Source organism: Actinomycetospora atypica (assembly GCF_042653685.1).
Taxonomy (GTDB): Bacteria; Actinomycetota; Actinomycetes; order Mycobacteriales; family Pseudonocardiaceae; genus Actinomycetospora; species Actinomycetospora atypica.
Genome location: NZ_JBHSIV010000017.1, coordinates 55,063 through 112,431, shown reverse-complemented (window position 1 = coordinate 112,431; position 57,369 = coordinate 55,063). Strand labels below are relative to the sequence as shown.

Below are 57,369 nucleotides of genomic sequence, written 5' to 3'. Positions count from 1 at the left end.
GCTGCGGGATGATCAGCTGGTCCATGCGGCTCCACACCGCGAGGAAGCGCGTGCGGCAGCCGGGCGCGGGCTCGTCGAGCTCGCGGAGCAGGTCCGACCCCGGCTGGAGCTGCCGCGGGACGAGGGTCGGCGGCAGCAGGTGGGCGATCATCGACCCGCGGTGCGGGCTGCCGAGGGTCACCAGGGTGTCGACGCGGGCGTCCCCGCCGAGCCGCTGGACGTAGTAGCGGGCGATGAGGCCGCCGAGCGAGTGGCCGACGACGTGCACCCGGTCGACCCCGGCCGCGGCGCAGAGCCGCTCGACGTGGTCGCCGAGGTCGCGCGCGGCGACCCGGATGTCGCCGGTGAACGCCGTCATGGGGCTGTAGTTGACCGCCTGGACGGTGCCGTGGCCGCGGCGGCGCAGGGCCCGGGCGAGGTAGTGGAAGATCGACCGGTTGTCGACGATGCCGTGGACGAGCAGGACGGGGATCGTCGAGCCGTCGAGGTCGGAGACCAGCAGCGAGCGCTCGCCGGGCGAGAGGGTCTCGGTGCGGTGGTGGGCGTGGACGCCGCCCGGGCGCAGGGCCTCGTCGAGCAGGCCCCACGGGTACACCGACAGGTGCAGGGCGGTGTAGGCCACCTCGACGGCGAGGCCCCGCATGCCGGCGGGCACGCCGACCGTGCGGGCCGCGTAGGAGAGGCCCCCGCGCACCGTCGAGACCCACGACGTGAGGGAGCCGCCGCCCTGCCCCGTCGCCGGCGATGGCGACGTAACCCCGGTCACGTCCATGAGGTCGACGTTAGGCGACGTTCACCGGCGTGTCTCGCCGGGCGGGCCGGAGGACCGATCCAGACATGATCTCGGTCCCTCCGGCGGGTGTACGCGGAACCCGGACGGGTACCTCCTACCCTCGGATCCCATGACGGCCCGAGCGGACGCGCGGTCCCGGGCCCCCGAGCCCGCCGCGGTGCCCCCGTCCCCGCCCGCCCTGGGGCGGAGCTGGTGGGTCGCGGCCGTCGTCGTGACCCTCGCCGTCGCCCTCCGGATCGCCGTCGCCGTCCTCGCGCCGGGACCGATCGGCGCGCCGGTCCGCGCCGCGGGCGTGCTGGCCCCGCTCGTCGCCCTGGTCGCCGCCCTGGCCCCGGGGCTCGCCACCCGCCGCGCCGGCCGGAGCCCGGGCGCCGCCTCGCTCGCCGCCCCGGCCGCGCTCGGGTTCCTCGGGCTCGGCGGTCTGCTGGTCGACCTGACGCTGCTCGTCGACCCGGTGGCCGCCGCCCGCCCCGACGTCCTGCCCTCGGGCACCTCGGCCCTCCCCGTCCCGCTCGCGGTGCTGCTCCTCGCCGCCGACGCCGCGCTGGTCGTCGTCGCCGTCCTCGCCGCCCGGGGCCTGCGGGTGCTCGCCCGGGCCCACGGGCCGGGGGTGTTCGGCGCGCAGCGCGCGAGCGTGCTCGTGCGGCCGGTCGCCGGCGCCGCGGTCGCCGCCGTCGGCCTGGCCGCCGCGCCGTTCACGGTGCTCGGCGGCGCCAGCGGCTTCGCGCCGCACTCCGTCCTCGACACCGCCTTCCCCGCCGGGGCCGGCGTCGCGCTGCTGGCGCTGACCGTCGTGCTGCTCGCGGCCCTGCCGGGCCTGGGCGCCGTCGGGACCGCGGCGGTCGTCGGGGCCTCCGACGAGACCGGGATGCGCGTGCGGCGCGCCGTGCACACCGCGCTCGGCGCGGGCGTCGTCGCGGGCGTCGCACCCGTCCTCGCCGCGGCGGCCGCCCGCGGCGGCCTCGCGGTCTCGCCGGGCTCCGTGCTCGCCATGGCCGGCGGACTGCTCCTGATCGGTGTCCCGGCCCGCACGGCGGTCCTGCGCTCGCGGGCCGCGGGCGTCGTCGCGCTGCTCACCGCCGGGGCCGCCCTGTTCGGGGCCCTGCTGCCGAGCACCACCGTGACGACCACCGCGCCGATCGAGACCGGCGCCGGGCTCCTCCTGCTGCCCGCGGCCGTGGTGCTCGCGGTGCCGGCCGTGCTCGTCGTCGTCGGGACCCCCCGCCTCGTGGTCCGCGCCCGCCCCACCCTCTCGGTCGCCTGGCTGACCGTGCCCTTCGCGGCCGGGCCGGCCCTCGACGTCGTCCTCGCCGCGACCGACGGCTCCGCGCCGGTGGTCGGCCCCTTCGGTGCTCTGCCCGTCCCGACGACCGCCGTGGGCATCGGCCCGGGCGGGTGGGCCGTCGTCGGGGCGCTCGTGCTCGCCGTGCTCACCGCGGTGCTGGCGGTCGGCGCCGGCTTCGCGGAGCGGCGCGACGTGTCCGGGGGCTGGTCGCCGCTGGGGAACCGGCCGGCCGACGGCACCGACACCGTGGAGCCCGACCCGACGATGCTGCCGATGTGCGCGCTCGCCGCGGTCCTCGCGGTGCCCGGCTTCGGGGGCCCGCTCGCCCGGGACGCCGTCGCCGCGAACGCCGCGGGCGGGGCGTGGCAGAACCCGGGGGCCACGGCCTGGGGCTCGCTGGCCGGCGTCGTCGGGGTGGCGATCGCGGTGCTGCTCGCCCCGCGGGCCCGGCCCGCGCGGGCGCTCGCGCTGCTCGGCGCGGCGGGGGCGCTGCTGGTGGTGCGGCTCTCGGCGCTGGTCCTGACGCCGCCGCGCGCCGGCGAGGGCGTCGGCATCGGCACCTGGGCCGCCGTCGTCTGCCTCGTCGTGACCCTCGGGGCTGCCGCGGTGGCCGTCTCCCAGATCCGCGACGCGGTCACCGACGACGGGTGAACCGCAGGTGTGGCGGGGGTCGCCCCCGGTGCATCCGCCGGTGTCGCGACACGCCGCTAGGGTCGCTTCGGTTCCGCCGAGCGGTCGCCGGTCTCCTGGTCGACCCGTCGGGACCACCGCCGGAGTCCACCGACGGATGCTGCCGGTCAGTGATGGAGGAGTTCACGAGTGGACCTGTACGAGTACCAGGCGAAGGACCTCTTCGCCGCGCACGGGGTGCCGGTCCTGCCGGGCCGCACCGTCGACACGGCCTCCGACGCCGAGGCCGCCGCGGGTGAGATCGGCACGGCCGTCGTCGTGAAGGCCCAGGTCAAGACGGGCGGCCGCGGCAAGGCGGGCGGCGTCAAGCTCGCCAAGGACCCGGGCGAGGCGCGGGAGAAGGCCGAGGCGATCCTCGGCCTGGACATCAAGGGCCACGTCGTGCACCGCGTGCTCGTCACCGAGGCCAGCGACATCGCCGAGGAGTACTACTTCTCGTTCCTGCTCGACCGGTCCAACCGGACCTTCCTCGCCATGTGCTCCGCCGAGGGCGGCATGGAGATCGAGGAGCTCGCGGTGGAGCGCCCCGAGGCGCTGGCCCGGGTGCCGATCGACGCGATCACCGGCGTCGACAAGGCCAAGGCGCAGGAGATCGTCAAGCAGGGCAACCTGCCGGCCGCGGTGGCCGACGAGGCCGCCGACGTGATCGTCAAGCTGTGGGACACCTTCGTCGGCGAGGACGCGACGCTGGTCGAGGTCAACCCGCTGGTGCGCGACCCGCAGGACCGGGTCATCGCGCTCGACGGCAAGGTCACCCTCGACGAGAACGCCGACTTCCGCCACGAGGCGCACGCCTCGCTGGTCGACGAGCGCACCGAGAACCCGCTCGAGGCCAAGGCGAAGGCCAAGGGCCTCAACTACGTCAAGCTCGACGACGGCCAGGTCGGCATCATCGGCAACGGCGCGGGTCTGGTCATGTCGACCCTCGACGTCGTCGCCTACGCCGGCGAGCAGTACGGCGGGATGAAGCCCGCCAACTTCCTCGACATCGGCGGCGGCGCGTCGGCCGAGGTCATGGCCGCGGGGCTCGACGTCATCCTCGGCGACTCCGACGTCCGCAGCGTCTTCGTCAACGTCTTCGGCGGCATCACCGCCTGCGACGCCGTGGCCAACGGCATCGTCGAGGCCCTGAAGATCCTGGGCGACGAGGCGACCAAGCCGCTCATCGTCCGCCTGGACGGCAACAACGTCGAGGAGGGCCGGCGCATCCTCGACGAGGCGAACCACCCCCTCGTCACCGTGGTGGGCACGATGGACGACGCGGCCGCCAAGGCCGCCGAGCTCGCTTCGAAGGCTGGTGCGTGAGATGTCGATCTTCCTGAACGAGAACAGCAAGGTCATCGTCCAGGGGCTCACCGGCTCCGAGGGCATGAAGCACGGCCGCAAGATGCTCGCGGCGGGCACGCAGCTCGTCGGCGGCGTCAACGCCCGCAAGGCCGGCACCTCGGTCGACGTCGACGGCACCTCGGTGAACGTCTACGGCGGCGTCGAGGAGGCCATGAAGGAGACCGGGGCGGACGTCTCGGTCATCTTCGTGCCGCCGAAGTTCGCCAAGGACGCGGTCGTCGAGGCCGTCGACGCCGGCATCGGCCTCGCCGTCGTGATCACCGAGGGCATCCCGGTGCACGACTCGGCGTGGTTCTGGGCGCACGCGAGCGCCAACGGCAACCGCACCCGGATCATCGGCCCGAACTGCCCCGGGATCATCTCCCCCGGCAAGTCGCTCGCGGGCATCATCCCGGCCAACATCTCCGGCCCCGGGAAGATGGGTCTGGTGTCCAAGTCGGGCACGCTGACCTACCAGATGATGTACGAGCTGCGGGACGTCGGCTTCTCCACCGGCATCGGCATCGGCGGCGACCCGATCATCGGGACCACCCACATCGACGCCCTCGAGGCGTTCGAGGCGGACCCCGAGACCGAGGCCATCGTCATGATCGGCGAGATCGGCGGCGACGCCGAGGAGCGGGCGGCGGACTACATCAAGGCGAACGTGACCAAGCCGGTCGTCGGCTACGTCGCCGGGTTCACCGCCCCCGAGGGCAAGACGATGGGCCACGCCGGTGCGATCGTGTCCGGCTCCGCCGGCACCGCGCAGGCGAAGAAGGAGGCCCTCGAGGCCGCGGGCGTCCGGGTCGGCAAGACCCCGACCGAGACCGCCGACCTCGCGCGTTCGCTCGTCTCCTAGGTTCGGGGTGTAGCAGGCTGGACCGGCCGCGGGGTGACCCGCGGCCGGTTCCGGCCGACACCGCCACCCGGGAGGGGCACCCCGATGAGTGCAGGACCCAGCAACTCCGGCCCGCCGGGGTGGTCCGGCCGCCCCTACGCGCCGGGTGGCGCCCCTGCGCAGGCCGCCCCGAACCAGCAGGGCCAGGCCCAGCAGCCCGGCCAGGGCCAAGGTCAGCAGGGTCAGGGCCAGCAGGGCCAGGCCCCGGGGCAGCAGGGCCAGCAGGGCCAGGCGCAGCCGGGACACGGTCAGCCGTCGCAGCCCTACCCGGCCCTCGGCCCGCCGAGCCGACCCTTCGGCGGCGTGTCGCCCTACGGCGGCGCCTCGTGGGCCGGCGCGGGTGCGCCCGGGTCGGGTCCGGCGCCGGGGTCCCCCACGCAGGGCGGCCCGCCCGGCCAGCCCGGCGCTCAGGGCGGGCGGGGCTCCTGGGGTCCCACGCCGTCCCGCGGCCTCCCCACCGGCCGGCACGGCGACCCGTCGGCCCCGCTCACGGTGCCCGCGGCCCCGGCCTCCGCCCAGTCGTCGAGCACGTCGTCCTCCTCGGCCCCGTCGTCGGCCTCCCCGGGCCCGACGACGTCCGGCGCGGCCGGGTCCACGGCGTCCGGGGTGCCCACCGGGCCCGGGCGGATCGCGGCGCTCGCCGCGGCCGGACTCGGCGTCCTGGCGTTCCTCGCGACGTTCTTCACCAGCTTCGACCCCGCGGGCCTGCTCCCGGCGCTCGTCGTCGGCGGCGGCCTGGCGGTCGGCGCCTCGGTCCTCCCGGCCGCGCCCCGGCTCGCGGTGCCGGGCGCGGTCGTCTCGGTGACCGCCGCCCTGGTCAGCCTGCAGACCCTGTCGGTCACCGACGGGTCCGACATCGCCGTCGTGGTCCTCGCGGTCCTGGCCGCGGCCGCCGCGGTGTTCGCCGCGCTGACGGCCACGGGGATCGTCGGCGGCTCCGGGTCGTCGCGGTCGGCGGAGTCCTCGTCCTCGTCCGCCCCCACCACCCCGCCGCCGGGGCAGGGGCCGGCCTGGTCGTCGCCGTCGGGCTCGCCCCAGGCCGGCGGCGGGTCGTTCGGCGGACCCCCGCCGGCCGCGAACCGCAGCCCGATCACCGGCGCCCCCTCGGGCCCCTTCGCCAGGCCGAGCGAGCCGGCGACCCAGCACGTGGGCGGGGCCCCGGGCTCGCCGTCCGCGCCCTTCGCGGCCGGGTCGCAGCAGGCCGGCAGCGGCCCGACCCCCGGTGGTCCTCCCCCCGGCGACCCGTCCCGCGGCGCCTCCTCCGGCGGCCCGGTCGACGACGAGACGGCGGCCGCCCGCACGCAGGTCGTGTCGCGGCCGGCGGCCTCGTCGTCGGGCCCCTCACCCTCGGGGGCCTCCCCGGCCGGAGCCTCGCCCTCGGGGGCCTCGCCGGCGGGAGGCGCGTCGTCGGGATCCGACGCCCCGGCCTCCTCCTCGGCGTCCGGCACCACCGTCACCGACGACCACGCGGCCGAGCCGTCCCGCGCCGACGCGGCGGGCTCCTCCCCGTCCGGTCCGTCCGCGGGCGGCTCGTCCCCGGCCGGGCCCTCCGCGGGCTCGCCGCCCGGGGCGCCGGGAGCGCCGGTGGACGACGGCCGGCGGCCGGCCTCGGCGATGCTCGGCGCCGACGCCCCGCCGCAGCCCTCCGCCGGGTCGCGCCCGGCCGGGGGCTCCGAGAGCGAGGCCACGCCGCCCTCCGGGGTGCAGCGCCCCGGCTGGGGCGTGCCCGCCGACGGCGACCCGTCCGGCGACCGGCCCGGGGCCCACGAGGCCCGCTGACGTCCGCCCGGCGTGGCGACCCCGGGTCCCGGGGTCGCCGTGGGATCGTCGGCGGCCGTGAGCGCACCGGCGGGGGAGGACACGGCAGGGTCGCCCGCCGCGTCCCCGCGGTCCCGGCCCCCGCGGTCCCGGCCTGCACGATCCCGGCCCGCGGTGCCGCCGCGGCTGGCGGTGCTCGCCGAGGTCGCGCTGGTCCCGGTCGTCGTCTCCTACGCCGTCCTCGTGGTGCTGGCGGCGCTGATCGCCGCGGTCGCCTCCGGGGCCACCCCCGGCGGTGACCCGGGGCTCGCCCAGGCCCTGACCACCGGCGTCCCGCTCTGGCTCGCCGTCCACCTCGTCCCGCTGACGGTCTCGGGCGCGCCCCTGGGGATGCTGCCGCTCGGCCCGGCGATCGCGATCGTCGCGCTGGTCGCCACGGTCGCCCGCCGGGGCGCGGTCCGGCTCGTCGCGCTCGGCGACGACCAGGCCCGCTGGACGTCGTGCGCGGTCCCCGTGGTGGCCACCGCCGCCGCCGGCCACGCCGCCGTGGGCGTGCTCGGCGCCGCGCTGCTGACCCCCGACACCGCCTCGGTCCCGGCCGACGCCTCCCCGGCCACCGCGGGCGTCGTCGCCGGGCTCCTCGCGGCACTGGCCGCCGCGGCCGGGGTCCTGCGCCCGTGCGGCGCCTCGTGGTCCGCCGCCCGACTGCCCGACTGGGCGCGCCACGGCGTACGCACCGGCCTCGCCGCGACCGCGGCGCTCGTCGCGGCCGGCACGGCGGTCCTGCTCGTGGTGCTCCTCGCGCACGCCGACGCGGTGGCCGGGGCGTTCACGACGATCGCCCCCGAGGCCGGCAGCGGCGCCGGGCTGTGGCTGCTCGACGTCGCCTACCTGCCCAACGCCGTCGTCGCCGCCACCTCCTGGATCCTCGGCCCGGGCTACGCGGTCGGCACCGTCGCCGCCGCGCCAACGGGGGCGGTGGCCGGGCTGGTGCCCCCGCTCCCGCTCGCCGCGCTGCTGCCGACCGGGCCCGTCCCGACGTGGGCCGGTCTCGTCTTCGCCCTCCCGCTCGCGGTCGGGACACTGGTGGGCTGGACCCTCGCGCCGCGGGTGCCCGAGGTGGGCGACCGCCTCCGCGCGGTCGCGACCTCGGCCCTCACCGCCGCCGTCCTGCTCGCCGTGCTCGCGCTGCTCGCCGGCGGGCGGCTGGGGACGGGACCCTTCGACCCCGTCGTCGTGCCGGCCGGCTGGGTCCTGCTCGCGACGCTCGTCTGGGTGGGGCTGCCGGGTGCGGTCGTGGCGGCGCTGGCCGTGCCCGCCGGGACCGCACCGCCGGTCGTCGCGCCCGCGGTCGTCGTGCCGGCCGCCGAGCCGGAGACGGACGACGACGAGCGTGTCGGGGGCGACACGCCGGAGGACGCCGACCGGGACTAGGCTCCCCGCCGAGGATCGTCGAGACGCCGGAGCCCAGGTCTGTGCCCGGCGGCAGGGAGCCCCGCTCTGAGCACGCACACCCACTGGCGGATACCGGCGCCCGCGCGCGTCGCCGTCCTCGCCTCCGGCTCCGGCACCCTGCTGCAGGCCCTGCTCGACGAGGCCGCACGGAGCTCCGTCGAGGTGGTCGCGGTCGTCGCCGACCGCCCCGGCGTCGCCGCCCTCGACCGGGCGGCCGCGGCGGGGGCCGAGGCCGTCGTCGTGGCGCTGCCGCAGTACCCCGACCGGGCCGCGTGGGACGCCGCCCTCGCCGACGCGGTCGGGGCCTTCGAGCCCGACCTCGTGGTGTCGGCCGGCTTCATGAAGGTCCTGGGCCCGGCGTTCCTCGCGCGGTTCGGCGGCCGCACCCTCAACACCCACCCCGCGCTGCTGCCCGCCTTCCCCGGCGCGCACGGCGTCCGCGACGCGCTCGCGTACGGGGTGAAGGTGACCGGGGCGACGGTCCACCTCGTCGACGAGGGCGTGGACACCGGCCCGGTCCTGGCCCAGGAGGCCGTCGTCGTCGAGCCCGACGACACCGAGGAGACGCTGCACGAGCGGATCAAGGTCGTGGAGCGCCGCATGCTCGTCGAGACCGTGGCCGCCCTCGTGCGCCACGGCGCCACCACCACCGGACGAACAGTGAGGATCCCCGAGTGACCGCCGTTTCCCCGGCCCCCGTGACCACCGACGGCCGCCGCGCCGTCCGCCGCGCGCTGGTCAGCGTGTTCGACAAGGCCGGTCTGCTCGACCTCGCGACCGGGCTGCACGCCGCCGGCATCGAGGTCGTCTCGACCGGCTCCACGGCGTCGCGCATCGCCGACGCCGGGGTGCCGGTGACCCGGGTCGAGGAGCTGACCGGGTTCCCCGAGTGCCTCGACGGCCGGGTCAAGACCCTCCACCCCCGCGTGCACGCCGGGCTCCTCGCCGACTCGCGGCTGCCCACCCACGTCTCCCAGCTCGAGTCGCTGGGCATCGCGCCGTTCGACCTGCTCGTCGTGAACCTCTACCCGTTCACCCAGACCGTGGCCTCCGGCGCCGCCCCCGACGACTGCGTTGAGCAGATCGACATCGGGGGCCCGGCGATGCTGCGGGCGGCGGCGAAGAACCACGAGACCGTCGCCGTGGTCACCGACCCCACCCGGTACGCCTGGGTGCTCGAGCAGGTGCACGAGGGCGGCGTGACCCTCGCCGACCGCCGCGCGCTCGCCGCCGAGGCGTTCCGCCACACCGCGTCCTACGACGTGGCCGTGGCCTCCTGGATGGGCAACGTCCTGGCGCCCGACCCCGCGACCTCCTCCGACGGCACCCCGGTGCCGTTCCCGGGCTGGGTCGGCACCACCGCGCGCCGGCGGGCCGTCCTGCGCTACGGCGAGAACCCCCACCAGGCCGCCGCGCTCTACGCCGCCCCGGAGGCCACCGGGGGCATCGCCGGTGCGGTGCAGCTGCACGGCAAGGAGATGTCCTACAACAACTACGTCGACGCCGACGCGGCCTGGCGCGCGGCGCACGACCACTCCCCGGAGCAGGTCTGCGTCGCGATCATCAAGCACGCGAACCCGTGCGGGATCGCGGTCGGCACCGACGTGGCCGACGTGCACGCGCGCGCCCACGCCTGCGACCCCACGTCCGCGTTCGGCGGCGTGATCGCCGTGAACACCGAGGTCACGGTGGCCGCGGCCGAGCAGATCGCCGAGATCTTCACCGAGGTCGTCGTGGCGCCCTCCTACGCCGACGGCGCGGTCGAGGTGCTGGCCCGCAAGAAGAACATCCGGGTGCTCACCGCCGAGTGGACCCCGGCGTCGGTCGAGCAGCGGCCGATCTCCGGCGGTGTGCTCCTGCAGCAGCGCGACGCGGTCGACGCGCCGGGGGACGACCCGTCGTCGTGGACCCTCGCGACCGGCTCCGCGGTGTCCGACGAGGTGCTCGCCGACCTCGCGTTCGCGTGGCGGGCGTGCCGGGCGGTCAAGTCCAACGCGATCCTGCTGGCGCACGACGGCGCGACGGTCGGGGTCGGGATGGGGCAGGTCAACCGGGTCGACTCGGCGAAGCTCGCCGTGACCCGGGCCGGCGACCGGGTGCGCGGCTCCGTCGCCGCGTCCGACGCGTTCTTCCCGTTCCCCGACGGCTTCGAGGTGCTCGCCGAGGCCGGGGTGGCCGCGGTGGTGCAGCCCGGCGGCTCGGTGCGCGACGCGGCGACGATCGAGGCGGCGGAGAAGGCCGGCGTCGCGATGTACCTGACGGGGACGCGCCACTTCGCTCACTAGCGTTCGCTCGTGCGTGCGTTCCCGTGCCCGGACACGGAGACGCACGCACGGTCGTCGGGCCCGGCGGTCCATGATCACCAGGACGTGGCGGCCGCGGGGCCTGGGCGTCCGGATCCGCCACGTCCCGGTGATCATGGCCGGTCGGGCACGGGTCCACCCCTCTGTGGTGCTCCGCTCGTGGCGGACTGTCGGTGGGGTGGGTTAGCGTTCTCCTCGTTCGAACACGTGTTCGATGACGAGGAGGGCTCGATGTCGACACCGGCTCCGCGCGAGGTGCTCTCCGACCGGATCTCCCAGCTGGGGCTGGTCCGTGCCTCGGACCTGCCCGGTCGGGGTGGAGCCCGACGAGCAGCGTCGCACGTCGGGGCGGCACCGGCACCTCCCGTGGCGGTCGTGGAGCCCGAGCCGGAGCCGGCGCGCGATCACGACGGTGCGCTGCTCCCGGTGGCCGGTCCGCTGACCGGCCTGCTGCCGTGGGGCGGGCTGCGGCGGGGCTCGACGGTGTCGGTGCACGGGTCGACCGCGCTGCTGCTGGCCCTGGTGGCGGAGGCGTCGCGGGCGGGGTCGTGGTGCGCGCTGGTGGGCCTGCCGGGGGTCGGGCTGGCCGCCGCGGACGAGGCGGGGCTCGATCTCGCGCGCACGGCGCTGGTCCCGCGGCCCGGGCCGCGCCCGGCCACCGTGGTCGCCGCGCTGGTCGACGGGGTGGACGTCGTCGTGCTCGGGGGCGCGTCGGCGTGGCGGGCGGGGGACCGCCAGCGGCTCGCGGCGCGGGTGCGGCAGAAGGGGGCGGTGCTCGTCCCGGTCGGGGCGTGGCCGGGGGCCGACGTCGAGCTGCACGCCGCCGGCGGCACCTGGTCGGGCCTGCTGGGCGACGGCGCCGGCCGGCTGCGGTCGCGGCGGGTGCACCTGCGGTGCGCGGCGCGGGGGCGTGCCCACGAGCTGCGCTCGGACGTGCTGCTGCCCGGTCCCGGCGGCGGGTGCGCCCCGGTCCCCGGGGAGACGGTGGAGCCGGCTCCGCTCGGGGCCGACCGGCCGGCGAGGACGGGGTGAGCGCGGGCGGTTCCCCGGGAGACGGGGCGGAGCGGGGTTCGGCCCGGGTGGTCGCGCTGTGGTGCCCCGACTGGCCGGTGATCGCGGCCTGCGCCGAGTCGGGGATCCCGGCCGACCGGCCGGCCGCGGTGCTCGTCGCCCACCGCGTGGTGGCGTGCTCGGCCACCGCCCGGGCCCAGGGGGTCCGGCGTGGCCTGCGGCGGCGCGAGGCGCAGTCGCGCTGCCCCGACCTCGCGGTGCTGGGCCGCGACCCCGACCGCGACGCGCGGGCCTTCGAGGTGGTCGCCGGGGCGGTGGAGGAGCTCACGCCGGGGGTCGAGGTCATCCGGCCCGGTCTCGTCGTGCTCGCGGCGCGGGGTCCGGCGCGCTACTTCGGCGGCGAGGACACGGTGGCGGAGCGGCTGGTCGACCACGTCGCGGCCCGGGCGCGGGTGGAGTGCCAGGTCGGGGTGGCCGACGGCGTGTTCGCCGCCGCGATCGCCGCGCGGCACAGCGTGATCGTGCCGCCGGGGGAGTCGCGGGCGTTCCTCGCGCCGCGGCCCGTCGCCGAGCTGGAGCTGGAGCCGGGGGTCGAGCCCGACACCGCCGGGGCCGACGTGCCGGGTGCCACCGCCCGGGCCGAGCTGGTCGGGCTGCTGCGCCGGCTCGGGCTCACCACGCTCGGGGACTTCGCCGGGCTCCCGGCGGGCGACGTCGCGTCCCGGTTCGACGCCGCGGCGGTCCGGGCCCACCGGATCGCCCGGGGCCTCGACGAGCGCCCGCCCTCGCGGCGCCGCGTGCCCGACGAGCTCACCGTCGAGGTCCCCCTCGACCCGCCGGTCGACCGCGTCGACGCCGCGGCGTTCGCCTCCCGGGCGCTCGCCGAGCGGCTGCACCTCGCGCTGGGCGACGCCGGGCTCGCCTGCACCCGGCTCGGGGTGCAGGCCCGCACCACCACCGGCGAGGAGCTGGCCCGCACCTGGCGGTGCGCCGAGCCGCTCACCCCGGCCGCCACCGCCGACCGGGTGCGCTGGCAGCTCGAGGGGTGGCTCTCCCGGCGCGTCGGCTCCGGGCGCGGCGACGACGGGCTGGCGGTGCTGCGGCTGGTGCCCGAGGAGGTCGTCGACGCGGGGCGGCTGCAGCTCGGGCTGTGGGGCGAGACCGGGGTGGCCGACGAGCGCGCCGGCCGGGCCCTGGTGCGGGTGCAGGGCCTGCTCGGGCCGGAGGAGGTGCTCACCGGGGTGCCCGGCGGGGGGCGCGGGCCCGCCGAGCGGATCCGGGCGGTGCCGTGGGGCGACGAGCGCACGCCGGCGCTCGACCCGGAGGCGCCGTGGCCGGGGGCGCTCCCGGCGCCGTCGCCCTCGACGGTGCCTCCGGAGCCGGTCCCGGCGCGGGTCCTCGACGCCGCCGGGCACCCGGTGCGCGCCGCCCCCCGGGGGCGGTTGTCCGCGGCGCCGGCGTTCGTGGGGCTGGGCGAGGAGGAGGTCGCCCCGGTGCGCGCCTGGGGCGGGCCATGGCCGGAGGAGGGGCGCTGGTGGGACCCGCGGGCCCCGGTCGGCTGTCTGCGGGTGCAGGTGGTGTGCGTGCCGGAGCCCGGCGAGGACGCCGACCCCGACCCGGCGGCCGACCTGGCGCCCGACCCGGTCGCGTCCTCCGCCGACGCGGCGGGGCTCGCCCTGCTGCTCGTGCTGCGCGACGACCGGTGGAGCGTGGAGGGGACCTACGACTGAGCGGGTTCGCGCGCGACCTGCCAGAGGTGCCCGTCGGGGTCGGCGAAGGTCGCGGAGTACCCGCCCCACGGCGGGGCGGCGGGTCGCTCGACCACCCGGGCGCCCGCCGCCTCGGCCCGGGCGAACACGGCCTCGACCTCGTCGTCGGAGGCCGCCGGCAGCGACAGCAGGCACTCGCTCGTCCCCGGGGCGGCGACCTCGTGGTCGCCGGTGACCCACCCGAACCCGCCCCGGGGGATGAACATCAGGTGCAGCCCGTCGCCGACCACCACGACCAGGGGCTCCGGGACGCCGTCCTCCGCGGGCTCGCCGACCGCCGGGAACCCGAGGCCGTCGCGGTAGAAGGCGTGGGCGCGGACGCGGTCGTCGGTGGGCAGGGAGAGGATCACGGGAGCCGTCATGTCGGTATCGTGTCCGGACCTCCCGGTACGGCAACAGGCATGTGCGCCGACCGGGCCCGCGCTGCTATCCAGGGTGACGTGGTGGGGATCGGATCGGCGCAGCTCAGCTTCCTGGTGGAACGCGAGGCCTTCGCGTGGTGGGGCGGGACCGACCCGCTCGCGACCGCGGTGGGCCTCGGACTCGACGCCTCGCCCGAGCGGGTGCGGCTCGCCCGCCCGGAGGACGGGGTGATGGTCACCGACCCGCTCCCGGCCGCCGTGAGCCCCGCCGCCCCGACGGTCGCGGCGCTGGCCGGGACCACGCCGGTCGAGGGGTGGGGCTGCTCCGCCCGGGCGTGGCGCGACCTCGCCGTGCGGCTCGTGGCGGAGCCGGAGCCGGGACCCGACGAGCTCGACCGCCTCGCCGCGTCCCTCCCGGTCGCCGCGCACGCCGGCGTCGGGAGTGACGGGGCGTCCGTCTGGACGGCCAGGGTCGCGGTGGAGGCCGCCGCCCGCGCGGTCCGCACCGCCTCGCCCGACGCGCCGGAGGTGTGGCACCGGCTGCGCCCCTACCAGCGGGCCGGGGCGCACTGGCTCGCCGAGCGGCTGGACACCGAGGGCGGCGCGCTGCTCGCCGACGAGATGGGGCTGGGCAAGACGGTCCAGGCGATCGCGGTCCTCGTCGGGAGGCCGGGCCCGCACCTGGTGGTGTGCCCGGCCTCGGTGGTCGGGTCCTGGGGGCGGGAGCTGGCCCGCTTCGCCCCGGGGCTGGCGGCCGTCGAGCACGTCCGCGGCGGGCCGCCGCCCGACCCGGGTGCGGTGGTCGTCGCGACCTACGGGCAGCTCCGGGCCGACGACCGCCTGTCCGCGGTCGCCTGGGACGTCGTCGTCCTCGACGAGGCCCAGCAGGTCAAGAACCCGGACACCGCGACCGCCCGGCGGGCCCGGGCGCTCTCCGCGCGCGGCCGGGTCGCGCTGACCGGGACGCCGGTGGAGAACCGGCTCGAGGACCTGTGGGCGCTGCTCGCGTTCACCACCCCCGACGTCCTCGGTCCACGGCCGGCGTTCCGGCGGCGCTTCGCGGCGCTGCGGTCGCGCGGGACCGGGGCGGCCGCGGAACGGCTGGCGGCCGTCGTCGGGCCGCACCTGCTGCGCCGCCGCAAGGCGGAGGTCGCCGCGGAGCTGCCCGCGCGGCTCGACCTGTCCCACGAGCTGCAGCCGACCACGGAGCAGCGCCGGCTGCACCGGACGGCGCTGGACGACGCGCTGGGGCGGGGGCTCGGCGGCGGGCGGGACCGGCGCGGCCGCGTCCTGGCGCTGCTCACCCGGCTCAAGCAGATCTGCGTGCACCCCGAACTCGTCGGGACGTCCGACGACGAGCTCGGGGGCCGGTCCGCCTCGTTCGACCGGCTCTGCGAGCTGCTCGGCGAGATCACCGCGAACGGCGAGGCGGCCCTCGTGTTCACCCAGTACCGGCAGGCGGGCGACCTGCTGGCCCGGCACCTGACGCGGACGGTCGGCGGGCCGGTCCCGTTCCTGCACGGCGGACTGTCGCGGGCGGCGCGGGAGCGGATCGTCGCCGACTTCGGGGCGACCGACGGGCCCCCGGTGCTGCTGCTCAGCCTCCGGGCGGCGGGTACCGGGCTGACCCTGACCCGGGCCACGCACGTGCTGCACCTCGACCGCTGGTGGAACCCGGCCGTCGAGGCGCAGGCGTCCGACCGGGCGCACCGGATCGGTCAGACGCGCACCGTCACCGTCCACACGTTCACCACCCGCGGCACCGTCGAGCAGCTCGTCGCCGACCTGCACCGCGGCAAGCGGGACCTCGCGGCCGCCGTGCTCGGCGAGGGTGACGGGGACCCCGTCGGCGCCCTCGCCCGGCTCGGGGACGAGGAGCTGCGCGCCGTGCTGGAGGGGTCGTGCTGAACGAGTTCGGCACCACCGCGCGGGGACGCGCGTGGCTGCGGCTGGCCGAGCCGCTCCGCGTGACGAGGCCGGACCCCCGGCTCCCGCGGGCCCGCTCGCTCGCGCGCAACGACCGGGTGGGGGCGCTCGGGACGGAGCCGGGGCGCGTCGTCGCGACGGTCGACGACGGCCGGCCGCGCCGTGTCGAGGTGGTCTTCCCGGTCTGGGACGACGAGGCCCGGGCCACCGCCGCGACGGTGCTGGCGGCGGCCGCGGAGGACGGGGCGGTCGCGGAGCTGGCGGCGGCCGGCGTCCCCCTGGTTCCCGACGACGCCGCGGTGCGGGTCTCGTGCGACTGCGGCCGGACCGGCCGCTGCGTGCACGCGCTCGCCGTGCTGATCGAGCTCGCCCGGCGGGTGGACGAGGCCCCCGACCTGGCCGCGACGCTGCGCGGCTCGATGCCGCGGTGGGGGGCGGGGGACACGACGCGGATCCGGATCGCCGACCTCGACCCGGGCGCCTTCTGGACCGTCACCACGCCCTGATCGGGGAACCCGCCCCACGGTGTCGGTCCCCGCGGCTACAGTCGTTCGCATCGAACAGATGTTCGATCCGAACGGGTGGAGGAGCGCGATGGGCTGGGGCAATCCGGCGGTGAGCTGGTCGGAGATGGAGCGGATCCTCGCGGGGAAGCCGGGCCGCTCCCGCGCCGCGACGCCCGGGCGGGGAGTGCGTCCGGGGCCCGAGGTCGACGGGCCCGGCACGCTGCACCCCGCCGACGTGACCGCGGGGCCCGCCCCCGCCCCGCCCGCCCGGCGCCGCGCCACCCGGGACGAGGTGCACCCCGGCGACGGCGGGGACTCCCCGGCCTGGAGCCGCACCCGCGCGCCGTACCGCCCCCCGGCCGGCCCCCGTGCCGCCGCGGCGACGAAGGTCCCGTACGCCGAGCTCCACGCCCACTCCACCTACAGCTTCCTCGACGGCGCGAGCCAGCCCGAGGAGCTCGTCGAGGAGGCCCACCGCCTCGGGCTGGAGTCGATCGCGCTCACCGACCACGACGGGATGTACGGCGTCGTCCGCTTCGCCGAGGCCGCCCGCGAGCTCGACGTGCGGACCGTGTTCGGCTCGGAGCTCTCGCTGGGGCTCTCCGGCCCGCAGAACGGGGTGGCCGATCCCGAGGGGGAGCACCTGCTGGTCCTGGCGCGCGACCCCGACGGCTACCGCGCCATCTCCCGCGCGATCACCGAGGCCGCGATGCACCCCGACGCGGAGAAGGGCCGTCCGGTGCACGAGCTCGAGCGCACCGCGGCGACGCTGCGCGACCGGGTGGTCGTGCTCACCGGCTGCCGCAAGGGGCACGTGCGCCGGGCGCTCGAGGCGGGCGGGCCGGCGGCGGCGGCGCGGGCGCTCGACCGGCTGGTGGGGCTGTTCGGGTCGGAGTCGGTGGCGGTCGAGCTGACCGACCACGGGCTGCCGGTCGACGTGGAGCGCAACGACCTGCTCGCCGAGCTCGCGGCCCGGGCCGGGCTGCCCACCGTCGCGAGCACGGCCGCGCACTACGCCACGCCCGACCGGGCGAGGGTGGCGGCGGCGCTGGGGGCGGTCCGGGCGCGCCGCAGTCTCGACGAGGCCGAGGGCTGGCTGCCGCCGGGCACCGCCCACCTGCGGTCCGGCGCGGAGATGGCGGCCCGGTTCGCCCGTCATCCCGAGGCGGTCACGCACGCCGCGGTGCTCGGGCGGGAGTGCGCGTTCGAGCTGGCCCTGCTCGCCCCCGAGCTGCCGCCGTTCGACGTGCCGGCGGGGGAGACCGAGGCGAGCTGGCTGCGCCACCTCACCGACCACGGGGCCCGCGGCCGGTACGGCGGCCGGGCGGACAACCCGCGGGCCTGGGAGGTGATCGACCACGAGATGGCGATCATCGAGGGCCAGGGGTTCCCCGGCTACTTCCTCATCGTCGCCGACATCGTGGGCTTCTGCGAGCGGGCCGACATCTACTGCCAGGGGCGGGGATCGGCCGCGAACTCGGCGGTCTGCTTCGCGCTGGGGATCACCCACGTCGACGCGGTGGCGGCCGACCTGCTCTTCGAGCGCTTCCTCTCCCCGGAGCGCGACGGCTACCCCGACATCGACCTCGACATCGAGTCCGACCGCCGCGAGGAGGTCATCCAGTACGTCTACGAGCGCTACGGCCGGGACCGGGCCGCCCAGGTCGCCAACGTCATCACCTACCGGCCGCGCTCGGCGGTGCGCGACGCGGCCCGGGCGCTCGGCTACGCCCAGGGCCAGCAGGACGCGTGGAGCAAGCTCATCGACCGTTGGGGGCCCGGCGCCGACCTCGGCGACCAGGTGCCCGGGATGCCCCGCTCGGTGGCCACCCTGGCCGAGGAGATCGCGGGCTTCCCCCGCCACCTCGGCATCCACTCCGGCGGCATGGTCATCTGCGACCGGCCGGTCGACCAGGTGGTGCCGGTGGAGTGGGCGCGCATGGAGAACCGCAGCGTCATCCAGTGGGACAAGGACGACGCCGCGGCGGTCGGGCTGGTCAAGTTCGACCTGCTCGGGCTGGGCATGCTCTCGGTGCTGCACTACGCGAGCGACCACGTCGCCGAGCACCACGGGCGCCGGTTCCGCCTCCACGACCTCCAGCCCGACGACCCGGAGGTCTTCGCGATGCTCGCGCGGGGCGACTCGGTGGGGGTGTTCCAGGTCGAGTCCCGGGCCCAGATGGCCACCCTGCCCCGGCTGAAGCCGCGGATGTTCTACGACCTCGTGGTGGAGGTCGCGCTCATCCGGCCCGGCCCGATCCAGGGCGGCTCGGTGCACCCGTACATCCGGCGGCGGAACAAGCTGGAGCCGGTCGTGTTCGACCACCCGCTCTGCGAGCCGGCGCTGCGCAAGACCCTCGGGGTGCCGCTGTTCCAGGAGCAGCTCATGCAGCTCGCCACCGACGTCGCCGGCTTCTCCGCGGCCGAGGCCGACGAGCTGCGCCGGGCGCTGTCGGCCAAGCGGTCCGAGGAGCGGCTCGAGCGGCTCCGGGAACGGTTCTACGCCGGGATGGCCCGCAACCAGATCACCGGGGAGCTCGCCGACCGGATCTTCGCCAAGACCAAGGCGTTCGCGAACTTCGGCTTCCCGGAGAGCCACTCGATCAGCTTCGCGTCGCTGGTCTACGTCTCGGCCTGGTACAAGCACTACTTCCCGGCGGCGTTCTGCGCGGCCCTGCTGCAGGCCCAGCCGATGGGCTTCTACTCCCCGCAGAGCCTGGTGGCCGACGCGCGCCGGCACGGGGTGGTCGTCCACGGTCCCGACGTCTCGCTCAGCCGGGCGGAGCCCGGCCTGGAGCCCGACCCGACGAGCGAGGGCGAGGTCGCGGTCCGGCTGGGGCTGGCCTCGGTCCGGGGGCTCGGCGACGAGGTCGCGGCCCGGATCGTCGCGGCGCGCGGCGACGGGGCCTTCACCGGCCCGGCCGACCTCGCCCGCCGGGCCGACCTCACCACCGCGCACCTGGAGGCCCTGGCCACCGGCGGGGCCCTGGGCTGCTTCGGGCTGGCGCGGCGGGAGGCGCTGTGGGCGGCCGGGGCGGCGGCCGCCGGGACCGCCGTGGTCCGCGCCGGGGCCCGCCACGACCGCCTGCCCGGCTCCGCGGTCGGGCTCGACGCGCCGCCGCTGCCCGGCATGTCCGCGGTGGAGCTGACGATCGCCGACGTCTGGGCCACCGGGCTGTCCCCGGACGACCACCCGATGTCGCACCTGCGGGCCGTGCTCCGGGCGCGCGGCGCCCACAGCGTCGCGGGGGTGGCGACGGTGCCCGAGGGGGAGCGGATCGAGGTCGGCGGGGTCGTCACCCACCGGCAGCGGCCGGCGACGGCGGGCGGCACCACGTTCCTCAACCTCGAGGACGAGACGGGGATGCTCAACGTGGTCTGCTCGGAGGGGCTCTGGGCGCGGCACCGGGTGGTGGCGCGGACCAGCGCCGCCCTGGTGATCCGGGGGCGGGTGGAGCGGGCGCACGACGCCCCGAGCGTGGTCAACCTCGTGGCCGACCGGGTGGAGCGGCTCGAGTTGTCCGTCCCGTCCCGGTCGCGTGATTTCCAGTGATCGGCGCCCGGCAGAATGACGGGGGTGTCCCCGGCCGGTGCGAACGGCCGGGGGCACCCCCGTCATCGGGATCGGGGCGGTCAGCCCCCGACGAGCGGCCTGCCCATCGGCAGGGCCTTCGCCCCGGTGGCCTGGCCCATCGCGTCGAGGAACAGGTAGACGCCGATGAGGGTGAACGCGAACACCGCGATCCCGCCGCCGAAGAGCAGCCCCGTGGAGCCGGTCGAGGTGCCGAGCAGGACGAGCAGCAACGCCACGGCGATCAGCGCGAAGAGCACCGTGAACGCCGCGGGCAGGCGCAGCGAGGCCACCGTCAGCACCACGACGCCGATCAACCAGGTGAGCAGGAACGTCTCCTGCGCCGCCACCGCCGCACCGTCCGCCGCGGCGTCCCCGAACCAGTTGTGCCCGAGCCCCACCACCAGCGTCCCGAAGCTCAACCAGAACCCGGCGAAGATCCCGAAGATCGCCGCCACCGCACCGGCCCCCACCCGGATCGCCCACAGGGCGGCGATGGTCTGCCCGAGGCCGGTGCAGACCAACAGGATCGGGACCATGCCGATCGCCGCGTTCGCCGAGGAACCGGTGAACCCGATGAGGTAGAGCCCCAGGGCCACCGACCCGATCACGAACGTCGGCACCCCGATCAGGGCCGGGTTCGCCCCGGCGGCCGCCGTCTCCGCCGCGGCCGCGTCCGCCGCCCGGGTATCGGCGGCGTGCGCCCCCGTAGTCTCGTCGACCGTGGTCATCGCCACTCCTTCGTGCCGTTCCGTACGGGCCGACCGGACGTGGGCGTTGCTCTCCGCTCGCGTCGGCCGCCCGCTGACCGATCGAGTGTGATCTCGCACACCGCTTACGGGGAACCAGCAATCGGTAGGGGCTTTGCCGACGGACGGACAGTGAGCGGGTCAGGCAAGCTCGTGACCATGGGATACGGATCCGGTTCGTCGCACGCGCTCGCCGGCGCTCTCCGACCGGGCCGGGCGGTGGGCGGGGGACTGCCCCGCCGTCTCCTGACCGGTGTGGTGGCCGGCGCCGCCGGGACCGCCGCGATGTCCGTCACCGGCCTGCTGTACCGCGAGGTCTACGCCCGCCGCCGCGGGATGGCCCCCTCGGAGATCACCGAGATCCTCGACTACGACGACAGCGACCACGTCGTCATCGCCGCCGGGACCCTGCTGCAGGCCGTCACCGGGCGGGCGCCCCGGAGCCCCGGGGCCCGGCGGGTGCTCTTCCGGGTCGTGCACTGGGGCTACGGCTCGGCCGTCGGGGCCGGCCACGCCCTGCTGCGGCACACGCTCGGCGGGGAGCCCGCGGCGGGAACCGTCTTCTTCCTCGGGTGCCAGACGATGGCCCTGTCGCTGTTCCCCGTCCTGGGTGACACCCCCGTGCCCTGGCGATGGACGCCGCGGCTGATGACCGTCAGCCTCGCCCAGCACATGGTCTACGCCGCCGCGGTGGCGGGCGCCCAGGCCGCGCTCGACCGCCGTGCGCACTGACGGGGACGGCCCCGAGCACGACACCGCGTCCTGGTGCGGTCACGTGATCGTCTGCGGGCGCGGCGACCTGGGTCGGCGGATCGTCGAACAGTTGCACCACCGCGGGGAGCCGGTGGTGGTCCTCGACGCCGCACCCCCGCCCGGCCGGGGGCCGCGGCCTCCCGCCCCGGCGGGCGTGCCGCTGATCGGCCTCGGCGCCGACCTGTCCGGCGGTCTCGAGGCGGCCGGGCTCGCCGGGGCGCGCGCCGTGGTCTGCGTCGAGCCGGGCGACGCCGGGGAACTGCACAACCTGCACGTCGCGCTGCACGTCCGCGAGCACCGGCCCGACGTCCGCATCGTCACCGCCCTCGGCAACGCCGCGATCGGCCGGGCGGTGGCCGACGACCCGGGACCGGGCACGGTCCTCGACGTGGCCGACCTCGTCACCCCGGCGCTCGTCGAGGTCTGCCTGCAGAGCCCGGCGCACGCCCTGGACGTGGGCGGACACCGGTTCGTGGCCGTCGCGACCGCCGCCCCGTCCCCCGCGACCGCCGACCCCGCGACCGGCTCCCCGGCCCCCGCGACACTACGCGAGCTCTACGGCGACCTGGCACCGCTCGCGGTGACCGACCACCACGGGGTCACCCTCCTGTGTCCCGGGCGCGACCACCGGGTGGCCCCGGGCGAGGCGGTGACGGTGCTCGGCAGCGACGCCGAGATCGCCGCGGCCGGCGTCGCCACCGTGGTCCCGCCCGGGGCGGGCTCCCTCGGTCCCGTCGCCCGCCACCCCACCGTCCGGCGCCCCACCACCCGCCGGGGCGGCGGCCACGACCCGGACGCCGCCCACGGGCGGGCCGGCGCGGCGCGGCGGGCAGTGGCCGCGGTGGTCGCGCTCGGGCGCGAGTCGGACAAGGGGCTGCGCTGGGCGCTCGCGGCCCTCGTCGGGCTGTTGGCGCTCTCGACGGCGGTGATCTCGCTCGGGTACCGCTACGACGACGGCCGACCGATGGCGGTGGTCGACGCGCTGTACTTCACCGTCGAGTCGGTCGCGACGGTCGGGTTCGGCGACTTCAGCTTCGCCGACCAGGCCGTGTGGCTCCGGCTCTGGGCGGTGTTCCTGATGCTCGCGGGCATCGTCACCACCGCGATCCCCATCGCCTTCTTCACCGACATGCTCATCAGCCGCCGGCTCGCCGCGACCGCCGGGCAGCGGGCGGCGTCGACGGCCGCCGGGCACGTCGTGATCGTCGGCCTGGGCGCGGTCGGGGTGTCGGTGATGGAGGCGCTCACCGCCCGTGGCCGCGACGTCGTGGTGGTCGAGGCCGACCCGCGCAACCGCCACCTGCCCCGGGCCCGTGCGGTCGGCGTGCCGGTGGTGCTCGGCGACGCCACCACCCCGTCGGTGCTGCGCGACGCCCGGGTGCCGCGGGCCGCGGCGGTCGCCGTGCTCACCAGCGACGACATGGCCAACATCGAGACCGGTCTCGCGGTGCGCGACCTGCTCGCCCCGCGGTGGGCGGAGGTGCCGGTGGTCCTGCGGCTCGGCGACCGCGAGCTCGCGCGCACCGTGTCCGCCCGCTTCGGCTTCGGCTCGGTGCGCTCGCTGGCCGAGCTCGCTGCGCCCTGGTTCGTCGGGGCCGCCCTCGGCCTCGACGTGCTCGGCACCTTCCCGGTGCACGGCCAGGCCTTCCTGCTCGGGCGCCTGCGGGTGGAGGCGCACAGCGGGCTCGACGGGCTCGCGATGCGGGACCTCTCGGCGCGGACGCGGGTCGTCGGGCTGCGGCGGGCCGACGGGGACACGTCCCTCGAGCACCCGCCCCGGCGCGACACCCGGTTCGCGGCCGGCGACGAGGCGTTCCTCGTGGGACCCGACGAGGAGCTGCTCGAGGTGCTCGCCCGCTCCCGTGCCGAGGCCCCTGCCGCGGCCGGGCGACGCGGGGAATGATGGGGGAGTGACGGCGACGATCCTCGACGGCAAGGCCACCCTGGCGACGATCATCTCCGAGCTCTCGGAGCGGGTCGCGAAGCTCACCGCGGACGGGCGCACGCCCGGGTTGGGCACGGTGCTCGTCGGCGACGACCCGGGGTCGCAGTCCTACGTGCGGGCCAAGCACCGCGACTGCGCGAAGGTCGGCATCACCTCGATCCGCCGCGACCTGCCCGCCGACGCCACCCAGGCCGACGTCGAGCGGGCCGTCGACGAGCTCAACGCCGACCCGGCGTGCACCGGCTACATCGTCCAGCTGCCCCTGCCGAAGGGGATCGACGCCAACGCGGTGCTCGAGCGCATCGACCCGGACAAGGACGCCGACGGGCTGCACCCCACCAACCTCGGTCGGCTCGTGCTGAACGAGCCCGCGCCCCTGCCGTGCACGCCGCGCGGGATCGTCGAGCTGCTGCGCCGCTACGACGTGCCGATCGACGGCGCGAAGGTGACCGTGCTCGGGCGCGGCCTGACTGTCGGCCGCCCGCTGGGCCTGCTGCTGACCCGGCGCAGCGAGAACGCGACCGTGACCCTGTGCCACACGGGCACCCGCGACCTCGCCGCCGAGACCCGCGCGGCCGACATCGTCGTGGCGGCCGCCGGCGTCCCCGGCATCGTCACCGCCGACCTCGTCGCGCCCGGCGCGGCCGTCCTCGACGTCGGGGTCTCGCGCGGCCCCGACGGCATCCTGGGCGACGTCGCCGACGACGTCCGCGAGGTCGCGGGCTTCGTCGCGCCGAACCCCGGCGGGGTCGGGCCGATGACGCGGGCGATGCTGCTGACCAACGTCGTGGAGCGGGCGGAGGCCGCGGGGGCATGACGACGCCCGGCGCCGCGACGCCCGGACCCCCGACGCCCGGACCCCCGACGCCCGACCCGGAGCCCGCCCCGGCGACGGAGGACGCCCCGGAGACCGGCGGCACCACCGTGGCCGACGGGCCCCGGCACGCGCGCGCCCCGCGCACCGCCGGCGACTACGCCCGCGCCCTCGGCCGGCGGCTCCGGGCGCAGGCGCCGCTCGCGGTGGTGCTCGCGGTCGTCGTGGTGGCGTTCTGGCGGATCGGGCTGCAGCACTGGCGGGAGGGCACGACGGTGCTGGGGCTCGCGCTGCTGGTCGCGGCGGTGCTGCGGGTCGCGCTGCCCGACCGCACCGCGGGCCTGCTGGCGGTGCGGCCCCGCCGCACCGACGTCCTCACCTACGCCGCCTTCGGCGTGGTCGTCGTCCTGGTGTCGCTCACAATCACCGGAGGTCCGCTCGCGAGCCGGTGACGGCGCGGGGGTGACCCGGTCGACGGGGCCGAGGCCGATCGGGTCAGGTGTCGCGTTGATAGCGTGCGGGAAGAGGGAAGTCGGGATATCACCCGGCGCGCCCTAGTCCGTGCGGCGCCGTGACCTGGCGCGAGAGGAGAGTCCACTTCCGTGGCGAAGATCAAGGTTGAGGGCACCGTCGTCGAGCTCGATGGCGACGAGATGACCCGGATCATCTGGCAGTTCATCAAGGACAAGCTGATCCACCCCTATCTCGACATCGACCTCGAGTACTACGACCTCGGGATCGAGCACCGCGACGAGACCGACGACCAGGTCACCGTCGACGCGGCGAAGGCGATCAAGAAGCACGGCGTCGGCGTCAAGTGCGCGACGATCACGCCCGACGAGGCGCGGGTCGAGGAGTTCGGCCTCAAGCGGATGTACCGCTCGCCCAACGGGACGATCCGCAACATCCTCGGCGGCGTCATCTTCCGCGAGCCGATCGTCTGCCAGAACATCCCGCGCTACGTCCCGCACTGGACCAAGCCGATCGTCGTCGGGCGTCACGCCCACGCCGACCAGTACCTGGCCCAGGACTTCAAGGTCCCCGGCCCCGGCACGGTGACGATCACCTACACGCCGGCCGACGGCAGCGAGCCCTACGAGGTGCAGGTCGCCGAGTTCCCGGAGAACGGCGGCGTCGCGCTGGGGATGTACAACTTCAAGGACTCCATCGTCGACTTCGCCCGCGCCTCGCTGCGCTACGGCCTGGACCGGAACTTCCCGGTCTACATGTCGACGAAGAACACCATCCTCAAGGCCTACGACGGCATGTTCCGCGACACCTTCGAGGAGATCTTCGAGAAGGAGTTCAAGGAGGACTTCGAGAAGGCCGGGCTCACCTACGAGCACCGCCTGATCGACGACATGGTCGCCGCCGCCATCAAGTGGGAGGGCGGCTACGTCTGGGCCTGCAAGAACTACGACGGCGACGTCCAGTCCGACATCGTCGCGCAGGGCTTCGGCTCGCTCGGCCTCATGACCTCCGTGCTCATGACGCCCGACGGCACCGTCGAGTCCGAGGCCGCCCACGGCACCGTGACCCGCCACTTCCGGCAGCACCAGCAGGGCAAGGAGACGTCGACCAACCCGATCGCGTCGATCTTCGCCTGGTCGCGCGGCCTCGCCCAGCGCGGTCGTCTCGACGGGAACGACCAGCTGGTCGACTTCGCCGAGAAGCTCGAGCAGGTCTGCGTGCAGACCGTCGAGGACGGCAAGATGACCAAGGACCTGGCGCTGCTGATCGGCAAGGACGCGCCGTACCTCAACACCCAGGACTTCCTCGACGCGATCGACGAGGGCCTGCAGAAGGCCATGGCCTGACCTTCCCGAGGCCCGTCCGGCAGGGCACCCCCGCATCCGCGGGGGTGCCCTGCCGTCGTTTTGGGGTAGGACAGAGCCGTCCGGCACCCCGTCCGGGCGACACGGGCCCGGGAGGACACAGATCGTGACGCAGCCATTCGTGCCGGCCGGTGGCGGGACGGGGTCCCCGCGCCGCCAGAGCCGGGGGCGGCTGATCGGTGACGGGCTGTCCTGGACGGCGCGCTGGAGCCTGCGGCTGCTGCTGACCGCGCTCGGCCTCGTCCTGATCGGCCTCGTCATCGGGGCGCTCTGGTCGATCGTGCTGCCGGTCCTGCTCGGGCTGATCGTCGCGACGGTGCTCGAGCCGCCCGCCACCTGGCTGCGCTACCGCCGGGTCCCGCCGCTGCTGGCCGCGCTGATCGTCGTCGTCGGCGCCCTCGCCGTGGTCGGCGGCGTCATCGCGGTGATCGCGCCGCAGGTCGTCGCGCAGGTCCCGCAGCTCGTCTCGGCCGCGACGGCCGGGCTCGACGACGTGCAGGGCTTCCTCGCGAGGACCTTCGGGCTCGGCCAGACCCAGATCGGTCAGGCCGTGCAGGCCACGGTCGACCAGCTGCAGAGTTCGGCGACCGCGATCGCCGGCGCGGTGCTCACCGGGCTCACCACCATCGCCAACGGCGTGGTCGACGCGGTCCTGGCGCTCGTCCTGGCCTTCCTGTTCGTGAAGGACGGCTACCGGTTCCTGCCCTGGGTGCGCCGCCAGGTCGGGTCCGTGGCGGGGGAGCACCTCGCGCAGGTCGGCGCCCGCTCCTGGGACCGGTTGGGCGGGTTCATCCGCTCCCAGGCGATCATCGGGTTGGCCGACGCCGCCTGCATCGGGGTCGGCCTCGTGGTGCTCGGGGTGCCCCTGGCGCTGCCGCTCGCGGTGCTCACCTTCTTCGGCGCCTTCATCCCGATCGTCGGCGCGCTCGCCGCCGGCATCCTCTCGGTGCTGATCGCGCTCGTCTCCAACGGGCTCACCAACGCCCTCATCGTCGCGGCGCTCATCCTCGCCGTGCAGCAGATCGAGGGGAACCTGCTCCAGCCGCTGGTGCAGGGCCGCGGGCTCGGGCTGCACGCGGCCGTCGTCATCCTCGCCGTCACCGGCGGCGGGAGCGTCGCGGGCATCGTCGGGGCCTTCCTCGCGGTCCCGGCCGTGGCCGTGGCCGCCGAGATCAGCCGGTACGTCAACGAGCAGATCGACCTGCGGGCCCGCTCGGACGAGGACCACCCCTCCGAGCCGCTGGTGGTCGACGACCCCGCGGCCCCGCCGCCGCGCACCACCCGACGACCGCCGTGGTCGTGGTGGCGCCGCCGCCCCGGCTCCCCGAGCGGTGGCGCACCGCCCGAAGGCGTCGAGGGCGAGGCGGCCACGACGACGACGTGATCCCGCCCCCACCCGGCGCGCGTTCACGGTGCGGCAACATGCGGGGCCTTCACTGGGATCCGCGACGGCCGGCCGTCGTCAGGAAGGGGTTCGGATGCCCGAGATCGAGCGCCTGTCGACCCACGTGCTGGACACCGCGACCGGGCGGCCCGCCGGGGGCGTCCCCGCCGTCCTCGTCCGCGACTCGGACGGAACGGTCCTCGGCACCGGGACCACCGACGCCGACGGGCGGGTCGCGAGGCTCAACGACGAGCCGTTCGGTCCCGGCGACGTCACGCTGACGCTGGACGTCGAGCAGTACGTCGCCGCGACCCACGGCACCGTGTTCCACCCGCGGATCACCGTGCACGCCCGGCTCGACGGCGGGCGGTCGCACTACCACCTGCCCGTCCTGGCCGGGCCGTTCTCCCACACGACCTACCTGGGGAGCTGATCGAGCGTGGGCATCGTCCTGGGCACCAACCGCTACGGGAAGGCCGAGGTCCGGCTGGTCCACGTCGACCGCTCGACGCCCCGGCACGTCGTCACCGACGTCAACGTCACCAGCCAGCTGTTCGGCGACTTCGCCGACACCTTCCACACCGGCTCCAACGCCGCGGTGATCGCGACCGACACGCAGAAGAACACCGTGTACGCGCTGGCCCGCACCGGCGGGTTCACGACGATCGAGGAGTTCGCGCTGCGGATGGCGCGCCACTTCGTCGACCCCCGGTACCCACAGGTCGGCGGGGCCCGCCAGGAGATCGAGCAGTACTCGTGGGACCGCGTCGACACCGCCGACGGACCGCACGACCACGCGTTCGTCCGCGCCGGCACCGAGACGCGGACCGTGGTGGTCACCCGGCACGGCGACACCGAGACGGTGATCTCCGGGCTGACCGACCTCGTCGTCCTGAAGAGCACGGGCAGCGAGTTCCACGGCTTCCCGCAGGTCGAGTACACCTCGCTGGTGGAGACCGACGACCGCATCCTCGCGACCTCGGTGTCCGCGCGGTGGCGGCACCTCGGCACCGACGTCGACTGGGACGCGAGCTTCGCCGCGGTCCGCGCGACGATGCTCGACCGCTTCGCGCAGATCCACAGCCTCTCGCTGCAGCAGACGCTCTACGCGATGGGGGAGGCGGTGCTCGAGGCGCACCCGGGGATCGCCGAGATCCGCTTCTCGATGCCGAACAAGCACCACTTCCTCGTCGACCTCTCGCCCTGGGGGCTCGACAACCCGAACGAGGTCTGGTTCGCCGCCGACCGGCCCTACGGGCTCATCGAGGCCGCGGTGACCCGGGACGACGTTTCCGCCGACGACGGGGCCTGGGCCGGGATCGCGGGATTCTGCTGAGCCGGGCCCTCTAGGGTCGGCGGGCGATGGACGTCGATCTGGTGGTGCGGGCGGGCCGGGCGGTGCTGCCGGAGGGCACCCGACCGGCGGCGGTGACGATCGCGGGCGGGCGGATCACGGCCGTCGGGGCGGTGGACGGTCCCGTGCCACCCGGGGTCCCGGTGGTCGACCTCGCCGACGACGAGGTGCTGCTGCCCGGCCTCGTCGACTCCCACGTGCACGTCGACGAGCCGGGGCGCACCGAGTGGGAGGGGTTCGCGACGGCGACCGCGGCGGCCGCGGCCGGCGGGGTGACGACGCTCGTCGACATGCCGCTCAACGCGATCCCGCCGACGGTCGACGTCGACGCGCTCGCGGCCAAGCGGGACGCGGCCCGCGGGCAGGTGGCCGTCGACGTCGCCTTCTGGGGCGGGGCGGTGCCGCTGCGCGACGGGGTGCCCGACCCCGACGGCCGCGTCGACCCGGGCCGGATGGCCGCGCTCGTCGAGGCCGGGGTCCGCGGGTTCAAGTGCTTCCTCACCGACTCCGGGGTGCCGGAGTTCCCGCCGGTCTCGCAGCCCGACCTCGAGGTCGCCGCCGCGACCTGCGCCGAGCTCGGTGTCCCCCTGATCGTGCACGCCGAGGACGACGGGGTGCTCTCGGACGCCCCGCCCGCGGGGCCCGACTACCGCTCGTTCCTCGCGTCCCGCCCGCCCGGCGCGGAGACGACCGCGGTGCTGCGCCTCGCCGCGGTCGCCCGCCGGACCGGGGCGCACGTCCACGTCCTGCACGTGTCGGCCTTCGAGGCCGCCGAGGAGATCGCGGTGGCGAAGGAGTCCGGCATCGCGATCACCGCCGAGACCTGCCCGCACTACCTGGCGCTGGCCTCCGAGACCCTCGCGGGCACCGCCGGCAAGTGCTGCCCGCCCGTGCGCTCGGAGTCGAACCGCGAGCTGCTGTGGGGGGCGCTGGCGGCCGGGCGGCTCGACGCGGTGGTCTCCGACCACTCGCCCTGCCCGCCCGACCTCAAGGAGGGCGGTTTCGACGCGGCCTGGGGCGGGGTGTCGTCGCTCGAGCTGGCGCTGCGGGTGGTGTGGTCGGGCGCGGCCGCCCGGGGCCACACGCTCGACGACGTCGTCGGCTGGATGGCGACCGCTCCGGCGCGCCTCGCGGGCCTCGACGCCAAGGGCGCGATCGCGGTCGGCCGGGACGCCGACCTCGTCGCCTTCGCCCCCGACGAGATCGCCGAGGTCGACCCGGCGGCGCTGCACCAGCGCCACGCCCTCACTCCCTACGCCGGCATGGCGCTGCAGGGTGCCGTCCGCCGCGTGTGGCTGCGCGGGACCGCGGCGCCGGCGGTGGGCGACGGCCGGCTGCTACCCGGAGGGACCCGATGACGGAGCTGATCGACCTCGCCTCGCGGGCCGTGGGCGGCGGGGTGGTGGCCGCCAGCGACGAGACGTTCGCCGAGAAGGAGAACCTCGTGACCGCGGCGGCGCCGACGCACGTCGCGCACACCTTCGGGCACAAGGGCCAGGTCTACGACGGCTGGGAGACCCGCCGTCGCCGCGACGACCTCGGGCCGGACGGCGACGACTGGGCGGTCGTCCGGCTGGGCCTGCCCGGGACCGTGCACCGCGTGGTGGTCGACACCGCGTTCTTCGACGGCAACCACCCCGTCTCCGCCGACGTCGACACCTGCTGGATCGAGGGGCACCCCTCCCCGGCCGAGGTGGTCGCGGGCCCGTGGGAGCGGCTCTGCGGCAGCGCGCTGCAGGGCGACACCGCGCACACCGTCGAGGCCGAGGTGCCCTGCGCGGCCACCCACGTGCGGCTGCGCATCCACCCCGACGGCGGCGTCGCCCGGCTCCGGGTGCTCGGGACCGTGCTCCCCGACGTGCAGCGGTGGCGGGGGATCGGCGTCGACCTCGCCTCCCTGGCCGCCGGGGGCCGCGTCCTCGACGCCTCGAACCGGCACTACTCGCCGCCGGAGAACCTGCTGCTGCCCCGCTCGGCGACGACGATGGGCGAGGGGTGGGAGACCCGCCGCCGCCGCGACGGCGGGCACGACTGGGTCGACGTCGCGCTCGGCGCCGCCGGGCGGGTGCACCAGGTGGTCGTCGACACGACCCACTTCGTCGGGAACGCCCCCGGCAGCGTCCGGCTCGTCGTGCCCGACACCGACGAGGAACTCCTCCCCGAGACCCCCCTGCAGCCCGACACCGAGCACTGGTTCGGCCCGCCCGACGGGCTCGCGACCGAGCTCGTCGTCGACCGCGTCCGCGTGGAGGTCCGCCCCGACGGCGGCTTCGCCCGGCTCCGCCTGCTCGGGCGGCCGACGCCGCGGGCGGTCGCGGCCCTCGGGCTCGCCCGGTTCGACGCGCTGCCGGCCGCGGCGGCCGAGCAGGTGCTGCTCGCGTGCTGCGCCGCCCCGGCCTGGGCGGCCGCCGTGGCGGCGGGCCGCCCGTACGGCTCGGTGCCGGCACTGGTCGACGCGGCGAGGACCGGGGTGCTCGCGCTCGACGACGCCGACCTCGCGGCCGCCCTCGCCGGTCACGCCCGGATCGGCGCGCCGCGCGATCGCACCGGCGCCCGCGAGCAGGCCGGGGTGTCCGACGCCGACCGGGCGGCGCTCGACGACGGCAACCGCGCCTACGAGGAGCGCTTCGGTCACGTCTACCTGGTGCGGGCCGCGGGCCGGTCGGGTGCCGACATGCTGGCCCTGCTCCGCGAGCGCCTCACCCACGACGCGGCGACCGAGGCCCGGGTGGTGCGGGAGCAGCTCGCCGAGATCACGGCCCTGCGGATCGGGGCGCTGTGGAGCCCGTGAGCGGCGCCGGCCTGAGTGGCATCGGTGGCACTTCGCTGACGTTCGGTGTCAGCGATGTGCCACCGCTGACGTCCGGGTTCCTCGCCGGCATCGACACCCGCCTCGCCGCGACCGACGCCGCCCTCGACGCCGACGAGGCCGCCCGCGCCCGCCTCGCCGCGCGCGACCCCGAGCCGGTTCACGTCTGCTACGTCCCGGCCGACCGGGTGGACGCCGACACCGCGCAGCACTGGGGGGACGAGGCCGCCGCCGCCCTGGAGCGCCACGCCGACGACCCCGACCTGCCCGACGCCCTCGGCGTGACCCCCGACGAGCTCCGCGAGGCCCTGCCCCGGGTGTCGCGCACGCTCGCCGAGCGACCGGTCGCCGACCTGCGCGCCGACCTCGAGGACGGCTACGGCCACCGCCCCGATCCCGAGGAGGACGCCGCCGCGGCTGCCGCCGGGCGGGCCGTCGCCGCGGTGCTCGCCGGCCCGCGGGCCCCGCTGCGGGCCGGGCCGCGCGTGAAGTCGATGGAGCGCGCCACCCGGGAGCGCGGACTGCGCTCGTGGGCCCTGTTCGTCGACGCCTTCCTGACGACGGGCGGGGACGCCTCGCGCCTGCGGGTGACGCTCCCGAAGGTGTCCGCCCCCGAGCACGTCGCGGCGTTCTCCGAGGCGCTGACGGCGGTCGAGGCGCACCACGGGATCGCGCCGGTGCCCCTCGAGCTGCAGATCGAGACGCCGCGGGGCGCGCAGCGGGTCGACGCGCTGGTGGCCGCCGCCGGGCGCCGCGCCGCCGGGCTGCACTACGGCACCTACGACTACTCCGCCGCCCTCGGGATCGCCCCCGACCAGCAGCGCGCCGACCACCCGGCCGCCGAGCACGCCAAGTTCGCGATGCAGCTCGCGGGGGCCGCCGCGGGCGTGCCGGTGTGCGACGGGTCGTCCGCGGTCCTGCCGACCGGTGGGCGCGACGACGTCCTGGCCGCCTGCCGCGTCCAGGCCCGGATCGTGCGCCGGGCCCTGGAGCTCGGGATCGGCCAGGGCTGGGACATGCACCCGGCGATGGTCCCGGCCCGCCTCGTCGTCGTGACCGCCGTGCACCGCGCCGGCCTCCCGGCCGCCGTGGCCCGGCTGCGCGCCTACCGCGACGGGGCGTCGGCGGGCGTGCTCGACGAGCCCGCGACCGAGCGGGCCCTGCTCGGGTTCCTGCGGCGCGGTCTGGCGTGCGGGGCGGTGGACCCCGACGAGGTCGGCGACCTCCTCGGGGGCTGACGACGCCGTAGGGTGGCCGCCCGGGCACCGTGGCCCGGCCGCACCGGCCACGATCCACGGGAGGCTCCATGACGGACGAGACCTGGCTCCGCGAGGCCCTGGCGCTCGCCGAGCAGAACGTGGCCGCCGGAGGGGGACCGTTCGGTGCCCTGATCGTGACCGGCGACACCGTCATCGCCCGCGGGCAGAACCGTGTCACCAGGGACATGGACCCCACCGCGCACGCCGAGGTGACCGCGATCCGCGCCGCGTGCCGCGACCGCGGGGACTTCTCGCTGGCCGGGGCCACCCTCTACACCAGCTGCGAGCCGTGCCCGCTGTGCGTCTCGGCCTCGCTGTGGGCGCGCCTGGACCGCGTGGTGTTCGCGGCCGACCGGCACGACGCGGCCCGCGGCGGCTTCGACGACCGCGAGTTCTACGAGCTGTTCGGCCGCGACCCCGGGACGTGGCCGACCCGGGTGGAGGCCGGCCCCGGGGACCTCCCGCGCTTCGCGCCGTTCGACGCGTGGCTCGCGAAGACCGACCGGGTGCGCTACTAGTGGATCTCCTCACGGTCGAGACGTTCGCACGACCCACCGACAGCGACGGCCTGCGCGCGCTCCAGCCGACCCTCGGGTCCGACCGGACGCTGCTCGGCGGCGGCACCTGGCTGTTCTCGGTCCCGCAGCCGCACCTGCGCGGCGTCGTCGACCTGACCTCCCTGCCGTGGGAGCCCGTGAGCGCCGACGACACCGGCCTCACGATCGCGGCGACCACCACCCTCGCGACGCTCGCGGCCGTGGAGCCGTCGTCGTTCCCCTCCTGGCCGGGCGTGGCCCTGTTCGCGGGTTGCTGCGAGGCGCTCGTCGGCTCCCGCAAGATCTGGAACGTCGCGACGGTCGGCGGCAACGTCTGCCTCGCCCTGCCCGCGGCCCCGATGGTCACCCTCGCCGCGGCGCTCGACGGCGTCGCCACCCTCTGGTCCGCGGACGGCCGGGAACGCCGCGAGCCGGTCGCCGATCTCGTCGTCGGGGTGCAGCGCACCTCGCTGGCGCCCGACGACGTCCTGCGGTCGGTCCACCTGCCGGCCGCCGCGCTGCGGGGGCGCACGGCGCTGCGCAAGGCGTCGCTGTCCCCGCTCGGGCGCTCGGCCGTGCTGCTCGCGGGGCGCCGCGACGACGACGGCCGGCTCACCCTCGCGGTCACCGCCGCCCTGCCGCGGCCCGCGGTCCTGCGCTACGACGTGCTTCCCGACGAGGCCGCGCTCGCCGCCGACGTCGCCGCGCTCGGCGAGACCGTCGGGGGTGGCTGGTACGACGATCCCCACGGGTCGCCGGAGTGGCGGCGGGCGATGACGCTCCTGCTCGCCGAGGAGATCCGTCGGGAGTTGGGGGGCGCGCGATGACGACCGTCGACGGGGTGCCGCTCGAGGCCGCGCCGCGCCCGGGCCAGTGCCTGCGCACCTACCTGCGCGAGCACGGCCACCACGCCGTGAAGAAGGGGTGCGACGCGGGCGACTGCGGGGCCTGCACCGTCCTCGTCGACGGCGGGCCCGTGCACTCCTGCCTCTACCCGGCAGTGCGGGCCGCGGGCGCGGAGGTCACCACGGCCGCCGGGCTCGCGGAGGGTCCCGACGATCCCCGGCGCCGGTTCGCCGCGGCGGCGGGCTTCCAGTGCGGGTTCTGCACGCCGGGGATGGTGACCACGGCCGCCGCGTTCGCCGGCCGGCTCGCCGACCCCGCGGAGCGCCCCCGCGTGCTGCAGGGCAACCTCTGCCGCTGCACCGGCTACCGGTCGATCGGCGACGCGCTGGACGGCGTCGCCGTGGTGGACGACGACGGCGGGTTCGGGGCGTCCGCGCCGGCGCCCGCCACCGCGCGGGTGGTGCGCGGGGCGGAGCCCTACACGTTCGACGGGGACCGGCCGCCGGGGACGGCGCACCTCGTCGTCGTGCGCAGCCCGCACGCGCACGCCCGCATCACGGCGATCGACACGGACGCGGCGCTGGCCCTGCCCGGGGTGCTGGCCGTGCTCACCCACGAGAACACCCCGACGACGCTGTACTCCACCGCGCGCCACGAGAGCCGGCTCGACGATCCCGACGACACCCGGGTGCTCGACGACGTCGTGCGCTTCCACGGGCAACGCGTCGCCGCGGTCGTCGGGACCGACCTCGCCGCGGCCGAGGCGGGCGCCCGGGCGGTCGTCGTGACCTACGAGCCGCTGCCGCCGGTGCTCGACGTCGAGACCGCCCGCGGGGCGCCACCGATCCACGGCGAGAAGCTCGGCTCCCGGATCGCCGACCCGGCCCGCAACGTCGTCGCCGCGCTGCACCAGGGCGTCGGTGACGTCGCGGCCGGGGTCGAGGAGGCGCGGCGCAGCGGCGGGGCGGTGGTCACGGGCACCTGGCGGACCGGGCGCGTGTCGCCGGCGTCGCTCGAGACCCACGGCAGCCGGGCCTGGCTCGACGACTCCGGGCGCCTCGTCGTGCGCACCTCCACCCAGGTGCCGTTCCTGGTGCGCGACGAGCTCGCCCGCCTGCTCGACCGGCCGCGGGAGTCGGTGCGGGTGCTCGCGGCACGGGTCGGGGGCGGCTTCGGCTCGAAGCAGGAACTGCTCACCGAGGACCTCACGGCCCTGGCCGTCCTCGCGACGGGCCGGCCGGTGCAGTGGGAGCTCACCCGCACCGAGTCGCTCACCGCGACGCCGACCCGGCACCCGATGCGGGTCGCGGTCACGGCGGCCGCCCGCCCCGACGGTCAGCTCACCGCGCTCGCCATCGACGTGCTCTCCGACGCCGGGGCGTACGGCAACCACTCGCCCGGCGTGATGTTCCACGGCTGCCACGAGTCGATGGCGCTCTACCGGTGCGCGAACAAGCGGGTCGACGCGGAGGCCGTCTACACCACCACCCCGCCGTCGGGGGCCTACCGCGGCTACGGCCTCGGGCAGGTCCAGTTCGCGATCGAGAGCGCCCTCGACGAGCTGGCCCGCGAGCTCGGCGTCGACCCGTTCGACCTGCGTCGACGCTCGGTGGTGCGCCCGGGGGACGACTTCGTCGCGAGCGCCGACCCGGCCGAGCACCCCGACGACCTCGCCTTCGGCTCCGACGGGCTGCCGGAGTGCCTCGACCTCGCGCAGGCGGCGCTCGGGCGCGACGGCGACCCGCCCCCGAGGGGCCCGACGTGGCGGGTCGGCGAGGGCATGGCGGTCGCGATGATCGCGACGATCCCGCCGCGCGGCCACCACGCGCAGGCCCGCGTCGCCCTCACCGACGCCGGGCACTACGAGGTGCACGTCGGCACGGCCGAGTTCGGCAACGGCACCGCCACGGTCCACGCCCAGCTCGCCGCCACCGCGCTGGGCGCCCGGGTCGACCAGGTGAGCCTGCACGGCGGCGACACCGACGCCGTCGACGTCGACACCGGGGCCTTCGGCTCCACCGGTACGGTCGTCGCCGGCACCGCCGTCGCCCGGGCGGCCCGGGCCCTCGCCGCCGACCTGCGGGCCACGGCCGCCGCGCGGCTCGGGGCGGCGCCGGACGAGTGCGTCCTCGGCCCCGACGGGGTCCGCGGACCCGACGGGCGCACGGTCGGGCTGGACGACCTCGCGGGGGCCCGCGCGGAGGGTGCCCACGGCGGCTCGCCCCGCTCGGTGGCGTTCAACGTCCACGCCGTCCGGGTCGCCGTCGACACCGCGACCGGCGAGGTCCGGATCCTGCGCTCGGTGCACGCGGCCGACGCGGGGGTGGTGGTCAACCCGGCGCAGTGCCGCGGGCAGGTCGAGGGCGGGGTCGCGCAGGGGATCGGGACGGCGCTCTACGAGGAGATCCGGCTCGACGACGAGGGCCGGATGACCACCCGGGTGCTCCGCGACTACCACCTCCCCCAGTTCGCCGACGTCCCGCGCACCGAGGTGCTCTTCGCCGACACCGTCGACACGCTCGGGCCGCTCGGGGCGAAGTCGATGAGCGAGTCGCCCTACAACCCCGTGGCCCCGGCGATCGCCAACGCGATCCGTGACGCCGTCGGGGTCCGGCCCCACCGGCTGCCGATGACCCGCGACCGGGTGTGGGCGCTCTGCGCCGAGGCCGGGCTGCCTCTCCCGACTGGGCGCTGAGGGCTCCTGCGACAGCTGTGAGCGCCCACTCGGCGCATGGCCCGGTCCCGAGTGGGCGCTGAGGGCTCCGGCGGCAGCCACGAGCGCCCACTCGGCACGCTCAGACGCCGAGCTCCTCCCGGACCCGGTTCTCGATCCACCCGCGCCGCCGGTACTGCCGGTTGGTCACGACGATCACTGTCCACCCGAGGCGGCGGAGGTCGTCGATGCGGTCGACGTCGATGCCCCGTCGGTCGTCCACCGTGTGGTCCCACCCGTCGTACTCGAGGGCGAGCTTCGACTCGGGCCAGGCGAAGTCGACGCGGGCGACGAAGCGACGTCGGTCGAGCACCTCGAACTGCGTGACCGGGTGCGGGAGTCCCGCACGGAGGAGACGCAGCCGGACCCGGGTCTCCTGCGGCGACTCCGCCTTCGGATCCATCAGCTGCGCGACCTCGGCGATCCGCCGGCACCCGCGTCTCGGCCCCAGCTCCTCGGCGATCGCCAGCAGATCGGCCCGCCCGAACCGCCCGACGTGCCCCAGCCCGTCGGCCGCCACGATCCCGGTGTCGAGGTCGGAGCGGACGACGAGGTCGTACGCCGTCCGCAGCGTGGTCGTGACGAGGAGGTCGTCCTCGAGCGTCACGTCCTCGGCACGGATGCGGGATCGATGCGCGACGAGGCCGGGTGCGGCGCGGACCCGCCGGTCGGGCACGGCCAGCTCGACCGGGGGCGGTGGCCAGGGCAGGACGTCGCAGCGCCACCAGAGTGCGGCCGACCAGCCCGTGACCACGGCGCCCGGCCCGGCGGCGACCGAGGCGGCGCGGACGGCGAGGCGGGGCTCGTCGGGGACGGCGGCCGAGACGTAGGTGTCGGTGCCGAGCTTGCGGAACCGTGGTCCGCGCAGCTCCCCGCGGGTCAGCCGCCCCGTCGCCACGGCCTCGGAGCCGCGGAAGGGCGTGGTGGCGTCGAAGGTGTCCATGCCCCGTCGACGTCGCCCGGCGCGATCCGGATCCATCTCGTCGTCGAGTGGGCGCTGAGGGTTCCTGGGACAACCATGAGCGTCCACTCGGCGCCGAGCCTCACGACGAGTGGGCGCTGAGGGTTCCTGGGACAACCATGGGCGCCCGCTCGGTGAGCCCTCCGACCCTCACGCCCGGAACGCCACCAGCCCGGCGAGCACCGCCAGCACCCCCAGCACCACGAACCCGAGCGGGAAGCCGCCGACGACCTCGGCCACCAGCACCCCGCCCGCCGGGGCGAGAGCGACCGCCACGGTGGTCGGCGCCGTGAACCACCCGTTGACCCGCCCGAAGGACGCCGTGCCCCACCGGTCGGCCACCACGGAGGCCTGCAGCAGGGTGTGCATCCCGCGACAGGCCCCGGCGAGCACGGCGACCGCGATCACCAGCCACAGCGGGCCGGGCAGGACGCCCACGGCCACCACCAGCAGGCCGCCGACCCCGGCGATCACCCCCACCCGCGCGCCGGGCCCGGTCCGCCGGGCGATCGCGGAGAAGACCAGCCGCCCGCCGACCTGGCCCGCCCCGATCAGCCCGAGCCCCACCGACGCCAGCCCGAGCGACGCGCCGCGGCTCACCAGCAGCCCGACGAGGTTGATCGTCGCGGCGTAGAGCCCGAACCCGGCGAGGGCCAGCACCGAGGCGAGCGCGACGAAGCGCCCGGAGCGGATCACCGAGCGGGCGGCATCCGCCGGGGCGTCCGAGGGGGGAGCGGTGGGCGTCCACGGCACCCGGAGGAACACCGCGTGCAGCGGGACCGTCACGACCGCCAGCACCAGCGCCAGCACCAGATAGCTGACACGCCATGTCAGGTGATCGACCAGCAGGGCCGTGAGCGGCGCGAACACCGTCGAGGCGAACCCCGCCACGAGGGTCACGGTCGTCAGGGGACGCAGCCGGTCCGCGCCGAACCACCCGGTGATCGCGGCGAAGGCGGGCGGGTAGAAGGTCGCGGCCTGCCCGACCCCGGCCACCGCCCACGCGAGGTAGAACCACGGCAGCGTCGGCGCGCAGGCCACCCCGACGAGCCCCAGCACGCCGACCACCGAGCCGGCCGTCATCACCGGGCGCGGGCCGTGCCGGTCGATCAGCCGGCCGACGACCACCCCGGCGAGCGCCGAGACGATCGCGCCGAGCGAGAACGCGCCGACCGCGGCGGTCGCCGACCACCCGGTGTCGGCGGTGATCGGGCCGAGCAGCACCGGGAACGCGTAGTAGAGCGCGCCCCAGCTCGTGATCTCGGTGACGCAGAGCGCGCCCAGCCCCCGGCGGCGGGCGTCCGTCGCCGGGGGCCGGGCGGCGGTCAGCTGGCCTCCACCTTCGGCATGATGTCGTTCTTGATCCGCTTGAGGTCGTCCATCGTCTTCGACACGGGCACGTCGGTGAACGGCGGCCAGATCAGCGGCATCGTCAGACCCGCCTCCTTGTAGGCCTTGAGCCGGTCGGTGAGCTGCTGCTCCGTGCCGACGAGCAGGTTCGTGGGGACGCCGACGTCGGTCTGGTCGACCTCCTGGTCGGTGATGACCGTCCAGATCATGCTGCAGATCTCGAGGTCCTTCGAGCGCTTCTCGCTGCCGATCTCCTCGAACTGCTGGTCGATGGCGGTGAGCCACTTCCCGAGGCTCGTCGGCGAGTCCTGGATGCCGATGAAGCCGTCGAGGTCGTACTTCGAGATGCGCTTCGCCGCGCGCAGCGGGTCCTTGAGCCCGCTCATGTAGATCGGCGGGCGCGGCTGCTGCAGCGGCTTGGCGCCGAAGCCGCAGCGGTCGAAGTCGGCGAACTCGCCGTGGTACTCGAAGTGCTCGTTCGCCCAGACGCCCTGGAGGACCTCGATCGTCTCGCGGACGTGCTTGTGCCGCTTCGGGAAGATGTGCGAGGCGCTCGCGGCGGCGAACTCCTCGGGCATCCACCCGGCGCCGAGGCCCACGTTGAGCCGGCCCTTCGAGAGGTGGTCGATCGTCGCGAGCTCCGCGGCGAGCACGCCGGGGGAGCGGAACGGCGTGTCGATGATGCTCATGCCGATGCGGACCTTCGAGGTCTTCGCCGCGAGCCACGGGATGAGCGGGAAGCCCTGGAACCACTGCCCCGTGGACTGCACGGGCAGGGCGTTGGGGAGCCCGTCCATCATGCCGAACGAGTACTGGAGCTCCTGGCGGTCCGAGGCCTCCGGCACGACGATGCGGTCGAGGGTCCACACGGAGTCGAAGTCGAGCTCCTCGGCGAGCTCGGTGAGGTCCTCGAGCTCCTTGATCGTCACCTCGGTGCGGAAGTTGGGCAGGTAGAGGGCGAGCTTCACGATGGGCCTCCTGGTGAGGGCGTTCCGGATCCGGTGGTGACCGTCGCGAGGTGCTCGCGGCCGGGCACGCGCCCGCGGCTCGACAGCGCGGGGATCACGGGCCCATGCTGGGTGACCCGCCTCACAGGGTGGACAACGGTTTCTCAACGAGGGCACAACCGGGCCCTTGTGGGGCGGGTCACCGGCTCGGCACGATCCGTACAACCGGCGGGAGGGGGTCGACGTGGACCCGGGCGCATCGAGGGTTCTCGTGGTCGACGACGACGAGGCCGTCCGCACCCTCGCGTCCTGGCAGCTCGAGTCCGACGGGTTCGCCGTCGACCAGGCCGCCGACGGCGCGGAGGCGCTCGGCGCGATCGCCGCCGCCCGGCCCGACCTCGTCGTCCTCGACCTGACGATGCCCGGCGTCGGGGGCCTCGACGTGCTGCGGCGCGTCCGCACCGCGCCCGCCACCGAGTCGCTGCCGGTGATCGTGCTGTCGGGGCGCAGCGGGGAGACCGACCGCATCGTCGGGCTGGATCTCGGCGCCGACGACTACCTGGTCAAGCCGTTCTCCCCCGGGGAGCTCGCGGCCCGCGTCCGGTCGGTGCTGCGGCGCGCGCGGCCCGCCACCGCGGCGCCGGTGACGGCCGGACGGCTGCGCGTCGACGTCGCGGCCCGCGAGACCGCCGTGGACGGCGACCCCGTCGAGCTGACCGCCCGGGAGTTCGACCTGCTGGCCTTCCTCGTCGCGCACCCCCGCCAGGTGTTCACCCGCGCCCAGCTGCTCGCGCAGGTGTGGTGCAGCGAGGGCTGGCAGTCCGAGGCCACCGTCACCGAGCACGTCCACCGGCTCCGGCACAAGCTCGGCCTCGACCCGGCCGCCCCGCCCCGCATCCGCACGGTGCGCGGCGTCGGCTACCAGCTCGATCCGTGAGCGAGCTCGACGAGACGCGTGGCCTGCTCGACCGCCAGCACCACGTGCTCGAGCTCCTGGCCGGCGGCGCCTCCCGGGCCGAGGTGCTGGGGGCGGTGACGCTCGCGCTCGAGGAGCTCATCCCGGGCAGCCGCTGCTCGGTGCTCGTCCTCGACCCGGCGGCGGGCACGCTGCACCACGGCGCCGCGCCGTCGCTGCCCCCGGCCTACTCCGCGGCGATCGACGGCCTGTCCATCGGGGCCGACGCCGGCTCGTGCGGCACGGCGGCCTACCGCGGCACCGCGGTGATCGCCGAGGACATCGCCGTCGACGAGCGCTGGGCCCGGTTCCGCACCCTGGCGCTGCCGCACGGTCTCGGCTCCTGCTGGTCGAGCCCGATCCGGGGCCACGACGGCGTCCTCGGCACGTTCGCGGTCTACCACGCCAGCCCGCACCGTCCCGACGAGCGCGAGCGCCGCCTCGTCGCGCGGTTCACCGACCTCTCCGCGGTGGCCCTGGAGCACGACCGGCTCTACGGCGCGCTGGGCGAGAGCGAGGAGCGGTTCCGCCGGGTGTTCGAGGACAACGCGGTCGGGATGGCGCTCACCGACCTCGACGGGCGCTTCCTCAAGGTCAACGACGCGCTCGCGACGATGCTCGGGCACCCGCCCGCCGCCCTCCTCGCCCGGGACCTCGACGTGGTGCTGCTCGGCGCCGACCGGGCCGCGGCGCGCGACCTGCTGCACCGGCTCGCGGACGGAGCCGCACCCACGGGGCCGCTCGAGGTGGGCCTGGTGCGGGCCGACGGCGCCACCGTGCAGGCGGCGCTCACCGTCTCGCTGGTCGGCGCCGGGCCCAGCCGCCACGTGAGCCTCAACGTCGTCGACGTCACCGCCCGCCGCGCGGCCCAGCGCGAGCGGACCGCCCGCCGGGAGGCCGAGCTCGCCGCCCGGGTGGCCGAGGACGCGAGCCGGGCGAAGTCGGAGCTGCTCTCCACGCTGAGCCACGAGCTGCGCACCCCGCTGCAGGCGATCATCGGCTTCGCCGAGCTGCTCGGCACCCTCGAGCTGCCGCCCGCCCGCCGCGACGCCGCGCTCGGCCACATCGACGCCGCGGCCCGCCACGTGCTCGACCTGGTCGGCGACGTGCTCGACCTGGCCCGCCTCGAGGCCCGGGCCCTGCCGCTCGCGCCGGAGAAGGTCGACCTCGGGGCGCTGGTGCACGAGGTCCTCGCGCTGCTCGAGCCGGTCGCCGCCCGGCGCGGGATCCGGCTGCGCACCGACCTCCCCGCGGGCGGCGGCCCGACGGCGTGGGCCGACCCGCGCCGGGTGCGCCAGGTGCTCATCAACCTCGTCACCAACGGCGTGCGGCACAACGACGTCGACGGGTGGGTGCGCGTGGCCGCGGACGGGGCCGCGGTGACGGTCGCCGACGGCGGTCCCGGCATCCCGCCCGGGCTCCTCGACCGGCTGTTCCTGCCGTTCACGCAGGCGGGCGGGAGCGACGAGGCCGGCGGCGCCGGGCTCGGGCTCGCCCTCGTGCACGGGCTCGTGACGGCGATGGCGGGCGAGGTCTCGGTGGACAGCGCGCCCGGGGAGGGCACCACCGTGACGGTGCGGCTGCCGGTCGCCGCGCCCGACGGGTCGGAGATCACCGCCCCCGCCGGGTCGGACGTCGCTGCCGCCGTGCCCGGTCCGGGCGTACGTTCGGGCCGTGGCTGATCACACGAACAGCACGGGCTCCGACGTCGGGGACGTGACCGCCCTGCTCTCCGCGCGGGGCGCCGACCTCGACGACCTGCTCGCGCGCGCCGCCCGCCGCCGCGACGAGCACCTGGAGCACGAGGGGCGTCCCGGCGTCGTCACCTACAGCCCCAAGGTGTTCATCCCGCTCACCCGGCTCTGCCGTGACCGGTGCCACTACTGCACGTTCGCCACCGTGCCCGGCCGGCTGCCCGCCGCCTACATGGAGCTCGACGAGGTCCTCGCCATCGCCCGGGAGGGCGCGGAGCAGGGCTGCACGGAGGCCCTGTTCACCCTCGGGGACCGCCCGGAGGCCCGCTGGCGCGCCGCCGGCGAGTGGCTCGCCGCGCGCGGCTACTCCTCGACGATCGACTACGTCCGCGCCGCCGCGGCCGCCGTGCTCGCCGAGACCGGGCTGCTGCCGCACCTGAACCCCGGCGTCATGACCCCCGACGAGCTCGCCGTGCTGCGCCCGGTCGCCCCGTCGATGGGGATGATGCTGGAGTCGACGTCGACGCTGCTCGTCGAGCCCGGCGGCGCCCACCACGGGTCGCCCGACAAGGAGCCGGCCGTCCGGCTGCAGGCGATCGCCGACGCGGGCCGCGCGCGGGTGCCGTTCACCACCGGCGTCCTCGTCGGGATCGGGGAGACCCGCCGCGACCGGGCGGAGTCGCTGATCGCACTGGCCGACCTGTCCCGCGAGTACGGGCACCTGCAGGAGGTCATCGTCCAGAACTTCCGGGCGAAGCCCGACACGGCGATGCGCGGCGAGCCCGACGCCGAGTTCGACGAGTTCGTCGCCGCAGTGGCCGTCGCCCGGCTGCTGATGCCGCTCGGGGTCACCGTGCAGGCGCCGCCGAACCTGGCCGGCGAGCTCGGGGACTCCGCGGACGCCGCGGAGGACCAGGCCCTGCTGCTGCGCGCCGGGATCGACGACTGGGGCGGCGTCTCGCCCGTCACCCCCGACCACGTGAACCCCGAGCGCCCCTGGCCCGGCCTCGACGAGCTCGCGCGGATCACGGCGAAGGCCGGCTTCACGCTGCGGCCCCGGCTCACCGTCTACCCCCGTTACCAGCGCGACGCGGGCTGGATCGACCCGGCCGTCGCGCCGTCCGTGGCGACGCTGGCCGACGCCGACGGCCTCGTCGGGATGCCCGTGGCCGCGCGATGACCTCGTGGCTGCCCGCCGCGCGCGACGACCCCGCGGGGCTTCCCGACGAGGCCTACGTCGCCCTGCTCGGCGCCGACGGCGACGAGCTCGACGAGCTCGGTGCGCTCGCCGACGAGCTGCGGCAGAAGACGGTGGGCGACGCGCTGACGGTCGTCGTGAACCGCAACCTCGACCCGGGCCTCGTGCTGACGCCGGACCACCTCGACGCGCTGGTCTCCGAGGCGTGGGCGCTCGGCGCCACCGAGGTCTGCCTGCAGGGACCGCTGCCCGACGCCGCGGGGCCCGACGCGGCGGTGGAGCTCGTCGCCCGGATCACGGCCGTCGCCCCGCTGCACGTGCACGCCTTCCGCCCCGCGGAGGTCGAGGCCGCCGCCGCGCGGCGCGGCTCGTCGGTGGCCGACTTCCTGACGACGGCCCGCGCGGCCGGCCTGGGCTCGGTGCCGGGCACCGCGGCACGGATCCTCGACGACTCCGTCCGCGCCGCCCTCACCGGCGGCACCGACATCCCCGCCGCGCGCTGGGTGGAGCTCGTCCGCACCGCGCACGAGGCCGGCCTGCGCTCCACGGCGACGATCGTCTATGGGCACGTCGAGACCGCGGCGCAGCAGGTCGCGCACCTCCGCGCCCTGGCCGCGATCCAGGACGACACGGGCGGGTTCACCGAGCTGATCGCGATGCCGCTCGTGGACGTCCCGCCGGGGCTCGCCGCCCGGGGCGCGTCGGCCCGCGAGACGCGCGCCCTGCACGCGGTCGCCCGGCTGCTCCTGCACGGGCGTATCGACCATCTGCAGGCCGCGTGGCCCAAGCTCGATCGCGCCCAGGTCCTCGCCGTGCTGCGCGGCGGCGCCGACGACCTCGGCGGGCTCCTGCTCGACGGCACCCTCGACCCGGCGGCCGGCCCGGAGGCCGGGCGGGTGCTCACCGCGGACGACGTCACGACGATCGCCGCCGAGCTCGGCCGGCCGGTGCGCCAGCGCACGACGCTCTACGGCGAGGTGCCCCCGGAGCGGGTGACGGTGGGCCGATGAGCGATGGAGAGGTGGACGTCGCGATCGTCGGCGCGGGGTTCGCGGGGCTCGGCCTCGCGATCCGGCTCCGCCGGCGCGGCCACCGCGACTTCGTGGTGCTCGAGCGGGCCGACGAGGTCGGCGGGACCTGGCGCGACAATCGCTACCCGGGCGTGGCCTGCGACGTCCCCTCGCACCTCTACTCATTCTCGTTCCGTCCGGCGCCGGACTGGTCGCGGGTCTACGCGCCCGGGGCCGAGATCCAGGACTACCTGCGCGCCGCCGCGACCGACGAGGGCGTGCTGCCGCACGTGCGGCACGGCCAGGAGATGCGCAGCGCGCGGTGGCGCGACGGCCGCTGGGACGTCGTCACCGACGCCGGGACGTGGCGGGCGCGCGTGCTGGTCGTCGCCGCCGGGCGCCTGACCGAGCCCCGGATGCCCGACGTGAGCGGCTTCGACGGCCCCGTGGTGCACACCGCCCGCTGGGACCCGGCGCTCTCGCTCGACGGCAAGCGGGTCGGGCTCGTCGGCACCGGGGCGTCGGCGGCGCAGGTGGCGCCGCACCTCGCCGAGCGGGCCGGGGAGCTCGTCGTGTTCCAGCGCAGCCCGGCGTGGGTGGTGCCGCGCGGCGACCGCCCGTACACCGGGGCGGAGCGCGCCCGGTTCACCGAGGACCCGGCCGCCGCCGCACGGCATCGTCAGGACATCTTCGAGGACGCCGAGCGCGGGATCGCGGCGCGGCGCCGGGTGCGGCCCGCGATCGACGAGCTGCGCGCGCGGGCCCGGGCCCACCTGTCCGCGCAGGTCGCGGACCCCGACCTGCGCCGCCGCCTCGAACCGGACTACGAGATCGGCTGCAAGCGCATCGTCCTCTCCGACGACCTCTACCCCGCGCTGGCCCGCGACGACGTGACCCTCGAGGACTCCGCGTTGGCGTCGGTGTCGGGCCGGACGGCCACGGCCGCCTCGGGTCGGCAGCACGAGCTCGACGCGCTGGTCCTCGCCACCGGCTTCCACACCACCCGCCAGCCCTACGCCGAGCGGGTCCACGGCCGGTACGCATCGCTGGCGGAGCACTGGGCGGACGGGATGACGGCGTACGCGTCGACGACGGTCCACGGCTTCCCGAACATGTTCGTGCTCGACGGGCCGAACGCGAGCCTCGGGCACAACTCGGCCGTCTACATGATCGAGACCCAGATCGACTACGTGCTCGGTGCGCTGTCGCACCTCGCGTCGGCGCCGGGCCCGCTCGAGGTGTCCGCGGCGGCGGAGCGCGCCTACGCCGCCGACGTCGACGCGGCCGCCCGCGACACGGTGTGGCTGCAGGGCGGGTGCCGGAGCTGGTACGTCGACGAGGCCAGCGGGCGGCTCACGCTGCTGTGGCCGGGGTCGGCGCGTTCGTTCCGGGAGCGCAACGCACGGTTCGACCCGGCTCCCTATCTCGGTAGCGCCGGGTCCGCGACGGCGTGATCGCCCCGCCCCGCGGGTAGAGGTGACGCAGCGCATCCGGCGCGTCGGGGAGATGAGGCGGCATGAGCACGGAGACGAAGTATCAAGGGGAGCACGCCGGTAGGGGAGCTCGACCATGACTGCGGTCACGGCGGAGAGCCCGCCGCAGGAGAAGACGAAGTTCGAGCAGATCCGGGAGCAGCGCCCCTGGCTCGACCACCTGGTCCGGGCCGGCACGCGCTACACCGAGAAGCACGGGGACCACTACGCGGCGGCGATCACGTACTTCTCGATCCTCGCGCTCGTCCCGCTGCTGATGATCGCGTTCGCGGCGGCGGCGTTCGTCCTGGTCAACAACCAGCAGCTGCTCGACCAGATCACCGCCGGCATCATGGCGGCCGCGCCGCCCGGGCTGGGTGACCTGCTCAACGGCGTGATCCAGCAGGCGATCCAGCAGCGCAACGCCGTCGGGATCATCGGTCTGCTCGGCGCGCTCTACTCCGGCCTCGGCTGGATGGGGAACCTGCGCGAGGCGCTCTCCGAGCAGTGGGACCAGCGCGGCGAGCCGCCGACGATCGTCAAGCGCTACGGCGGCGACCTCGTCGCGATGCTCGGCCTCGGCCTGGCGTTCGGGATCTCCTTCGCCATCACCGCGATCGCGGGCGGCGCCGGGAACGCGATCGCCGAGTTCCTCGGGCTCGCCGGGCAGACCTGGGTCCAGGTGTTGCTGCGCATCGCCGGTATCGCCATCACGCTCGTCGCGAACTGGCTGGTGTTCCTCTGGGTGATCGCGCGCCTGCCGCGGGAGCCCGTGACGCTGCGCTCCGCCGGGCGTGCGGCGATCCTCGCGGCGGTCGGGTTCGTCATCCTGCAGCAGGTCATGACCGTCTACATCGCCAGCGTCACCAACTCCCCGGCCGGGGCGGCGTTCGGCCCGATCATCGGTCTGCTGGTGTTCGCGAACTTCGTCTCGCGCTTCATCCTGTTCGTCACCGCCTGGGCGGCGACGCTCAAGGAGAACGAGCCCGCCGACGTCCGCGAGCCCGCCCCCGTGATCGTGCGGCCCGCGGTGACGGTCGGCGCGGTCCCCGGGCCCCGTGCGACGGCGGGCCTGCTCGGCGCCGGCGCGGTGCTCGGCGTGGTCGGCGGCGTGCTGGGGATCAACGGGATGCGTCGGCGGCGCTGACGGTCCCTGCTCTCCGGACGGACGGCCCGTTCGTCACCCTTCGGTGCCGAGCGGGCCGTTCGTGCGTGCGCTCCCGGAGCGAGCGGCACTCCCGCTGCTTCTACGTGCGCGAGAGTGCCCTTCGCTCCAGCGGGATCAGCGCCGCCGCAGTCGCAGGACGAGCACGACGAGCCCGAGCCCGGCCACCGCGACGACGGCGAGGACGGTGCCCCAGCTCGTCGTGCCGGTGACGGGGGAGTCGGGCGCGCCGAACAAGGTGGTGTCCGAGCGACCGGCCGCGGCCGGGGCCGCCGTACCCGGCTCGGTGAGGCGGCCGACCGAGGCGCCGCGGGGGAGTGCGTAGCCGTAGTCGAGCAGCGCGAGCCCCTGGTCCACCATCGGGACGGGGCGCTGCTCGCCGCGCATCAGCACCACGACGAGGCGCCGTCCGCCACGGTCCTGGGCGCCGATGTAGGTGTGGCGGGCGTCGTCGGTGAAGCCGGTCTTGCCGCCGAGCGCCCCGGGGTAGCGGAAGATCCTGTTGTCGTTGTCCACCGCGATCGGCGGCTTCCCGCCGAATCCGGGGAACTGGATCTGGCGGGTGCCGACGGCCTGCGCGAACGGCGCCTCGCGCATCCCGAGCCGGAAGATGCTCGCCAGGTCGTAGGCGCTCGAGGACTGGCCCGGCCCGTCGAGGCCCGAGGGGGTCGCGGCCCGGGTGTCGAGCGCGCCGATCTCGGCGGCGGTCCGGTTCATCTTCTCGACCGTCGCGGGCACCGAGCCGGTGAGCCGCACGGCGAGGGCGTGCGCGGTGTCGTTGCCCGACGCCATGAGCATCGCGTCGAGCAGCTGGCGGGTCGTGTACTGCCCGCCCGGGCCCATGCCGACGCGGGTGCCCTCCTGGTTCGCGTCGTCCTCGGTCCCGACGAGCACCTGGTCCAGCGGGAGGGTCCGCGCCACGAGCAGGCCCGTGAGCGTCTTGAGCAGCGACGCCGGGCGCAGGCGGGCGTGCGGCACGCGGGCGGCGAGGACGGCCCCGGTGTCGAGGTCGGCGACGACGTAGGACTGCACCCCGACCTCGGGCGGCGCCGGGGCCCCGTCGGGCACCACCGTGCCGCAGGTACCCATCTTCTCGCCGCCCACGGGCTCGTCGGGGACGGGCAGCGGGCCGGGCACCGTGCCGCCGGGCCGCGGTGCCTCGGAGGCGTCGACCGGCGGGGACGGCTGGTTCACCTGGGGGCACGCGGCCTGGGCCGGGGCGGCCGGCGCGGTGGCCGAGGCGGCGGGTGCGGCTCCGAGCAGGACGAGCAGGGCGACGACGAGCGAGGCCGCGAGGCGCTGGGGCATCGGTCGCCGAGCCTAGACGGGGGCGTCGGGGGCCCGCCCAGACAGGGCGCGTTTGTGACGTTGACTGTCAGCAAGGCCGCAGTGCTGACACGGCGACGGCCCGCCCCCGGGGTCGGGGACGGGCCGTCGTCGGGACCGGGTGGTGCTAGTCCTCGTCGTCCTCCGGCGCGTGGTCGCCGTTGAGGGAGACCTCGCGCCCGCTGGTCAGCGCGGGCTTGCGGGAACTGCGACGGGTGGCCGGGCGGGGCGGGGTCTGCTGCTGTCCGCCGGAGCCGAGGATGATCTCGGCGAAGGTCGACAGGGCCTCGTCGAGCTGGCCCGCCTGGCGACGCTCGGACTCCTCGTTGGAGCGGTTGACCAGCGCGACGACGGCCTCGTGGTCGGGCCGGTTGACCAGCGTGCCGTCGAGCTTGTCCAGCGACGCCTCGAGCGAGGAGCCGAGCGAGGCGACCCGGTCGCCCAGGTTCGCCTCGACGCCGTCGACGCGGGTCGAGAGCCCGGTCAGCGCGGTGTCGAGGTTCTCGACCCGGCCGGTGAGCTTCGAGTCGACGCCCTCGATCGAGCTGGTCACCGTGTGCTGCACGCCCTCGACGCGCTGCGCGAGCGTCTGCTCGACGCCCTCGACCCGGGTGCCGACGCCGTCGAGGCGCCCGGCGAGCTCCTCGAGCCGCGTGGTCAGCTCCCGCGCGGTGGTGTCGGCCGTGGTGCGGGCGTGCTCGGCGTCGCCGTGTGCGGACTGGCGCGAGCCGGCGATCTCCTCGGACAGCGACCGCGAGGTCTCGGCGAGGGCCCGCGAGGTCTCCTCGACCTGCCCGCGCAGCGAGTGCTCCACCGACTCGAGCCGCTCACGCACCGGGCCGGTGACCGCGGCGGGCAGGCCGTCGAGGCGCATCTCGTGACGGTCGAGGCGGTTGTCGAGGTCGTCGAGGCGCTTGTGCAGGCCCCCGACGCGGTCCTCGAGGCCGTCCATCCGCCCGGCGACACCCTCGAAGCGGCCCGCGACACCGTCGAGACGGCCGTCGAGCTGCGCGAACGGGGTGGCGAGCTTGTCGACGACCCGGTCGACGATGCCCTCGACGGCGCGGGCCAGCGACGAGATCGCCGACTCCTGCGCGTCGAGCTTCGCGACGGTCTCGTCGAGCCGCTCGGCGAGCACGCTCATCTCGGTGCGGTCGGGCACCTCGGCGAGCCGCTTGCGGATCGCGCCCAGGGCGTCGAGCGCGGCGAGACGACCATGGATCTCGTCGAGCGAGTCGAAGACCTGCTGCTGCTCGGAGTCCCGGACCTCGGCGGCCCGGACGAGCATGCTCCGCATCCGGTCGAAGGACATGGTCTGGTTGGTGTCGATCACAGGAGCCACTCTCCGAGGGGACACGGCCAGGTCGGGCGACGACGTGGGAACGATCTCGACGTCGGTCATCGCCACGCAGGCTAGCCAGCGGGTGTGACCCGTTCGGACGCGCCCCTCGCTACCTTCGCCGGGGCGCGCTCCGTCCGTCCCACGGGTCACGGGTGACGCAGGCGTCCCAGGAACCGGTCCTCGAGCTCCCGCCACCGGGTGGCCTCGCGCTGGAAGGGCGGCGACGGCGTGAGCCGGTTGGGGTCGGGCCGCAGCACGAAGGAGACCAGCCATCCGAGGGACTCCGAGGTCGCGAGCGACTCCCGGACCGTCTCGTCGCCGGCCCAGTCGCCCGCGTCGAGGAGCAGTTCGACGGCCAGCTCGAGCTGCGCGGGGTCGACGGCCTGCGGGCCCTCGAGCAGGTCCTCACCGATCCCGACGAACACGTAGCGGTTCTCGGGGGCGACCTCGATCGTGAGGTCGCCGCCGACCGCCGCGGTCACGACCTCGGACCACGTGGAGACCTCGGCCAGGTCGTGGCCCTCGGTGCCGTCGCCGGCGATCCACGTCCGCAGCGCCCGCTCGCCGGAGAACACCTCGATGCGGCCGTCGCGGCCGAGGAAGACGGGCTCGTCGTCGAGGAAGCAGCGCAGGGTGACGACCTCGCCCTCGGCCGAGAGGATCGAGATCGGGTCGATGCCGACCTCCTCCCAGAAGCCGGGCTCGGGCTCCTCGTCGGCGTCGACCAGGTCGGAGCGCAGCGACTCGCCCGCGGTGTCCGAGCGCAGGTCGTCCGGCGCGTCGGCGAGCGGCCCGTCGACCGCGGAGTCCTTCGGGTCGGTGGCGACGGCCTCCGGGTCGGCGGGGTGGTTCTCCGCGTCCTCCGCGCTGCCCGACGAGGCCTCGTCGTCGGGGACGACGCCGTCCGCGGCGGGCGGCGTCGCCGTGGCGCGCAGCTTCGCGGCGAGCTCGACGTCGACCTCCGGCACGGTGACCAGGCCGTCGAGGGCGTCGACCACCTCGTCCCAGCGCTCCGCGACGACGTCGGCGAGCTCGGCCCAGAGGGCCTCGCCGTCGCGCCCGCCGAAGACCGCGACCCCCTGGCCGAGGGCGGCGAACGCGGGCGTCGAGTCGAGGATCTCGCTGACCATCGCGAGGTCGCAGACGTCGGCGAGCGAGCGCGTCATCGCCGCGATCTCGGCGAGGTCGTCGACCGAGAAGGTGTCGGGCTCGTCGGCCACCAGCTCCGGCACGCCGACCACGTCGTAGCGCTGGATCTCCTCGGGCGTCAGCTCGTCGACCGATAGACCGCCGACGACGCCCCACGCGGGGTGGTCGGCGAGGTCGTGCGCCAGCCCGTCGGCGTCACTGGTGCGGATCCAGGCGGCGAGGTCGGCGGCGTCGTCGAAGGCGAACACGTGGTCGTCGTCGCCGAGGAAGGCCTCCCACTCCTCGCCGTCCTCCCGCCAGCGCGGCGCCCAGAGGGTGACCAGGTCCCCACCCGTGAGCGCGAGGGTGATCGGGACGATGTCCTGGGCCACGTGCGGCCTCCGAGTCGGGTGGGTGATCACGTGCGGGTGTAGCGGCGGCCACCCTAGGGCCAACGGGGTGACCAGGCCGTTCGGGGAGCCTCGCGTCCGGGGGATGGGCACTCCGCGGCCCCGGCTGGCACCCTGCGTCGATGCGACTGCTGCGCACCCCGGAGGAGCGCTTCGCCGGCCTTCCCCTCGTCCCGCGCTACGTGGAGGTGGGCGATCCCGACGATGCGTCGGTGCCGGTCCGGGTCGCGGCGTACGAGGTCGGGCCCGCCACCGGGCCGGCGGTGCTGCTCCTGCACGGCGAGCCGACCTGGTCCTACCTCTACCGCGGGGTCCTGGACGTGCTGGCCACGGCGGGCGTGCGGGCGGTCGCGATCGACCTGGTCGGCTTCGGTCGCTCGGACAAGCCCGCCGAGGTGGCCGACCACTCCTACGCGCGCCACGTCGCGTGGGTGCGCGAGGCGGTCGACGCCCTCGGGCTCGACGACCTCGTCCTGCTGGGCCAGGACTGGGGCGGGCTGATCGGGCTGCGGCTGGTGGCCGAGGCGCCCGAGCGGTACCTCGGCGTCCTCGCCGCCAACACCGGGCTGCCCACCGGCGACGTCGACATGCCCGGGCCGTGGTGGCAGTTCCGGCGGGCGGTGGAGCGGGCCGAGACCCTCGACGTCGGGCGGCTCGTCGCCTCCGGCTGCGCGCGGGGACTGTCGGCCGAGGCGCGGGCCGCCTACGACGCCCCGTTCCCCGACGAGGCCCACAAGGCGGGACCGCGGGCGATGCCGCTGCTCGTCCCCACCCGTCCCGACGATCCGGAGACCCCGGCCAACCGCGAGGCCTGGGCGGCGCTCGGACGCTACGACCGGCCGTTCCTCGTGGCCTTCTCCGACTCCGACCCCATCACCGCCGCGATGGGCCCCCTGCTGCGCGAGCACGTCCCGGGGGCCGCCCGCACCGAGCACGCGGTGGTGCGCGACGCGGGCCACTTCCTCCAGGAGGACGCGGGCGCCGAGCTCGGGGCCCTGGCGGTGCGGCTGGCCCGCGAGGTCACCCACTAGTGCGAACGCGCTAGTGCTTGAGGCCTCCGCAGGCAGTGCGCTCGAACGAATGAACCAGCAACGGAGGCCGTGACCCCCGTCGACCACCCCCGTTGACCCCACCGTGATGGGCGCGGACCCGCCGCCCGGCGGGACCGGCAGACTCTTGAGATCCGTGGGGGTACATCGTGTCGATGTTCCGTAAGACCGTGCTGGCGACCGCGATCATCGGCGCCGGGCTGGGTTCCATGTCGGGGGCCGCCTTCGCCGGGGACGCCCCGAGCAACGGCGGGCACCACGGCGACGGCGGCCACGGCGGCGGCAAGCACCACAGCGCGCCGGCCTCGTCCGACGGCTGCAGCAACAAGGTGGGCGCCGAGTCGAAGAACGGCGCGGGCCGCACGCTGGGCGACACCACCGGTGGCGACCAGGACCTGTCCGCCTCGAACCTCTGCCACATCCTCAGCGGCAACGAGGTCCTCTCGAACAACAACGTGGCGCTGCTCGGTGGCTCGATCACCAACGGCGACACCCTGACCAAGACCCTCACCTCGACGGTCACCGACACCGAGTCGACCACCGTCGGGGGCTGACAGCTCCACCGCGCTCGGCTGCGGGCAGGCAGCTGACGCCGCTCGATCCGCACCCTCCACGGGCCGGCACCCCGGGACCTCGGTCCCGTCGGGTGCCGGCCCGTCGGCGTGTGTGCTCCGAACAGGTGAACCGCCTCCTCGGATCCCCTGTTCAAGGCGTCCCGCTCCCCGGCGTCGTCACCGGAATCGCAACACGACCGTGACCTTCACTCGTTCGAGGCGTTGATGTCACCGGGTCGTGAGCGTGATTGCGCCACGACGCACCGTGTGCGATCCGTCCGGTCGCGCACGTGTCGCCGACCAGGGGAGCTCACCAGCGTGTCCACCTTCCGCAAGACCGTCCTGACCACCGCCATCATCGGCGCCGGCCTCGCCGCCACCACCGGCTCGGCCTTCGCGAGCGACTGCGGCCACGACAACGGCCACGAGCACAAGTCGTCGCACGGTCACTCGAAGACCGTCACCAACAACAACGGCTGCAGCAACGAGGCCGGCGGCTCGATCGACAACGGCGGGGCCAAGAACCTCATCGGCGCCCTCAACGGCAGCCAGGGTGCGCTGGGCCTCAACGTGTGCGACAACCTCAACGGCAACAAGATCCTGTCGGACAACGACATCAGCATCCTCGGTGGCACCCTCCCCGGCCTGCCCATCTAGTTCGGCGCCGCCCGCGCGTCGCCGACCCACGTCCGCCGCCCCCGACGACCCCCGAAGGTCGGGCCCGGCGAGCGCGACCGCAGCGGGTTCCTCCGGTCGAGCCTCCGGCCGGGACCGTCACCGACCGGTCCCGGCCGGGCTCGACGCATGGCACCCCCGTACTGCGAGCAGGAGTCCACCTCGTGTCCATGTTCCGCAAGACCGTGCTGACGTCCGCCGTGATCGGCGCCGGCCTCGTCTCGACCGCGGGAGCCGCCTTCGCCGGCGACGCCCCCTGCGAGAGCCACCACGGCCACTCCTCGTCGGAGTCCTCCTCGGACTGCAGCAACACCGCCGGCGGCTCGGTCCACAACGGCGGCGCGACGAACGTCGGCAGCCTCCTGAACGGCAGCCAGGGCGCTCTCGGCCTCAACGTGTGCCACGTCCTCGACGGCAACAGCGTCCTGAGTGGCAACACCGTGCGCGTGTTGAGCCCGGCGGACGACACCGAGATCCCCGCCTCGGGCCTCGACGCCGAGTCCCCCTCAGGCGCCCGGACGGCTGCCGCCCCCGCGCCGCAGACGGCCCCGGCCCCGAAGGCCGCCCCGGCCCCGCCGACCACCGAGACGGTGCCGATCCGGTAGTCCAGGCTTCTCCCGACGGCCCCGGCCCTCTCCTCCGCGGAGAGGACCGGGGCCGTTCGCTTGTGCGGGACCTCTCGAGTGGGCGCTCGCGGCTGTCGGCGGAGCCTCCAGCGCCCACCCGGTCACGTTCTCGGTGCCGAGCCCGAGAACCGGGTCGCGAGGACTCGGTTCCCGGCGTCCTCCGTGGCTCGACCCCGTCCGGCTCGCCGAGTGGGTCGTCACGGCTGCCCGGTGGACCCTCAGCGCCCGCTCGGCGGTCGGCGCGGGGAGCGAGCCGTCGCGGGCGCGCAGCCGCGGCCCCACCTCGTGCGCCACGTGCGGAACCACCGCCCCACTCGTCCTCGGGGGGCCGTTCCGGACATGCACCATCGTCGCAGGTCAGCGGAATGTTCCATCACGAACGGGCGAACGTCGTGACGGACCCGTGACCTGCGCTGGTCCCACCGCGTTGAGCGCTCTGTGACTGACCGGCACGGAGAGTCAACTCCCGCCGGACCGACAGCTCGACGATTCCTCGGGGGAATTCAGATGCAGATGTTCCGCAAGGCCGCCGTCGCCACCCTGATCATGGGTGCGGGCCTCGCCTCCACCGCCGGCGTGGCCATGGCCCACGAGCACGGTGGCGACGCCGCCAAGGGCTGCTCCAACGCCGCCGCCGCCAAGAGCAGCAACGGCACGGACCGCACGCTGGGCGACACGACCGGTGGCGACCAGGACCTCGACCTGAGCAACACCTGCGACATCCTCAACGACAACGAGGTCCTCAGCGGGAACAACGTCGCGGCCGCCGGCGGCACGGTCACCAACGGCGACACCACGACGATCGACGAGACCTCCACCTCGACCTCGACGATCACCGACATCTTCAGCGGGCTCCTCCCCGTCTGATAGCGGTCCTCCTGCCACCTCGGGCCGGATTCCCACGCGCTGCCCCGGACGACCTCCGGGGCTCTGCTCCCCAGCAGCGTGGGAATCCGGCCCGACGTGTGTCGTCACCCGTTCGGCGGACAATTGTCGGCAACGGTGACGCGGGCTCGAGATCGAGCGATACCCGGGACGAGACCGGAACGCGATCGGCATTCCGGACAGGAGCTCGAATCCCAGGGGGAACACATCATGAAGAACGTCCTCGGTCGTGTCGCCGTCGCCGCCGCCGTCGCCGGAGTGGGTCTCGCCTCCACGGCGGGAATTGCGTCCGCCGCCCCGTCGAACTCGTGCTCGAACACGGTGAAGTCGGTCACGAAGAACTCGGCCGGGCGGACCATCGGAAACGTCACCGGCGGTTCCCAGACCATCACGACGTCGAACTCGTGCGGCAACGGGAACGGCAACACGATCGGCAGCAACAACAACATCGCCACGGCCGGTGGGACGATCCGCAACGGGAACCAGACCACCATCACCCGGACGAGCACCCGGACGACGAACGTCTCCTTCGACTCCTTCTTCGGCCCCGGGTTCCCCTTCAACTGACCCGTCCCGACCGACCGACCCCAGGCCGGCATCCGCACCGCGGATGCCGGCCTTCGTCGTCTCCGGGTAGGGCCTTGAGCTGGGCGAACGCCCATCAGGCGGGCGGGGAGGCCGGACCGCGGGTAGGACGCACACGTCCGGGTGACGTGCCGACCCACCGTGCCCGTCGGGGGGTCGGCCGCGAGCTCGGCGCCGCCGCGCCGACCCCACGGGCCCGCATCCGCGTCGGCGGGGAGGTGCGTCGTCGTTCCTGCACCAGAAAGGGGGTGCGGGACGTCGGGAAGAACCGTGGAGCGTGCCGCCGAAATCGCCCGTTAGCTCACGAACGGGGGAACGTCGTGATTTCCCCGTGACCCCTCACTGGGCCGTCCGTTGGGTAGCACGTGGCCATCTTGCGCGTCGGAACGTGCAGGGCCGGATGCACGTCACACCGACCATCGGGGGAATACGAAATGTCGATGCTGCGCAAGACCGTTCTCGCCACCGCGATCATCGGCGCGGGCCTGGGCTCCATGTCCGGTGCCGCGTTCGCGCACGACCACCACGACGGTGGCGCGGCGAAGGGCTGCTCCAACGCGATCGCGGCGGAGTCGGAGAACGGCTCGGGCCGTTCGCTGGGCGACACCACCGGTGGCGACCAGGACCTGGACGCCTCGAACTTCTGCAACATCCTGAACGGCAACGAGGTCCTCAGCGACAACAACGCCGCGCTCGGCGGGACGATCACCAACGGTGACACCACCGACATCACGGAGACCTCGACCGAGACGACGACCGAGACCTCGGACACCACGGTCCCGGCCCCGCCCGCCGGTGGCGGCGCCGGCGGCGGCCTTCCGGACCTCGGCGGCCTGCTCGGCGGCCTCTTCGGCTGAGCCGACCGGCTCCGCTCGCTCTTCCGCTCGTTCTCCGCTCCCCTTCCGCTCGTCTCCTGGAGTCACCTCTCATGTCGATGTTCCGCAAGTCCGTCCTCACTCTCGCCGTCGTGGGCGCGGGCCTGGGCTCCATGTCCGGTGCCGCGTTCGCCTCCGACCACCACGACGGCGGCTCGGCCAAGGGCTGCTCCAACGCGATCGCGGCGGAGTCGGAGAACGGCTCGGGCCGTTCGCTGGGCGACACCGTCGGTGGCGACCAGGACCTGAGCGCCTCGAACTTCTGCGACATCCTCAACGACAACGAGCTGCTCAGCGGCAACAACGCCGCCCTCGGTGGCGTCATCACCAACGGTGACACCACCGACATCACCGAGACCTCGACCGAGACGAACACCGAGTCCTCGGAGACCACGATCCCGATCCTCGGCGACCTGCTCGGCGGCCTCCTCGGCGGCTGATCCGCCGTCCGCTCCCGTTCGCTCCCCGCTTCCTTTCCTTCTGGAGTCACTCATGTCGATGTTCCGTAA

General features: G+C 75.7%; 50 protein-coding genes (2 of these 50 cut by a window edge). 41 read left to right on the top strand and 9 right to left on the bottom strand.

The window, feature by feature from the left end; translation table 11 throughout:
• Positions 1-772, bottom strand: the 5' portion of a protein-coding gene (locus ACFPBZ_RS16900; protein WP_378037247.1) for an alpha/beta hydrolase. The gene continues 170 nt to the left of window position 1, outside the view; the window shows 772 of its 942 coding nt (coding positions 1-772); it begins with the start codon at positions 770-772; the stop codon falls past the left edge of the window.
• A 130-nt stretch (positions 773-902) separates the two neighbouring features.
• Between ACFPBZ_RS16900 and ACFPBZ_RS16895 the strand changes: the two genes are divergently transcribed.
• From ACFPBZ_RS16895 to ACFPBZ_RS16855, 9 genes are all read left to right on the top strand, one after another.
• The gene (locus ACFPBZ_RS16895) at positions 903-2,729 is read left to right on the top strand and encodes a hypothetical protein (RefSeq protein ID WP_378037246.1); all 1,827 of its coding nucleotides are present in this window, start codon (positions 903-905) and stop codon (positions 2,727-2,729) included.
• 168 nt (positions 2,730-2,897) lie between these two features.
• Positions 2,898-4,073, top strand: a complete 1,176-nt coding sequence (gene sucC / locus ACFPBZ_RS16890; protein WP_378037245.1) for an ADP-forming succinate--CoA ligase subunit beta — start codon at positions 2,898-2,900, stop codon at positions 4,071-4,073.
• Between the two features lies 1 nt (position 4,074).
• Positions 4,075-4,956, top strand: coding sequence for a succinate--CoA ligase subunit alpha (gene sucD / locus ACFPBZ_RS16885; RefSeq protein WP_378037244.1), 882 nt, complete (start codon positions 4,075-4,077; stop codon positions 4,954-4,956).
• 84 nt (positions 4,957-5,040) lie between these two features.
• Positions 5,041-6,774, top strand: a complete 1,734-nt coding sequence (locus ACFPBZ_RS16880) for a DUF5336 domain-containing protein (protein WP_378037243.1) — start codon at positions 5,041-5,043, stop codon at positions 6,772-6,774.
• A gap of 57 nt (positions 6,775-6,831) precedes the next feature.
• Complete coding sequence (locus tag ACFPBZ_RS16875) at positions 6,832-8,187, top strand: cell division protein PerM (protein ID WP_378037242.1); 1,356 nt, start codon at positions 6,832-6,834, stop codon at positions 8,185-8,187.
• A 66-nt stretch (positions 8,188-8,253) separates the two neighbouring features.
• On the top strand, positions 8,254-8,886 hold the full coding sequence (purN, locus tag ACFPBZ_RS16870) for a phosphoribosylglycinamide formyltransferase (RefSeq protein WP_378037252.1): 633 nt from the start codon (positions 8,254-8,256) through the stop codon (positions 8,884-8,886).
• Between the two features lie 20 nt (positions 8,887-8,906).
• The gene (gene purH / locus ACFPBZ_RS16865) at positions 8,907-10,493 is read left to right on the top strand and encodes a bifunctional phosphoribosylaminoimidazolecarboxamide formyltransferase/IMP cyclohydrolase (protein ID WP_378037251.1); all 1,587 of its coding nucleotides are present in this window, start codon (positions 8,907-8,909) and stop codon (positions 10,491-10,493) included.
• A 249-nt stretch (positions 10,494-10,742) separates the two neighbouring features.
• Positions 10,743-11,543, top strand: coding sequence for a hypothetical protein (locus tag ACFPBZ_RS16860; protein ID WP_378037241.1), 801 nt, complete (start codon positions 10,743-10,745; stop codon positions 11,541-11,543).
• The gene (locus tag ACFPBZ_RS16855; protein WP_378037240.1) at positions 11,540-13,252 is read left to right on the top strand and encodes a DNA polymerase Y family protein; all 1,713 of its coding nucleotides are present in this window, start codon (positions 11,540-11,542) and stop codon (positions 13,250-13,252) included. Before ACFPBZ_RS16860 ends, ACFPBZ_RS16855 begins: the two co-directional genes overlap by 4 nt.
• Here the strand turns inward: ACFPBZ_RS16855 and ACFPBZ_RS16850 are convergent.
• Positions 13,243-13,653: a VOC family protein gene (locus tag ACFPBZ_RS16850; RefSeq protein WP_378037239.1), complete on the bottom strand. Its 411-nt coding sequence runs from the start codon at positions 13,651-13,653 to the stop codon at positions 13,243-13,245. The two genes, ACFPBZ_RS16855 and ACFPBZ_RS16850, sit on opposite strands and share 10 nt — an antisense overlap.
• A gap of 39 nt (positions 13,654-13,692) precedes the next feature.
• Between ACFPBZ_RS16850 and ACFPBZ_RS16845 the strand changes: the two genes are divergently transcribed.
• From ACFPBZ_RS16845 to ACFPBZ_RS16835, 3 genes are all read left to right on the top strand, one after another.
• Entirely contained in the window at positions 13,693-15,561 is a 1,869-nt protein-coding gene (locus ACFPBZ_RS16845) for a DEAD/DEAH box helicase (RefSeq protein WP_378037238.1), read from the top strand.
• Positions 15,555-16,085 (top strand): hypothetical protein, encoded by a 531-nt coding sequence (locus ACFPBZ_RS16840; protein ID WP_378037237.1) that lies wholly within the window; start codon positions 15,555-15,557, stop codon positions 16,083-16,085. The genes ACFPBZ_RS16845 and ACFPBZ_RS16840 overlap by 7 nt, the downstream gene beginning before the upstream one ends.
• An 88-nt stretch (positions 16,086-16,173) precedes the next feature.
• Entirely contained in the window at positions 16,174-19,638 is a 3,465-nt protein-coding gene (locus ACFPBZ_RS16835; protein WP_378037236.1) for an error-prone DNA polymerase, read from the top strand.
• Positions 19,639-19,718: 80 nt separating this feature from the next.
• Here ACFPBZ_RS16835 and ACFPBZ_RS16830 read toward each other — a convergent pair whose 3' ends face one another.
• Positions 19,719-20,387: a GPR1/FUN34/YaaH family transporter gene (locus ACFPBZ_RS16830; RefSeq protein WP_378037235.1), complete on the bottom strand. Its 669-nt coding sequence runs from the start codon at positions 20,385-20,387 to the stop codon at positions 19,719-19,721.
• Positions 20,388-20,564: 177 nt separating this feature from the next.
• Between ACFPBZ_RS16830 and ACFPBZ_RS16825 the strand changes: the two genes are divergently transcribed.
• The 14 genes from ACFPBZ_RS16825 to ACFPBZ_RS16760 all read left to right on the top strand — a co-directional run bounded on the left by ACFPBZ_RS16825 (position 20,565) and on the right by ACFPBZ_RS16760 (position 36,635).
• Entirely contained in the window at positions 20,565-21,137 is a 573-nt protein-coding gene (locus tag ACFPBZ_RS16825) for a hypothetical protein (protein ID WP_378037234.1), read from the top strand.
• Complete coding sequence (locus ACFPBZ_RS16820; protein ID WP_378037233.1) at positions 21,127-23,061, top strand: NAD-binding protein; 1,935 nt, start codon at positions 21,127-21,129, stop codon at positions 23,059-23,061. Before ACFPBZ_RS16825 ends, ACFPBZ_RS16820 begins: the two co-directional genes overlap by 11 nt.
• A 7-nt stretch (positions 23,062-23,068) precedes the next feature.
• A complete protein-coding gene (locus tag ACFPBZ_RS16815; RefSeq protein ID WP_378037232.1) occupies positions 23,069-23,920 on the top strand; it encodes a bifunctional methylenetetrahydrofolate dehydrogenase/methenyltetrahydrofolate cyclohydrolase in 852 nt (283 codons plus the stop codon).
• Complete coding sequence (locus tag ACFPBZ_RS16810) at positions 23,917-24,369, top strand: DUF3017 domain-containing protein (protein WP_378037231.1); 453 nt, start codon at positions 23,917-23,919, stop codon at positions 24,367-24,369. The genes ACFPBZ_RS16815 and ACFPBZ_RS16810 overlap by 4 nt, the downstream gene beginning before the upstream one ends.
• Positions 24,370-24,519: 150 nt before the next feature.
• On the top strand, positions 24,520-25,734 hold the full coding sequence (locus ACFPBZ_RS16805; protein WP_378037230.1) for an NADP-dependent isocitrate dehydrogenase: 1,215 nt from the start codon (positions 24,520-24,522) through the stop codon (positions 25,732-25,734).
• 124 nt (positions 25,735-25,858) lie between these two features.
• Complete coding sequence (locus ACFPBZ_RS16800; RefSeq protein ID WP_378037229.1) at positions 25,859-27,136, top strand: AI-2E family transporter; 1,278 nt, start codon at positions 25,859-25,861, stop codon at positions 27,134-27,136.
• A gap of 94 nt (positions 27,137-27,230) precedes the next feature.
• On the top strand, positions 27,231-27,569 hold the full coding sequence (locus tag ACFPBZ_RS16795) for a hydroxyisourate hydrolase (protein ID WP_378037228.1): 339 nt from the start codon (positions 27,231-27,233) through the stop codon (positions 27,567-27,569).
• Positions 27,570-27,575: 6 nt separating this feature from the next.
• The gene (gene pucL / locus ACFPBZ_RS16790; RefSeq protein WP_378037227.1) at positions 27,576-28,472 is read left to right on the top strand and encodes a factor-independent urate hydroxylase; all 897 of its coding nucleotides are present in this window, start codon (positions 27,576-27,578) and stop codon (positions 28,470-28,472) included.
• A 26-nt stretch (positions 28,473-28,498) separates the two neighbouring features.
• Positions 28,499-29,848 carry an allantoinase AllB gene (gene allB, locus ACFPBZ_RS16785; RefSeq protein WP_378037226.1) on the top strand — a complete coding sequence of 450 codons (1,350 nt, stop codon included), beginning with the start codon at positions 28,499-28,501 and terminating at the stop codon, positions 29,846-29,848.
• Positions 29,845-31,281, top strand: coding sequence for an allantoicase (gene alc, locus ACFPBZ_RS16780; protein ID WP_378037225.1), 1,437 nt, complete (start codon positions 29,845-29,847; stop codon positions 31,279-31,281). The genes allB and alc overlap by 4 nt, the downstream gene beginning before the upstream one ends.
• 56 nt (positions 31,282-31,337) lie before the next feature.
• Positions 31,338-32,537, top strand: a complete 1,200-nt coding sequence (locus ACFPBZ_RS16775) for a DUF6986 family protein (protein ID WP_378037224.1) — start codon at positions 31,338-31,340, stop codon at positions 32,535-32,537.
• 68 nt (positions 32,538-32,605) lie between these two features.
• Complete coding sequence (locus ACFPBZ_RS16770; RefSeq protein ID WP_378037223.1) at positions 32,606-33,076, top strand: nucleoside deaminase; 471 nt, start codon at positions 32,606-32,608, stop codon at positions 33,074-33,076.
• A complete protein-coding gene (locus tag ACFPBZ_RS16765) occupies positions 33,076-33,921 on the top strand; it encodes an FAD binding domain-containing protein (protein ID WP_378037222.1) in 846 nt (281 codons plus the stop codon). The genes ACFPBZ_RS16770 and ACFPBZ_RS16765 overlap by 1 nt, the downstream gene beginning before the upstream one ends.
• A complete protein-coding gene (locus tag ACFPBZ_RS16760; RefSeq protein ID WP_378037221.1) occupies positions 33,918-36,635 on the top strand; it encodes a molybdopterin-dependent oxidoreductase in 2,718 nt (905 codons plus the stop codon). Before ACFPBZ_RS16765 ends, ACFPBZ_RS16760 begins: the two co-directional genes overlap by 4 nt.
• Before the next feature lie 100 nt (positions 36,636-36,735).
• On the opposite strand, the gene ACFPBZ_RS16755 is transcribed toward ACFPBZ_RS16760, so the two are convergent.
• The 3 genes from ACFPBZ_RS16755 to ACFPBZ_RS16745 form a co-directional block, all read right to left on the bottom strand.
• Positions 36,736-37,596, bottom strand: coding sequence for an endonuclease domain-containing protein (locus ACFPBZ_RS16755; RefSeq protein ID WP_378037220.1), 861 nt, complete (start codon positions 37,594-37,596; stop codon positions 36,736-36,738).
• Positions 37,597-37,764: 168 nt separating this feature from the next.
• On the bottom strand, positions 37,765-38,874 hold the full coding sequence (locus ACFPBZ_RS16750) for an MFS transporter (protein WP_378037250.1): 1,110 nt from the start codon (positions 38,872-38,874) through the stop codon (positions 37,765-37,767).
• Between the two features lie 65 nt (positions 38,875-38,939).
• Positions 38,940-39,932 (bottom strand): LLM class flavin-dependent oxidoreductase, encoded by a 993-nt coding sequence (locus ACFPBZ_RS16745; RefSeq protein ID WP_378037219.1) that lies wholly within the window; start codon positions 39,930-39,932, stop codon positions 38,940-38,942.
• Between the two features lie 223 nt (positions 39,933-40,155).
• Here ACFPBZ_RS16745 and ACFPBZ_RS16740 point away from each other — a divergent pair, with 223 nt between their 5' ends.
• The 6 genes from ACFPBZ_RS16740 (at position 40,156) to yhjD (ending at position 47,387) form a co-directional block, all read left to right on the top strand.
• A complete protein-coding gene (locus tag ACFPBZ_RS16740; RefSeq protein WP_378037218.1) occupies positions 40,156-40,848 on the top strand; it encodes a response regulator in 693 nt (230 codons plus the stop codon).
• Complete coding sequence (locus ACFPBZ_RS16735) at positions 40,845-42,548, top strand: GAF domain-containing sensor histidine kinase (protein ID WP_378037217.1); 1,704 nt, start codon at positions 40,845-40,847, stop codon at positions 42,546-42,548. The genes ACFPBZ_RS16740 and ACFPBZ_RS16735 overlap by 4 nt, the downstream gene beginning before the upstream one ends.
• On the top strand, positions 42,541-43,740 hold the full coding sequence (cofG, locus tag ACFPBZ_RS16730; protein WP_378037216.1) for a 7,8-didemethyl-8-hydroxy-5-deazariboflavin synthase CofG: 1,200 nt from the start codon (positions 42,541-42,543) through the stop codon (positions 43,738-43,740). Before ACFPBZ_RS16735 ends, cofG begins: the two co-directional genes overlap by 8 nt.
• A complete protein-coding gene (locus tag ACFPBZ_RS16725) occupies positions 43,737-44,768 on the top strand; it encodes an FO synthase (protein ID WP_378037215.1) in 1,032 nt (343 codons plus the stop codon). Before cofG ends, ACFPBZ_RS16725 begins: the two co-directional genes overlap by 4 nt.
• Entirely contained in the window at positions 44,765-46,222 is a 1,458-nt protein-coding gene (locus tag ACFPBZ_RS16720) for a flavin-containing monooxygenase (protein ID WP_378037214.1), read from the top strand. Before ACFPBZ_RS16725 ends, ACFPBZ_RS16720 begins: the two co-directional genes overlap by 4 nt.
• Before the next feature lie 115 nt (positions 46,223-46,337).
• Positions 46,338-47,387: an inner membrane protein YhjD gene (gene yhjD / locus ACFPBZ_RS16715; RefSeq protein ID WP_378037213.1), complete on the top strand. Its 1,050-nt coding sequence runs from the start codon at positions 46,338-46,340 to the stop codon at positions 47,385-47,387.
• A 135-nt stretch (positions 47,388-47,522) separates the two neighbouring features.
• Here yhjD and ACFPBZ_RS16710 read toward each other — a convergent pair whose 3' ends face one another.
• The 3 genes from ACFPBZ_RS16710 to ACFPBZ_RS16700 all read right to left on the bottom strand — a co-directional run bounded on the left by ACFPBZ_RS16710 (position 47,523) and on the right by ACFPBZ_RS16700 (position 51,593).
• Positions 47,523-48,713 carry a D-alanyl-D-alanine carboxypeptidase family protein gene (locus ACFPBZ_RS16710; RefSeq protein ID WP_378037212.1) on the bottom strand — a complete coding sequence of 397 codons (1,191 nt, stop codon included), beginning with the start codon at positions 48,711-48,713 and terminating at the stop codon, positions 47,523-47,525.
• 145 nt (positions 48,714-48,858) lie between these two features.
• Positions 48,859-50,073, bottom strand: coding sequence for a PA containing protein (locus ACFPBZ_RS16705; protein ID WP_378037211.1), 1,215 nt, complete (start codon positions 50,071-50,073; stop codon positions 48,859-48,861).
• 146 nt (positions 50,074-50,219) lie between these two features.
• Positions 50,220-51,593: a primosomal protein gene (locus tag ACFPBZ_RS16700; RefSeq protein WP_378037210.1), complete on the bottom strand. Its 1,374-nt coding sequence runs from the start codon at positions 51,591-51,593 to the stop codon at positions 50,220-50,222.
• Between the two features lie 140 nt (positions 51,594-51,733).
• Between ACFPBZ_RS16700 and ACFPBZ_RS16695 the strand changes: the two genes are divergently transcribed.
• The 9 genes from ACFPBZ_RS16695 to ACFPBZ_RS16655 form a co-directional block, all read left to right on the top strand.
• A complete protein-coding gene (locus tag ACFPBZ_RS16695) occupies positions 51,734-52,642 on the top strand; it encodes a haloalkane dehalogenase (RefSeq protein WP_378037209.1) in 909 nt (302 codons plus the stop codon).
• 173 nt (positions 52,643-52,815) lie between these two features.
• Complete coding sequence (locus ACFPBZ_RS16690; RefSeq protein ID WP_378037208.1) at positions 52,816-53,214, top strand: hypothetical protein; 399 nt, start codon at positions 52,816-52,818, stop codon at positions 53,212-53,214.
• 318 nt (positions 53,215-53,532) lie between these two features.
• Positions 53,533-53,871, top strand: a complete 339-nt coding sequence (locus ACFPBZ_RS16685; protein WP_378037207.1) for a hypothetical protein — start codon at positions 53,533-53,535, stop codon at positions 53,869-53,871.
• 188 nt (positions 53,872-54,059) lie between these two features.
• Positions 54,060-54,494 carry a hypothetical protein gene (locus tag ACFPBZ_RS16680; RefSeq protein WP_378037206.1) on the top strand — a complete coding sequence of 145 codons (435 nt, stop codon included), beginning with the start codon at positions 54,060-54,062 and terminating at the stop codon, positions 54,492-54,494.
• A 528-nt stretch (positions 54,495-55,022) separates the two neighbouring features.
• Entirely contained in the window at positions 55,023-55,382 is a 360-nt protein-coding gene (locus tag ACFPBZ_RS16675; protein WP_378037205.1) for a hypothetical protein, read from the top strand.
• 228 nt (positions 55,383-55,610) lie between these two features.
• The gene (locus ACFPBZ_RS16670) at positions 55,611-55,967 is read left to right on the top strand and encodes a hypothetical protein (protein WP_378037204.1); all 357 of its coding nucleotides are present in this window, start codon (positions 55,611-55,613) and stop codon (positions 55,965-55,967) included.
• A 458-nt stretch (positions 55,968-56,425) separates the two neighbouring features.
• A complete protein-coding gene (locus ACFPBZ_RS16665) occupies positions 56,426-56,842 on the top strand; it encodes a hypothetical protein (RefSeq protein ID WP_378037203.1) in 417 nt (138 codons plus the stop codon).
• 71 nt (positions 56,843-56,913) lie between these two features.
• Positions 56,914-57,300 (top strand): hypothetical protein, encoded by a 387-nt coding sequence (locus tag ACFPBZ_RS16660; RefSeq protein ID WP_378037202.1) that lies wholly within the window; start codon positions 56,914-56,916, stop codon positions 57,298-57,300.
• Positions 57,301-57,352: 52 nt separating this feature from the next.
• Positions 57,353-57,369, top strand: the 5' portion of a protein-coding gene (locus ACFPBZ_RS16655) for a hypothetical protein (protein WP_378037201.1). It continues 331 nt past the right edge of the window; only the first 17 of its 348 coding nucleotides appear in the window; its start codon is at positions 57,353-57,355; its stop codon lies beyond the right edge, outside the window.

Excerpts from the sequence above, each read along its gene's own strand:
- ACFPBZ_RS16850 (WP_378037239.1), bottom strand. The coding sequence starts at position 13,653 with ATGACGGCTCCCGTGATCCTCTCCCTGCCCACCGACGACCGCGTCCGC.
- ACFPBZ_RS16695 (WP_378037209.1), top strand. The coding sequence starts at position 51,734 with ATGCGACTGCTGCGCACCCCGGAGGAGCGCTTCGCCGGCCTTCCCCTC.
- ACFPBZ_RS16680 (WP_378037206.1), top strand. The coding sequence starts at position 54,060 with ATGTTCCGCAAGACCGTGCTGACGTCCGCCGTGATCGGCGCCGGCCTC.
- ACFPBZ_RS16860 (WP_378037241.1), top strand. The coding sequence starts at position 10,743 with ATGTCGACACCGGCTCCGCGCGAGGTGCTCTCCGACCGGATCTCCCAG.
- ACFPBZ_RS16770 (WP_378037223.1), top strand. The coding sequence starts at position 32,606 with ATGACGGACGAGACCTGGCTCCGCGAGGCCCTGGCGCTCGCCGAGCAG.
- yhjD (WP_378037213.1), top strand. The coding sequence starts at position 46,338 with ATGACTGCGGTCACGGCGGAGAGCCCGCCGCAGGAGAAGACGAAGTTC.
- ACFPBZ_RS16665 (WP_378037203.1), top strand. The coding sequence starts at position 56,426 with ATGCTGCGCAAGACCGTTCTCGCCACCGCGATCATCGGCGCGGGCCTG.
- ACFPBZ_RS16675 (WP_378037205.1), top strand. The coding sequence starts at position 55,023 with ATGCAGATGTTCCGCAAGGCCGCCGTCGCCACCCTGATCATGGGTGCG.
- ACFPBZ_RS16690 (WP_378037208.1), top strand. The coding sequence starts at position 52,816 with ATGTTCCGTAAGACCGTGCTGGCGACCGCGATCATCGGCGCCGGGCTG.
- ACFPBZ_RS16710 (WP_378037212.1), bottom strand. The coding sequence starts at position 48,713 with ATGCCCCAGCGCCTCGCGGCCTCGCTCGTCGTCGCCCTGCTCGTCCTG.
- alc (WP_378037225.1), top strand. The coding sequence starts at position 29,845 with ATGACGGAGCTGATCGACCTCGCCTCGCGGGCCGTGGGCGGCGGGGTG.
- ACFPBZ_RS16760 (WP_378037221.1), top strand. The coding sequence starts at position 33,918 with ATGACGACCGTCGACGGGGTGCCGCTCGAGGCCGCGCCGCGCCCGGGC.
- ACFPBZ_RS16720 (WP_378037214.1), top strand. The coding sequence starts at position 44,765 with ATGAGCGATGGAGAGGTGGACGTCGCGATCGTCGGCGCGGGGTTCGCG.
- ACFPBZ_RS16825 (WP_378037234.1), top strand. The coding sequence starts at position 20,565 with ATGGGATACGGATCCGGTTCGTCGCACGCGCTCGCCGGCGCTCTCCGA.
- ACFPBZ_RS16810 (WP_378037231.1), top strand. The coding sequence starts at position 23,917 with ATGACGACGCCCGGCGCCGCGACGCCCGGACCCCCGACGCCCGGACCC.
- allB (WP_378037226.1), top strand. The coding sequence starts at position 28,499 with ATGGACGTCGATCTGGTGGTGCGGGCGGGCCGGGCGGTGCTGCCGGAG.
- ACFPBZ_RS16795 (WP_378037228.1), top strand. The coding sequence starts at position 27,231 with ATGCCCGAGATCGAGCGCCTGTCGACCCACGTGCTGGACACCGCGACC.
- ACFPBZ_RS16755 (WP_378037220.1), bottom strand. The coding sequence starts at position 37,596 with ATGGACACCTTCGACGCCACCACGCCCTTCCGCGGCTCCGAGGCCGTG.
- ACFPBZ_RS16670 (WP_378037204.1), top strand. The coding sequence starts at position 55,611 with ATGAAGAACGTCCTCGGTCGTGTCGCCGTCGCCGCCGCCGTCGCCGGA.
- ACFPBZ_RS16660 (WP_378037202.1), top strand. The coding sequence starts at position 56,914 with ATGTCGATGTTCCGCAAGTCCGTCCTCACTCTCGCCGTCGTGGGCGCG.
- ACFPBZ_RS16895 (WP_378037246.1), top strand. The coding sequence starts at position 903 with ATGACGGCCCGAGCGGACGCGCGGTCCCGGGCCCCCGAGCCCGCCGCG.
- ACFPBZ_RS16725 (WP_378037215.1), top strand. The coding sequence starts at position 43,737 with ATGACCTCGTGGCTGCCCGCCGCGCGCGACGACCCCGCGGGGCTTCCC.
- sucD (WP_378037244.1), top strand. The coding sequence starts at position 4,075 with ATGTCGATCTTCCTGAACGAGAACAGCAAGGTCATCGTCCAGGGGCTC.
- ACFPBZ_RS16835 (WP_378037236.1), top strand. The coding sequence starts at position 16,174 with ATGGGCTGGGGCAATCCGGCGGTGAGCTGGTCGGAGATGGAGCGGATC.
- ACFPBZ_RS16845 (WP_378037238.1), top strand. The coding sequence starts at position 13,693 with ATGTGCGCCGACCGGGCCCGCGCTGCTATCCAGGGTGACGTGGTGGGG.
- ACFPBZ_RS16880 (WP_378037243.1), top strand. The coding sequence starts at position 5,041 with ATGAGTGCAGGACCCAGCAACTCCGGCCCGCCGGGGTGGTCCGGCCGC.
- ACFPBZ_RS16830 (WP_378037235.1), bottom strand. The coding sequence starts at position 20,387 with ATGACCACGGTCGACGAGACTACGGGGGCGCACGCCGCCGATACCCGG.